Origin of the sequence: Vibrio sp. SCSIO 43009, from assembly GCF_023716525.1 — a bacterium.
GTDB classification, from domain to species: domain Bacteria; phylum Pseudomonadota; class Gammaproteobacteria; order Enterobacterales; family Vibrionaceae; genus Vibrio; species Vibrio alginolyticus.
On the sequence record NZ_CP071842.1, the window covers coordinates 3,225,669 to 3,283,339 of the forward strand.

Here is a 57,671-nt window from a genome sequence, read left to right on the forward strand (position 1 = left end):
ATGCACGTTCACCAGTCTCTAGCAAAAGATGGCGTAAACCTATTTGCTGGTGACAAGTACGGCGGTCTATCTGAAATGGCGCTTTACTACATCGGTGGTATCATCAAACACGCTCGTGCAATCAACGCATTCGCTAACCCATCAACAAACTCGTACAAACGTCTTGTACCAGGCTTCGAAGCACCAGTAATGCTAGCTTACTCAGCGCGTAACCGCTCTGCTTCAATCCGTATCCCAGTGGTACCAAGCCCGAAAGCACGTCGTATCGAAGTTCGTTTCGGTGACCCAGCGGCGAACCCATACCTATGTTTCGCAGCAATGCTTATGGCTGGTCTTGACGGTATCAAGAATAAGATCCACCCAGGCGAAGCGATGGATAAAGACCTTTACGATCTTCCAGCTGAAGAAGCAGCAGAAATCCCAACTGTTGCATACTCACTAAAAGACGCGCTAGCAGAGCTAGATGCTGATCGTGAGTTCTTAACAGCGGGCGGCGTATTCTCTGACGACTTCATCGATTCATACATCGACCTTAAGTCTCAGGACGTAGAGCGTGTGAACATGACAACTCACCCTGTTGAGTTCGAACTTTACTACTCTGTGTAAGGTCGACACTGTGTAAAATGTAAACACAGCAATAAAATATTAGGCTCGCCTCGCAGGCGGGCCTTTTTTGTATTCGCCACTCAAGCTTCGACGTTTAACATGAGGGGATAATAAAAATACGCTTAGAATTTTTCCTTACAGGTCAAAGAGCTAAGCCATTGAAACGTGAAATCATCGAACAAGAGAAGGTGAGCAATGAAAGTTCAGCTTATTCCATCACTGTGTGCACTCAGCGGATTGTTAATCGCCTCTATCGCCTTCGCGCAGGTCGCGTATACGTGGGTAGATGAAAATGGCGTGGTTCACTTTAGTGATACGCCAAACAAAGGAGCAAAAGCGATCGCACTGCCAAACCTTGAAGCCAGCGCACCAGCTCCTGAGGTAGAAAGTACTGAATCGCTCGCACCTCAGACTACGCCATCTACTGCATCACAAAACAAGCCAGAGAAAACAACCGAGAAGCCTCTTCCATTACAACTCTCGATGCTGACTCCCAAGCACAACGAGACCATCCGCAGCAATCGAGGCATCATCAATATTCAATTAGAAACCAATCGCAAGCTTGGTATCGGTGAGCAATTGCAATTGTTACTCGATGGAAAACCTTATGGTGCACCACAAAGCCATATAGTGTGGCAGTTAAACAATATTGACCGAGGCACTCACACACTTGCTGTGCACGCGAAAAGAAGCGGCAAGCTTATTGCATCTACTAGCCCTATAACGGTGCATTTACATAGAGCAAGTGTTAAGCCGACCGTAAAAGGGGCAAAATAGAATATCTGGTGAAAAAAATCACATCACAGCGGTGCTTTTCACTTTTTCTTCTAAGATTTATTCGCCATACTTAACGTTCAATTGCACCATTATTGTGCATCGCACAATCTTAAAGCAAAACAAGGACGTAATGTGGATACCAGTCTTCCTAGTGCCATTCTCAACAATATGGTGACAGCAACGCTGATTCTTGATGATGGATTGGCCATCCGTTATGCCAATCCGGCTGCCGAGTTGCTATTTTCTCAAAGCGCCAAACGAATTATTGAACAATCACTTTCTCAATTGATTCAGCATGCGTCGCTGGATCTCGCGCTGCTCACTCAACCGTTGCAAAGTGGCCAAAGCATCACCGACAGTGACGTCACTTTCGTTGTTGATGGCCGCCCTTTAATGCTAGAGGTGACGGTTAGCCCTATCACTTGGCAAAAGCAGTTGATGCTTCTGGTCGAGATGCGCAAAATTGATCAGCAGCGCCGACTCTCTCAAGAACTGAACCAACACGCCCAACAACAAGCGGCGAAGCTGTTAGTCCGAGGGCTTGCACATGAGATCAAAAATCCGCTTGGCGGCTTACGCGGTGCGGCGCAATTGTTAGAAAAAATGCTGCCAGAGCCCTCTCTCACCGAATATACACACATCATCATTGAGCAAGCAGACCGTTTAAGGGCGCTCGTGGATCGATTACTAGGACCGCAGAAGCCAGGTAAGAAGACACAAGAGAATCTGCACCAAATTCTTGAAAAGGTTCGCCAGCTGGTTGAATTAGAGTCACAACGCTCAATCATCATTGAACGAGATTATGACCCAAGCTTGCCAGAGATTTTGATGGATACAGACCAAATCGAGCAGGCAATGCTTAATATCGTCAGCAACGCCGCACAAATTCTTAGCCATCAAGAACACGGGAAAATAACCATTCGCACCAGAACGGTGCATCAAGCCAATATTCACGGCAAACGCTGTAAACTCGCTGCTCGTGTCGAAATCACAGACAACGGCCCAGGTATTCCACCGGAACTACAAGACACGCTGTTCTATCCCATGGTCAGTGGCCGCGAGGGAGGAACTGGATTAGGGCTATCTATTTCGCAAAATTTGATCGACCAGCACAATGGAAAAATAGACGTAGAAAGCTGGCCTGGTCACACAACATTTACTATTTATCTGCCGATCTGAGTGCGCTAATGGACTTCAAGTCGCGTCAGTTTTTCGGTTTGCTGCAAGGATTACTACATGAGTAAAGGATATGTTTGGGTCGTTGATGACGACAGTTCAATTCGCTGGGTAATGGAGAAAACGCTCTCCTCTGCCAACATCAAATGTGAAACCTATGCCGATGGAGAAAGCGTGTTAATGGCGCTCGAACGCGAAGTGCCGGATGTTCTAGTATCAGACATTCGCATGCCAGGTATTGATGGGTTGGAGCTACTAAAGCAAGTACAGCGCGATTACCCAGACCTTCCCGTGATTATCATGACCGCGCATTCAGATTTAGATGCGGCAGTGAATGCGTACCAAAAAGGTGCTTTTGAATATTTACCAAAACCTTTTGATATTGATGAAACTTTAACTCTGGTTGAACGAGCCATTGCACACAGCCACGAAAACAAACGCGAGCAGCTCTCTCCAGAAGACATTCCAGCAGAAACGCCTGAAATTATCGGTGAAGCACCAGCGATGCAAGAGGTGTTTCGCGCCATTGGTCGTCTTTCTCGCTCCTCTATTTCAGTCTTGATTAACGGTGAATCGGGCACGGGTAAAGAACTCGTTGCTCATGCACTGCACCGTCACAGTCCACGTGCTAACAAACCTTTCATTGCGCTCAATATGGCGGCGATTCCCAAAGACTTGATTGAATCAGAACTGTTTGGCCACGAAAAAGGCGCGTTTACGGGGGCAAACAATGTTCGTCAAGGACGATTCGAACAAGCCAATGGCGGCACTCTATTTTTAGACGAAATCGGCGACATGCCATTGGACATTCAAACTCGTTTACTACGCGTTCTAGCTGACGGGCAGTTTTATCGAGTGGGCGGTCACTCTCCGATCAGTGTCGATGTACGAATTGTCGCGGCAACACACCAGAACTTAGAAAAGCTGGTGCACGAAGGTGACTTTCGTGAGGACCTATTTCATCGCTTAAACGTGATTCGCGTTCAGATCCCGGCACTGCGTGAGCGTAAGCAAGACATTGAAAAGCTTACACAGCATTTTCTTATCCGTGCGGCTGATGAGCTTGGTGTGGAAACAAAAACTCTCCACCCGTCGACTGTAGAGATTCTTAACCGCCTTGATTGGCCTGGCAACGTGCGTCAATTAGAGAATATTTGCCGTTGGTTAACCGTTATGGCCAGTGGTAGCGAGGTGTTACCAAATGACTTGCCAAGCGAACTACTAGAAGAGAAAAAATCCATTTCAGACTCTGCACATGGTAGTTGGCAAGAACAATTGGCGGATTGGGCACGGCATTCACTCGCAGCAGGAGATAAAGAACTACTTTCTTACGCTTTACCAGAATTTGAACGCATTTTATTAGAAGCAGCCTTAGAGCACACTAAAGGTCATAAGCAAGATGCCGCTAAAGTATTAGGCTGGGGGCGAAATACACTCACCAGAAAATTAAAAGAATTGTACTGACAATCACTTACGTGGTGCGTTAACAACGAGCGTCGTTTGTCACTCGATATTAATAAAAACATCAGTACAATTGTGGCGCACCACCATCTATGTGATTAGGCGATGTCTACTGCTACGACTCAAATTACACTGCGTACTGCTGTTCTGATTCCATTTGTCATGATCTTCTTACTGGCGATCGGTGTCATTGTCTACGTCCAAAAACAAAGTTACGAAGAAGTGGTCACGGATATCAGTGACAAGCAACTTTCCGTGTTAACCGAAAGTGTCCACGACCACCTCAATAGCTATCTACGTAAGCCTTTTACTGCGGTTATGGCTCTCGCGCACAACGTCAGCTATCACAACCTTTATCGCCCTCACGATACCTCAGACATTCAAAACTACCTGCTAAGTGCATTCAAAAATCTTTACCAATCGATACCGCAGTTGGATGTAATCGCATTTGGTTCAGAAAACGGCGACTTTGCAGGCTTTCGCCGCGAACTTTCCGACGATTACACCTTAATGGTGCAAGATCGCCACACCGATGGTGATCTGGTTATTTATGGAACCAACCATGTGAGTAACAACATTCGAACGGTTATCTCCCAATACGATCCTCGCACTCGCCCATGGTATAAGCCCGTTGCAGAGAGCCAAAACGCCACTTGGTCTGAAATTTATACCAATGCTGATGAACGCCAGGATATTACGCTATCAGCCATGACGCCGGTGTACAAACACGACCAATTTGCTGGTGTTTTGGTGACAGACATTCGTATCAATACATTCAACGAATTCCTGCGCGAGTTAAAATACAACACTAAAGCGTCGGTCTACATCATGGACCCAGATCATCGTTTAATCGCTCACTCAGGCCCGGGAAGCGTCATCTCATGGGGCACAAAATTTTCGGATAAAGGGCAGCGTTTGCTTGCCGCTGAAAACGCAGACCCGATCATCAAAATCAGTGCGAGCCGAGTCCGGTCTTTCGATCTCAACAACACCAAGCAACCTTATACTTTTTCATTTGAACATGATGGCCAACGTATTTTCAGTCGGCTAACCCCGTATCGAGACCAAGACGGCTTAACATGGTTTATCGGCACCTCCATTTCGGAGTCTGAGCTTCTCGGCCTGTTACCAAAAAGCCAGCAAGAGAGCTGGCTCGTTGGCATTATTGTAAGCCTATTTGGTATCGCCATCAGTTGGATCATTTTCAACCGAGTTACCAGACCAATTAACGCGACGGCCGCCGCCGCTCAGCACCTGGCAAATGGGGATTGGGATAGCGGCATGCCAAAGCCTGGTTATGTGTATGAGACAACCGTACTGGTCCATGCTTTTAATGAAATGGCGAACAATCTAAGAGCTTCATTCAAAGCATTGCGTGAACAGTTGGTTTATGACTCTCTGACACGCTTATATAGCCGTCAGGGTTTGGTCGAAATCTGTGAAAATCAGTCTGATCTTTGTCACGGCAGTTTATTTTTACTTGGTATCAACAAATTTAGAGATATCAACGACAGTGTGGGTCATCACAACGGCGACCAGTTGTTGGTCAGCATCGCTAAAAGGTTAAAACAGCAGTTTCGTGACAACGCATTATTGGCTCGGATTGGTGGTGATGAGTTCGCGGTGTTTCTCTCAAATGTCGACACTGAAACCAAAATTAAACAAACCGAGCGTCGATTACAGCAACTCTTTTCCACCCCATTTATGGTGGAAGGCGAGAATGTAGTGATGAAGATTTCACTTGGTATTGTACAAACCCAGCCAAACGAAACCATGCCTTTATGGTTACGCAACGCCAGCATCGCATTAAGTTACGCCAAACAAGACTCACTGACTGGTGTTTGTCACTACAGCCCAGAACTAGCGAGCGCTTCAAAGTTTCGTACGCAAATGCTGACCAAGATCCAAACTGGCATTGAAAACCGAGAGTTTATTCCTCATTACCAACCGATTGTGGATCTCGTCAGTGGCACAGTGTGTGGCGCCGAAGCACTGGCGCGTTGGCATAGCGACTCAGGTATGGTGTCACCATTAGATTTTATTCCAATCGCGGAAGAAAGCGGCATGATCAAAGCCATTGGCCAACAGATTCTGTTACAAGCTTGTCGCGACACTTACCAAGCGATCGAAAGCAAACAGTGGCCGTCGGACTTCCAACTGCATGTGAATATCTCCGTTAATCAACTATCTTGCCCAAGTTTTGTCGATACGGTGACAAGCGTATTGGATATCACGAAATTACCAGCAAGTAACCTCACACTAGAGATCACAGAATCACGCATCATTGATAGCGCACCGACCACACTAGAAAACATGACTAAACTGCGTGAAATGGGTATTGGTATCGCGATAGATGACTTTGGCACTGGTTACTCATCACTGGGTTACCTCCACTCTCTACCGTTTACTTGCTTGAAGATTGATCGCACCTTCATCAATCAACTCACACAAGAAAACTTAAACAGTTCAGTCGTCGCTGCCGTCATCAATATCACAGCAGGTCTCAAAACTAATGTCGTCGCGGAAGGTGTCGAGGATAGCAATCAAGCACAATTACTGCGCTCTTTAGGCTGTAATCAGGTGCAAGGCTTCTACTACAGCCGCCCTATGCCACTAGAAGAATGGCCAACACATTTGGTGAACATGAAGTAGAAAAGAGCGAGAATCGTTGATTTCCTAGTCATCCTCTACTGACAATCTACCCAACTGTTATTTATACTTAACTGCAAATCTTACCCATGTATTGTCACAGATGATGTTTGGGCCCTGTTCCAGTTCATAACTATCCGGATCGACAAAATGATAACGAAGAACCTTCCTCTTACTGATTTGCACCGTCACCTCGACGGTAACATTCGTACTAAAACGATTCTTGAGCTAGGCCAAAAGTTTGGCATTGCCCTACCAGCGTACGATATTGAGTCTCTCACTCCTCACGTTCAAATTGTCGAAGCGGAACCCTCTCTTGTTGCTTTCCTTTCTAAGCTCGACTGGGGTGTTGCTGTCCTGGGCGATCTAGATGCATGTCGTCGTGTCGCGTACGAAAACGTAGAAGACGCGCTAAACGCACAAATCGATTACGCAGAGCTGCGTTTCTCTCCTTACTACATGGCGATGAAACACAAACTACCAGTAGCGGGGGTTGTTGAAGCCGTCGTGGACGGTGTGCAAGCGGGTATGCGCGATTTTGGCGTGAAAGCCAACCTGATCGGTATCATGAGTCGCACATTTGGCACTGACGCATGTCAACAAGAACTGGACGGCATTCTGAGCCAGAAAGATCACATCGTTGCCGTCGACCTTGCGGGGGACGAGCTAGGCCAACCGGGTGATCGCTTTGTGTCTCACTTCAAGCAAGTACGCGATGCTGGCCTTGGGGTAACGGTCCATGCTGGTGAAGCAGCAGGTGCAGAGAGCATGTGGCAAGCAATCAATGAGCTGGGCGCAACTCGTATCGGTCACGGCGTAAAAGCGATTCACGATCCAAAACTGATGGATTACCTAGCAGAAAACCGCATTGGTATTGAATCTTGCCTGACGTCAAACTACCAAACAAGTACGGTAGAAACGCTAGAAAACCACCCTCTCAAGCAGTTCCTAGAGCATGGCGTTCTTGCGTGTTTGAACACTGACGATCCAGCGGTTGAAGGCATCGAACTGCCATACGAATACGAAGTAGCGGCACCAGCCGCTGGCCTGAGCCAAGACCAGATTCGCCAAGCGCAAATCAATGGCCTTGAGATTGCGTTCCTTTCAGAAGCAGAAAAATCGGAACTGAGAGAAAAAGTAAAAGATCGCGCTTAAATCCAGCGAAAACATAAAAAAATGCCAGCATCTGCTGGCATTTTTTATATCTTGAATCTGTATCTCTGATTAAATAACACGAGAGAATTGTTGCTGACGTGCCTTTGCTCGCAGGTACTTATCGAAGCTCATACAAATATTACGGATCAGCAAACGACCTCGCAGCGTCACACGAATTTCATTGTCATCCACTTCCACCAGCTCATCGTTGATGAAGGTCTGAAGTAGCTGTAAGTCTTCTTTAAAGTACTGATCAAACTTCACTTTAAACTCAGACTCAATGGCTTTCTTGTCTAACTTGAAGTTACAAATCAGCTGCTTAATCACTTCACGACGGAGCAAATCATCGGAGTCCAGAGAGACCCCTTTCCATAGAGCGTGACGAAGTTCGTTGACTTGAGCGTAGTATTTCTTCAGCTCTTTCTGGTTTTGCGCGTACGCATCGCCGATCATCGAGATTGCAGAAACACCAAAGCCAACCAAGTCACATTCACCTTGTGTGGTGTAGCCTTGGAAATTGCGATGCAAAATACCTTCGCGCTGGGCAACAGCAAGTTCATCGTCCGGCAAAGCAAAGTGGTCCATACCGATAAATTGGTAGCCAGCACCGGTCAGTGTCGCGATGGTGTCTTGCAGAATCGCCATCTTCTCTTCTGCCTTTGGCAGGTCTTCGTCTTTAATCTTACGCTGCGCTGCAAATAGCTGTGGCATGTGCGCGTAGTTAAACACGGATAGACGGCCCGGCTGCATCTCTAGCACTTGTTCTAGAGTCTTGGCAAAAGATTCTTTGGTCTGCTTCGGTAAACCGTAAATCAAATCTAGGTTCGTCGAACGAAAGCCTAACTCTTTTGCGCGCGCAACCATCGCAACGATGAACTCTTCATCTTGCTCACGATTCACCAGTTTTTGCACTTCTTTGTTGAAGTCCTGAACACCGATGCTCAAGCGATTGAAGCCTTCACTACGCAGATGATCCAGCATGATCAGCTCGATTTCACGCGGGTCAACCTCGATACTGATTTCAGCATCGCTACTAAAAGTAAACTCTTGGCGTAGCAGGCTCATTACACGCGTGATTTGCTTTTCAGAGAGAAACGTCGGTGTACCACCACCAAAATGCAATTGCGTCACGGTGCGACCAACAAGTAATGCAGCACGTTGACGAATTTCGTGTTCAAGCACGTCGAGGTATTCATCCGCTTTGTGCGAGTGGCGCGTAATGACTTTATTACATCCACAGTAGTAACAAAGCTTGTGACAGAACGGAATGTGTACGTACAGCGATAATGGGCGTTCTGGGTATTGAGTGCATGCCATATCATAATCAGAAATGGTGAACGCTTCATGAAACTCCAGCGCCGTTGGGTACGACGTATAACGAGGCCCGGAATAGTTGTACTTATCCAATACCGCTTGATCCCAGACTATTTGCTGTTTCGATTCAGTGTGTTGATTCGACATGGTGGTACTTTCCGTTAAATGCTAGGGCAACGAAAGCCGTCACCCGATATTCAGAGCCGCTATTTTGCCATACGACGATGACAAGCGTGGCAACGCCGACTGGCTTTTTAAGTATAAAACTAAAGAAGTGCTAGCGTGATCACGATACCCCCATTAGCCATAAGGAGACTATTGGGGGTCGCGCTTAAATCATCTGAATATTGATTTGATTATTCAGTGGCTGGACGTTTTTCTGCAACACTTTGAGCTCCTCAATAATCGCATCAGTGAGGCGGCTTTCCGCTTTATGACGCGTCAAGTTCTGTTGCATACGCTCTTTCTTGGCAAGTTGTTGGCGTTCTTCGCCACGCGCCATATCTTTCACTATGTGGTAAAGCTCAGAAATCGCAGGGTACGTTTTATCGAAATCAACGCGGTCTTCACCTTGTACATAATCCATGATGTTATACACACGGATACTGATTTCAGATAAATCGCACTGCCCTTGAATGCCCGCCTGACACAAGGTATGCACATTCTCAAAAATGTTGGCGTTACGTTTGTCTATCGCCAATTTTTGATGCTTCAGCTGCAATTCCTTTTGCTTTTTCAATTGAAGCAGAAGGTAACCTGCATAAGAAGCGAGTGCGATGATAATCACAACACCAGCAATAGCTAATAAGGTTACATTCATAGCTTAATTATCCTTTATAGTCGTCGAAATTAATGTCGTCGAAATCTGCCAGCAAGTCATCATCGTTGCGCGTGCTTTTCTCAGCAGGTGCAGTGAAGTCTTCCTCTTCTTCAGGTTCCAACAAACCTAGTTGGTCCATTAGCTTCTCAATGCGATCGAGTTTCTCATCGACGAATTTCTGTAGACCTGTGCCCAGGTTTTCACCCGCTTCAATACGGTCTAGCAACACGTTCAATTGCGCGTCATTTTCTAGCATCTCTAGTTCTTGCTCTGCCGACAAACGACGCTCTTGCTTCGTCATTTTCTTCGCAGGTTCAACAATCAGAGGTATTTTCTTTTTGCTGCCTAAGCGCGGGTCGCGATTTTGTGCAGCAGCTTGCTTTTTCTGCTCGTTAACTTCTGAGTTACGGTTACCCGTTTTCAGACCTTTACGCTTTTTAGCACGCTTGCGTAAGCGGCCTTCCACATCAGATTCTGTACGGTTACGAGTTACAACAAACTCAGGTGCACCAGCGGCACCCGGTTTTCTAGATTTTTTACTACGGCTCATTACTGGGGTTTCCTCAGTAAAATTACATCATTACCAATAAATTCGAGTTCGAGCTTATCCCGCTCTGCTAGGAACTGGAACGTGTCACGACTAAAGAACACTACGTGAGTGAGATCGTTCTTATAATGCCATGATTTGAAAGCCTCCACGTCGATGACCATTTTCGTCATCAGGCCTATCCAGCCCCCTGGCTTAACTAAATTCAACCATTGCTTCCACACCAAATCTGGGTGGTAGAGGTGCTCTATCACCTCTGTTGCTGTCATGAAGTCGTACGTTTTTTCTAAAACCGACGTATCAGGGTGGTAGTAGAGATCGTACAACGCCATGTTGTGCCCCGCCTCTTCCAGCATCAAGGAGAGCGTTGGGCCAGGACCACAACCAAAGTCGATACCATTTGATTGTGGAGAAATTCGCTCTGTGATCGGGTCAGCAATACGCGACAAAAAGCGTCGGTAACCCAAATCATCGGGGTTGTTCTCATGCAAATCATAGTGAGCTTTTTCGCTTTCCGCATCCAAACGTTGGTCTGGATTTACGAATACCAAGCTGCACTGCTCACATTGAAGATATTCACGACGCTTATCTTCAAAATAATGGTGAGTGCGCTGATTTTGGCATAAAGGACAGGTATGCATGCTGACTTCCTCAAACAGGGATGCGAAACATACCAGAAAGTGAACTCGGATTGGAGTGTTGTTGAGTATTTTTTCAGCAATTTTTATTAAAAAACTTTGTTTACAACCTATAAAGCTAAATAAGTGCAGTAATCTCAATTCAAGTTACGACTGAGCAAGTCAACGGATATAAAAAAAGCGACAGTCAGACTGTCGCTTTCTAAGTGCCATCAATTGGCGAAACTGTGTTGCACACATTTGGTGCACCAATGATCCCTTTGTTTTTAGAGCTTTCCCTGCCAAAAAGAGTTGTTTTTCATCTTCCTGATGAGTTTTGGCTATCCGTTTACTTCCTGTCTACTGAGCAACTTCCTGTGCCTGATCCGTTTCACTGTCTTAACCGTCAGACGAGATGACCATCCTTATCTGATAGGCTCCCTACCTATCTAAATCCCTTTCTAAATCACCAAGCATCCGAGCTACATCCTTGGAGACCTAAACCGTGGTCTTAAATCCTTACATTCACTCCCTGTGAACGACTTCTACTTTACGCCATCCCGTTATGCTCACAAGTAATAGGTTGAAAAAATAATCCGCCTATTTTTCTAAAAAATCAAAATTATCATTTAATCAAAAACTTAAAAACACTAACAAGAAAAAGCCAACATCAAGTATGGCAAATGTCTCACAAACTGCCGAGCCAACTATCGCTTTCGCATCCAAACTCGACTGTGATATCTGTCACGAACAAAAATGCCCTAGTGGATTCACTAGGGCATTTTTGTACAAGTTGCTCGAACGATGTAGGGACATCTACCCAACCAGCTCAAGATGCAGGTTCTTGAGCGATTTAGGTATATTAGTGCAGACCGCCAACGTATTTAGACAGCACTTCGATATCTTCGTCTGTCATTTTCTTCGCGATGTCGCGCATCATGGCATTCATATCATTACCACGGTCGCCATCACGGAATTTTTCTAGCTGAGCTTTGATGTAGTCAGCATGCTGACCAGAAATTTTCGGGAAACCTGAAAGCTCAGTACCATTGCCACGAGGACCATGACATGCAATACATGCGGTTAGGCCACGCTCGGCATCACCAGCGGTATAAAGCGTTTTGCCTTTTGCTACTACATCTTCAGGTGTTGAGTTTTCTGAAACTGGTAGCGAAGCGTAGTAAGCAGATAGGTCTGCGATATCTTCATCGCTCAGTGGCATTGCCATACCACTCATTACAGGATCGTAACGACCTTGTTTACCACCACTTGTCATGCCTAGCTTAAGTTCTTTTAACTGCTTCTCAAGATACTTAGCGTGTTGGCCTGCGAGTTTCGGGTACGTTGTTATTGCACTGTTGCCATCTGCTCCGTGACAGGCGACACAGGTTTGTGATTTTGCTTTACCAGCCTCAATATTACCTTGGGCCCATACTGAGCAACTGGCTAAAAGACTCAAAATTAGCGCTAATTTCTTCATGACATTCCATTATAATTATCAAGCTTCCAGTACCACGGAATGTGAACATACCGCGTACACTCATGGTACAATAGGCGACCTTATGCCGAGCACGGTTATTTTACACATTTTCACAAAAAAGTAATCAATCGACTACACAAAGTCGAGATGGAGTTAACAGTGAGCGTAAAAATTCATTACCAAAATACGCATTTCATCACCAGCGCACCCGATATTCGTCACTTGCCGGAAGACGAAGGTGTCGAAATTGCGTTTGCAGGACGCTCAAACGCTGGTAAATCGAGTGCACTTAACCGTCTAACTAATCAAAAAAGCTTAGCCAAGACATCAAAGACACCTGGTCGTACGCAATTAATCAACCTTTTCAAAGTAGAAGAAGGTTGTCACATTGTCGATCTACCTGGATACGGTTTTGCTCAAGTACCGGTAGAGATGAAAAACAAATGGCAGAAATCTTTGGGTGAATACCTACAGAAACGCGAGTGCCTAAAAGGCTTAGTGGTTCTAATGGACATTCGTCATCCAATGAAAGATCTCGACCAACAAATGATTTTCTGGGCCATCGATAGCCACATTCCTGTGCAAGTTTTGCTAACCAAAGCAGATAAACTAAAAAGTGGTGCACGCAAACAAACTCTACTGAAAGTTCGTAAGCAAGTAGAAACTTTCGGTGGTGACGTTTCTGTTGATGTGTTCTCTTCACTGAAAGGATTAGGTGTCGATCAGCTACGTGCAAAACTGGATACCTGGTTTGCACCAGCACTAGCACACCTGATAGAAGAAGACGAACAAGAGATACCAGCGAGCGATGAAGAATAATTAACAATATTTGTTAAATTTCTTCGACACGGCCCTGCCATTTGGTGGGGCTTTTGTTTATCTGAACTAAATAACAGGCAATAAAAATCCCCGCCTTCCTGGCAGGGATAACGGGAGAGAAAAATTGGTAATTATTGTTATGTGACGAAGCATTGCTGAACTGAGATTCGATTTCAATAGGTTAAAAAGCGCTCTTGTTTCCTGTGTATCACCAAACATTCACTCCAAAAACACCCAATAGCGTTACAATTCAGACAGTTAAGCCAAGCAAATCTTCAAAAAGATGTAACTTAGTTTCTTTCAAGAAAAAATAATAGTGTGACTGGCGTAAATTTACAGGATGAATAACGCAATAAATTTGAAGGAAAAATCGAGATTTTGCAGTGACTTAGAAAGGTCAAAAAAGAAGGTTTTTGAAGGCTAACTTTAAGCTGCTGATCCAAAAGAATAATTTTCTTTCGCCCAATAAAAAACGCCCCAGTCAAAAACTGACTGGGGCGGCTGAATCAGCCTAATCCAATAACGTGAAACAAAAGGTCTGAAAGATAGAACATCTTACCTCTGTACCCTACGAGTATTAATGTACAACAATTGGTCAGAATTGCAAAGAATTTTTGTAGTTTTTTTTCATGAAATTTTTATTAAGCAACATCAAAGTTAACTTTGCGCTAGCTTTTTTAATCTCAAAAAAAAGCCAGCGTTTGTGCGCTGGCTCATAATTAATTGGTTATTTTGGTCTAAAAGTGACTAATGAGCTTGATCCCAGTTATCACCGTGACCTGCTTCTGCAACCAACGGTACTTTTATCTCTGCTGCAGATTCCATCAATTTCTGTACTTTACTTTCAATTTCGGACAATGATGACTCTTCAACTTCAAAGACCAATTCATCGTGTACTTGCATTAATAACTTCACACGACCATTGCCTTCTTCCTGAATCCACTGATCAACCAACAGCATCGCTTTCTTAATGATGTCCGCTGCCGTACCTTGCATTGGTGCGTTGATTGCCGCACGTTCAGCAGCTTTACGACGCATCCCGTTGCGCGATTTGATTTCTGGCAAATGCAAACGTCGACCAAAAATCGTTTCAACATACCCTTTATCTGCTGCCGTGCTGCGTGTGTCTTCCATGTACTGCATCACGCCTGGGTAACGTTCAAAGTATGTATCCATGTACGCTTGAGCCTCACCACGAGGAATGCCTAATTGCTTCGCCAAACCAAACGCACTCATGCCGTAAATAAGACCGAAATTAACCGCTTTCGCACGACGACGTTGCTCACTTGAAACGTCCTCAATAGAAACACCCATGATTTCTGCTGCGGTTGCCGCGTGGATATCTTTGCCATCACGGAAGGCATTCAATAAAGCTTGGTCGCCAGAAAGGTGCGCCATGATGCGCAGTTCGATTTGCGAGTAGTCGACCGCTAAGATTTTATGCCCTGATGGCGCGACAAACGCTTGACGAATACGACGGCCAGCTTCGTTACGAATTGGAATGTTCTGTAAGTTCGGATCAGTAGAAGATAGACGACCCGTTGCAGTCACTGCTTGGTGGTAAGAAGTATGCACGCGACCCGTTGATGGGTTGATCATCTTCGGCAGTTTGTCGGTGTAAGTTGATTTTAGCTTCGCCAGACCACGGTATTCCAAAATCAGTTTTGGTAGTGGGTAGTCTAGTGCGAGTTCTTGCAGAACTTCTTCATTCGTCGATGGTGTACCTGATGGCGTTTTCTTCACAACCGGTAAACCCATTTTTTCAAATAGGATGGCTTGTAATTGCTTTGGCGAGTTCATATTAAACTCTTGCTCAGCAATTTCGTACGCTTTCTTTTCAAGCTCATCAAGGCGAGCGGTAATCTCGACCGACTGCGCACTCAGCTTCATTTCATCAATAAAGACCCCAGTGCGTTCAATGCGCGAAAGAACTGGCACCAACGGCATTTCAATCTCTTCGTAAACTGTCTTCAGGCTTTCATCCTGCTCGATATTAGCAAACAAGCGATTGTGCAGACGAAGGGTCACATCCGCATCTTCTGCCGCGTATGGCGATGCTTGTTCCAGTTCGATTTGATTAAACGTAAGCTGATTTTTGCCTTTACCTGCAATTTGCTCAAAAGAAATGCAGCTGTGCTGTAGGAAGCGAAGCGCCAAGCTGTCCATATCGTGTTTACCGCCGACACTGTTGTAGATGTACGATTCCAACATCGTGTCGTGCTTGATACCTTTTAGCTCAATGTCGTAACGAGCGAGTACAGACGCATCATACTTTAAGTTTTGACCGACTTTTGCTTTCGCTGCATCTTCAAGAATTGGCTTCAGCTGTTCTAGTACCCAATCACGATCAAGCTGTTCAGGCGCATCTAAATAGTCATGTGCAACTGGCACATAAGCCGCAATACCTTCATCGACAGCGAATGACAAACCAACTAGATTCGCTAGCATGTAATCTAGGTTATCGGTCTCCGTATCAAATGCAAACAGCTCAGCCGTTTGAAGTTTATCTAGCCAAGCATTGAAGGTTTCTTTATCCAGAATTGTTTCATATTGGCTGCGATCGATTGTTACCGCAGAAGTTTCCATCTCGGCTTGAGAAGAAGAAGCTTGTGAAGATCCTGCAAGCTCTACGGCCTCCACAGATCCAGAACCGCCTTCAAGTAGTTCATTCAACCAAGATTTAAACGTCAGTTGGCCATACAGCTTCACTAATTCGTCTTTATTTGGTTCCGCTTTCAGCAATGATTCTGGCGTTTCCTCAAGCTCAACATCCAATTTGATGGTCGCGAGCTCATACGAAAGCATGGCATTTTCTTTGTTGTCGATGAGCTTTTTCGCCATGGTTTTAGAACCACGGAAACCAAGCCCTGCAATATTATCGAGGTTTTCATACAACTTCGTCAGACCACCAATACCTTGCAGTAGTGCGGTCGCTGTTTTATCACCGACACCCGGTACACCAGGAATGTTATCTACTTTATCGCCCATCAGTGCTAAGTAGTCGATGATCAACTCAGGTGGAATGCCAAACTTTTCAACCACACCTTCACGATCCATTACGACGTTCGTCATGGTGTTGATCAAGGTAATGTTATCATCCACTAGCTGCGCCATGTCTTTATCACCAGTACTGATCAATACAGGCATGCCCTTTTGTGATGCTTGGTATGCTAACGTACCGATGACGTCATCCGCCTCGACGCCAGGAACACAGATCAGCGGCAAACCCATTGCACGAATAACATTGTGTAATGGTTCAATTTGACAACGCAGGTCATCCGGCATTGGCGGACGATTCGCTTTGTATTCTGCATACATATCATCACGAAAGGTTTTTCCCTTTGCATCGAAAACCACCGCGATGCGCTCAGACGCAAACTGACGCATCATGCTGCGTAACATGTTCACGACGCCGTAAACGGCATTAGTTGGAATTTCACCATTGCTCATGGTGCCCGGGTAGGCGTGAAAAGCGCGATATAGGTAAGAAGAGCCGTCGATAAGGATCAACGGATTTTCAGGAATACTTGCCATAATTGTCTGTATCCAATTCAGTACTTGAGAGATCTGCCTAGGATGCCATGACTGCTGATCTGAATCTATCTTGTTCGCTCGATCTAGGTCGCGTAAATTTTTCCGACTTTATTCACGAAAACACCACCTCCTGTGGATAACTCTGTTTATAGAAATTATCCACTGGTTATCCAATAACAAAAAACACAAGAAAACACCAACCCAAACCATTGATTAATAACAACAAATTCGCATAACGGCGAGAAGATCAACGATCCTAAAATGATCATCGCATGTGGAAAAGATATTAATAGTGACGTCAAATAGAAATCGTAGAAAAGAAAAAAGCGACCCGAATGGGGTCGCCTAGCAGAAGTGGTAAAGCAAATTCTGTAAATAGAGCAGCTTAACCAAGAAGCTATAAATTACACTGGAAGCAATGTGAGCAATGTCGTGTCAAAAAGAATTCGTGCAAGTTCTCGGAAAAATGTTTCATCACTTCTCAACTTTCAGTTAATTAACTTCTGTTAATAAGTCACTCAACGTCCTTGTGAACTTTCCTCATTCCCTAAGACAGGTTTAATAATAATGATTCTCATTTCGTAGTCAACAGTTAAATGAGAAAAAATCTCATTTATTTTCACATTGCTTTAATGAAATGCACTCGAGATTCTCGAAGATTTACTTTTTCTTCAAATTTTTCAATTATATAGCCATTTCTCAATAACAAGCGAAGCATAGCCGGAAACTGGTTTCGAGATTTCACTTTTAATGTGTTGTAGCCTTGTTCTGCCACCCAATCCTCTTGAGCTTCCAAAAGCAGTTGTGCCACGCCTTCATTTCGAGCTTCAGGGACAACACCACCTAACCAGCTATAGAAAACACCATCCTCTAATTCGTAACCTATTTTGAAGCCGACAATCGTGCCATTTTTTTCTGCAACGAGGATTAAACTGTTTTTCTCTTCTAAACGTTGAGTCATGGAGTCTACCGTTTCTCCTTTCGAAAACTCGGTAACACGCGCCACAACTTGAAGTGCTTCTTCCAATGTGCCTTCACGAATCAGCATTGTCATTATTCTCTTCTCCAAAATAAAAATACCCAAGCACCTTGGATTGTTACTGTTGTAATCCGCCTGAGGTTACTTGGGTATATACAGACGAACAACTCTTGTTGGTCTGGTATTTCTCACTGAGCGATAATTACTCTTCTGTCGCTTCCGGAGTACGATTTAGGTGTTGAGCAGTTTGTGCATTCTCTTCTGCCAACCACTCAGCAACGTCTTTCGCAAAGTACGTTAAGATGCCATCTGCACCTGCACGTTTGAAGCACAATAGTGATTCCATCACAATTTCACGCTCTTTGAGCCAGCCATTCATGATCGCCGCTTTATGCATCGCGTACTCGCCAGAGACTTGATAAGCAAATGTCGGTACTTGAAGTTCAGTTTTTACTCGGCGAACTACATCTAAGTATGGCATACCAGGTTTAACCATCACCATGTCCGCACCTTCATTGATGTCTAGCGCCACTTCGTGAATCGCTTCATCAATGTTTGCTGGGTCCATTTGGTAGTTTTTCTTGTTGCCGCCTTTTAGATTTGAAGAAGAGCCAACCGCATCACGGAATGGTCCGTAGTAGTTCGATGCGTACTTAGCCGAGTAAGCCATGATTTGAGTATGAATGTAGCCCGCGTTTTCTAATGCTTCGCGGATCTTACCAATTCGGCCATCCATCATGTCTGAAGGCGCGACTACGTCAGCACCCGCTTCTGCATGAGACAAAGCCTGCTTAACCAATACTTCTGTGGTTTCATCATTCATTACGTAGCCATCTTCATCGATGATGCCGTCTTGGCCATGTGTCGTGAATGGGTCGAGTGCCACGTCTGTGATTACACCAATTTGAGGAATGTGTTCTTTAAGTGCTCGTACTGCTCGCTGAACCAAACCTTCTGGGTTGTAGGCTTCAGTAGCACATAAGCTTTTAGCGTCTTGGTTTACGACAGGGAAAAGCGCGATTGCTGGAACGCCTAGATTTGCAAGGTATTGTGCTTCTTCTAGCATTAAATCAATCGACAAACGCTCTACACCCGGCATGGACTCCACGCTCTCACGACGATCTTTACCCATAAGAATGAACATTGGGTAAATCAGATCATTAACAGAAAGTTGGTTCTCAGCCATCAAACGACGACTAAAATCGTGCTTACGTAAACGACGCATACGGCGTGCAGGGAATGGACCTTGAATTGATACAGACACCATTTTCTCCTTGTCTGGACGGTTATGATGATCAAATCATCTGGTGAACAAAATCATATCACTCTTGATGCATGTTGCGAGTGACAATCTGGAAAAAGGTAATGAAAAAAACTGAAAATGACCCAGCACTCACACTCAAGTATACTTCGAATACGAAACCAACCATGAAGCACAGAGAGTAACGATGATCGATACCCACGCGCACATCTATGCTAGCGAATTTGATAACGACCGCGATGAAGTAGTACAACGCGCCTTAACGCAAGGCATTAATAAAATCCTGTTGCCAAACATCGATCTGGACTCAATTGAGCCCATGCTAAAAACCGAAGCGGCATATCCTGACGTATGCCACTCAATGATGGGGCTGCACCCTTGCTATGTGGATAACAACGTTGAGCAAACGTTGGAGATCATCCGCGGCTGGTTTGAGAAACACAAGTTTATTGCGGTGGGCGAAATCGGTATCGACCTGTATTGGGACAAAACCTATCGTGCTGAGCAAGAAATGGCGTTCGTAGCTCAACTTAACTGGGCAAAAGAGATGGATTTACCGGTCGTTATCCACACTCGTGATTCGATTGAAGAAACACTCACTTTGCTACGACAAGAGCAAGATGGTCGTCTGCGTGGTGTATTCCACTGTTTTGGAGGCAGCTTAGAAGAAGCACAAGCAATCAATGAGCTAGGCTTCCACTTAGGCTTGGGTGGCGTATCAACCTTTAAGAATGGCGGGATGGATAAAGTCATTCCACATTTGGATATGCAGTGGGTCATTTTAGAAACCGACTGTCCATATTTAGCGCCGGTGCCACACCGTGGTAAACGTAATGAACCAGCCTACACTTCTCTCGTTGCACAACGTGTTGCCGACTTGCGTGATGTCGACATCGCAACCATCGATGCCATAACGACTGAGAATGCCAAAAAGCTGTTTAATATTTAATTCACGAGAATTGAAAAAGCGACGAAATCAACGTCGCTTTTTTATCACCTAAACTATTGAATGAACGATTCAACCCGTTGAAATAGTAGAACAATCCATACAAAATTATTGATAAACATAATAATTAACTAGCAACTCTACTTACTTCTCATATCGTCACTTTACTTCGTCCGCTTTGCAAAACTGTCGACAACTCGACACATTATTTTTCTATACTGATTTACGCCCATTAATTAGCACAAATGTAAAACAGCATGAATATGGAAGTTGAAGTGTGTACACATGGTGCTTACTTACAACGCGTACCGCGCAGTTTTTTTCAAAAGCTGCTGGGCATCAAGGAAGTATACGTATGCACAAAATGTGGTTACGTCATGAAAGTTAAGTAATTAGCCCAAGAAAAAACCAACCGCAAAAAAAGCGGCTCAATTGAGCCGCTTTTCACATCTAGATTAGCCTTATTCTTCGGTTTCCGCTTCTACTTCTTCGCTTCGACGAGTATAAAAACGCGCGAAGAACAAACCGACTTCAAACAGTAAACACATCGGAATAGCGAGTAAGGTTTGCGAGATCATGTCTGGTGGCGTTAACACCATACCTACGACAAACGCAGCCACTATAATATAAGGACGTTTCTGTCTTAAATCTTCTGGTGTAGTGGCCCCAGTCCAACACAACAAAATAATCGCAACAGGCACCTCGAATGCGATACCAAACGCCATAAATAGCGCCAGCACAAAGTCGAGATAACTCGAGATATCAGTTGCAAACTCTACTCCACCAAGAGAGATGGCGGTAAAGAAGCCAAACACCAATGGAAATACCACGAAGTAGGCAAATGCCACTCCACAGTAGAACAATAGCGAACTAGAGAACAGCAGTGGCATGATCAATCGACGTTCATGCTTGTACAAACCTGGCGCTACAAATGCCCACACTTGATACAAGATAAACGGCACCGCAATAAATACCGAAGCAATTAACGTCAGCTTAAGTGGCGTAAAAAAAGGTGACGCTACATCCGTAGCAATCATGGTCGCGCCTTCAGGTAGACGTTCTACTAAAGGTGCGGAAACAAACTCGTAAATGTGGTTAGAGAAATAAATTAGTCCAACAAACACGACCAACACTGCGAGGATTGAACGCAGTAGTCGGTTGCGAAGCTCCAACAAATGACTAATTAAAGGTTGTGTCTGCTCGACGGTAGACATGGCAAACCTCTTATTAAAAACCAGATCAAAAAGGAGCTACCAATCACTAGTAGCTCCTCCTAATGAGACTATTCGGCTTTCTTATCTGCCGCTGTAACCTTGCTCTCTTGCGCTTTCTCTACCTTTTCTGCTGCTGGCTCTGTTTTTACAGGCTCAGCCTCTGAATCGATGTTCTTTGCGTAAGGACGATTTACAGATTGCGCTGCCTTCTTCAACTCTTCAACTGAAGATTTCAACTCAGGGGACAAATCATCCATCCCCATTTGTTCTGCTTTGCGCAAGTTTTCTTGCAGCTCTTGGACTTTCAGCTCGTGTGACAATTCGTCTTTGACGCTATTTGCCATACTCTTAGCGGCACCGATAAAGCGAGACACGCTGCGAATAGCATGAGGCAAACGCTCCGGCCCAAGAACGACCAGACCAACAACAGATATTAATACCAGTTCCCAAAAACCGATATCAAACACGTTTTACGCCTGCTCTTTGTCTTTTTTCGTTTCAGGAGCAGCTTCTTTTTTCTGCTGCTCTTCTAGACTTTTTGGTTCGAAGTCTGCGTCTTTGTCATTTTTCGCAGGTTCATCTTCGCTCATCGCTTTTTTGAAGCCCTTAACGGCACCACCCAGATCGCCACCGATACCGCGTAGTTTCTTTGTTCCGAATAGCAATACAACAATTACAGCAATGATTAGAAGTTGCCAAACACTGATACCACCCATTCTCTTTACCTCGGGTCTTTAAACAAACAAAAATATTTCAAGAGTTTAACGTCTATTGACGATAAGCTCGCCAACTAAGCAGCCAAAATGTGACACCTGCGATACCGCAGGCCAACGAAAGCTGCTCAAAAGCATCGTTCACCAATATTGCCGAGCATACGACTAAAGTCGCGCCAACGCCAAACAAAAACTTTCCTGTCGCCTGCTGGCGCTTGCTCTGGCGATACCCTTGATAAAGCTGATCCATACGTTGATTCATCGCTTTACCTTGTTTCAGGCTATCGTAAAGTAGCTCTGGCAGTTCAGGTAATTTCTCTGCCCAAAATGGTGCGCGGTCTTTAATCGCATTCACTAGAGCTTGCGGCCCAACTTGATTCATCATCCATTCCTCCAGGAACGGTTTTGCGGTCTCCCACAAATCAAGTTGAGGATATAGCTGCCTACCAAGCCCTTCCACGTACAACAGCGTTTTTTGCAACAGTACAAGCTGTGGCTGAACCTCCATATTGAATCGACGTGCCGTGTTGAACAAATTCAACAACACATGACCAAAGGAGATTTCGCACAATGGCTTAGCAAAAATAGGCTCACACACAATGCGAATCGCGAACTCAAACTCATCGACATTGGTATCCGCAGGCACCCACCCTGAATCCACATGTAACTCCGCCACTCGGCGGTAGTCACGATTGAAAAACGCCAGGAAGTTTTCCGCCAGATAACGCTTGTCTTCGCTATTAAGTGTACCAACGATTCCGCAATCTAGCCCTATCCACATTGGGTTCTCTGGATGTTCGGGTTTGACGAACACATTACCCGGATGCATATCGGCATGGAAAAAGCTGTCTCGGAACACCTGAGTGAAGAACACACTCACACCGCGTTCCGCGAGCAATTTCATATTGGTGCCATTTGCTTTCAAGCCTTCAATATCAGAGACTTGAATGCCATATATTCGCTCAGAAACCATGACAGTTTCATTACTGAAGTCGGGAAAAACTTCAGGAACATACAATTCTTCGCTGCCCTCAAAGTTGCGGCGCAACTGAATGGCATTCGCCGCCTCACGTCGCAAGTCGAGTTCATCAAGCAGGGTTTTCTCGTACTCACGCACGACTTCAACTGGTTTTAAACGACGTGCTTCAGGCATCGCTCCGGCGACTATACGCGCCATTCGGTGCATCAGTTTTAGATCTGAATCAATGACTGGGCGAATATCTGGGCGGATAACCTTTAATACCACTTCTTGGTTAGTGTCTTTTATGCGCGCAGTATGTACTTGAGCAATCGACGCAGACGCCAGTGGTTTGATATCAAACTCGGTAAACCATTTTTCTAACGGACCACCTAATGCTTGCTCCATCTGCTTTTTTGCCAACTCGCCATCAAAAGGCGCGACTTGGTCTTGAAGTAAAGCTAGGGGATCAGCGATATGCGGAGGAAATAAGTCACGGCGCGTCGACATCATCTGACCGAACTTAATCCAAACCGGCCCCAGCTCTTGCAGTGCTAAACGCAGACGTTCACCGAGTGGTTTTTCTGGGTGCTTGTTCTTAATCCAAAACAAGCTTTTGCGCAGTAAAAGCGGCGCTTTGGTCAGTTGGTGATCGGGAAGCAGCTCATCTAAGCCGTATTCCAGTTGTACTTTGGCGATGTGGTATAAGCGCTTTAGTTCTGCTGGCGTCATGGTTTCTCCAATGCAGGCTTATCTGCATCCAGCTTATTCAGCAAAGCCGTTAAACGAGCTTCAATGCGAGAAGCCTGGCTGCGAACCTCATCAACTTGGTCGCAGAAATAGGCCACTTCTAACGGAGCGGGAGCCAGTCTCCATTCTTCAGTCACTACTTGCGCAAGATGACGTTGGTGTTTTTCTGCTTGAGACGCAAGAAAGTTGCCGATGTTTTTTGAACCTTGCACAAAGGTATGTGCGGCGACATCGCCAGTCACGCGAGACAACCACTCTTCAACATCTGGTTTGCAATCCACCATCAACTGAGAGAATTTCTGCGCCAATTGAATATCGCCTTCAAGTTCAAGTTTATCTTGTTTAATAAGACGAGTGATGTTGGCCTGATCGCGCAGCTCTGGTAACACACTCAAGTTGAGCGATAGATAGCAGTTAGGCTGCCCTTCGTAATGACCGAGCACATCAATTTGCTGACTAAAAACGAATGTCAGTGTTTTATTGATCTCTTTCAGGTGAACTTGAATAACTTGACCTTTTAGACGCGCTAAACGACGGCCCAATGCAGGGTCGTCTTTGATCAGTGTATTCAGTGACGTTTCAATCACAGCGGTGATAAGTGGTTCAAATGGCATGCCGTTAACCCTTAGAATTTATAACCGCGATGCAAAGCCACAATACCACCAGTTAAGTTGTAGTATTTGGTGTTTTCAAAACCTGCGTCTTGCATCATGCCTTCCAGCGTTTCTTGGTCTGGATGCATACGGATTGACTCCGCTAGGTAGCGGTAACTCTCTGAGTCATTCGCAACTAGCTCACCGATTCTCGGCAACAAGTGGAATGAATATGCATCGTATACTTTAGATAACGGCTCTAGCACTGGTTTTGAAAATTCCAACACCAATAGGCGGCCGCCTGGCTTCAGTACGCGGAACATTGAACGAAGCGCTTTGTCTTTGTCAGTCACATTACGCAAACAAAAACTGATGGTGATGACATCAAAATAATCATCTGGGAACGGCAGTTCTTCTGCGTTGGCTTGAACGTAATGCACGTTACCCACAATACCGTTGTCACGCAGTTTATCGCGACCAACGTTAAGCATTGAGTTATTGATATCGGCAAGGATGACATGGCCTTCATCGCCAACAATGCGCGAGAATTTCGCCGTCAAATCCCCCGTACCACCACCTAGGTCAAGAATACGTTGGCCAGGGCGAGCGCCACTACAATCGATAGTGAAGCGCTTCCAAAGGCGGTGAATACCACCTGACATCAGGTCATTCATGATGTCGTATTTTGTTGCCACGGAGTGGAATACTTCGGCAACCTTAGTCACTTTTTCGTCTTTTGCCACTGTAGAGAAACCAAAGTGAGTGGTTTCATTCTCTAACGCTGTATTGGATTGCAAACTTGTGTCCGTCATTCTAATTCCTCTTAGGCAGCGCTTTCCTCTACGGGGCGTTTGTTGACAAATAAAATCGCCCACTGCACTGCGGGCGATTAGTTTACTTTATCCTCAGCCGGATGTCTTTCTACTAACGGGTCATTTTCTGAAAATGCATCACTCTGCGCTAACTGCGCGAGGTCGGAAGAAATCGGTCGTTTAATTTCAACTCCCAAGTGTTTAAAGCTTTCGGCTTGGCGAATCACATTTCCGCGCCCTGTGGCAAGCTTGTTCATCGCACCTTGATAGCTTTGATTCGCCTTATCCAGCGCACCGCCGAGCCCCTCCATGTCGTCTACAAACAATCGTAATTTGTCGTAGAGTTTTGTCGCACGCTGCGCAATCATTTTGGCGTTTTCATTTTGGCGTTCATTGCGCCATAGATTATCAATGGTGCGCAGTGCCACCAGCAACGTTGTTGGGCTCACCAAAATGATGTTTTGCTCCATCGCGTCTTTGATCAAACTTGGATCGGCTTGAATCGCGACTTGGAACGCCGGCTCAACCGGAATAAACATCAGTACATAGTCCAAACTCTGAATACCTTTGAGTTTGTGGTAGTCCTTCATGCTTAACCCTTTGATATGTGCACGTAGAGCAGCTAAGTGCGCATTCAAAGCCTGATCGCGCTCAGCATCAGTTTCAGCGTTGAAGTAGCGCTCATAGGCAACCAGCGCCATTTTAGAATCCACAACCACTTGTTTGTTCTGTGGGAGATGCACAATGACATCAGGTTGGTAACGCTTGCCTGCTTCATTTTGTAAGTTCACCTGAGTCTGATATTCGTGCCCTTCACGTAAGCCAGACTCGGCAAGTACCCTAGCGAGCACCACTTCGCCCCAGTTACCTTGCTGTTTGTTGTCCCCTTTCAACGCTTGGGTCAAATTAACCGCTTCGCGCGTCATTTGCTCGTTCAAACGTTGCAGGTTTTTCAGCTCATGCACTAAGGTATGGCGCTCTTTAGCTTCTTGGCTAAAGCTGTCATTAACGTGCTTTTTGAACCCTTCTAACTGTTCTCTAAGCGGTGACAACAAGCCTTCTAAACTCTGACGGTTTTGCAAATCGACCTTCGCGGTTTTTTCTTCAAACAGTTGATTTGCCAAGTGCTCAAATTGTTGTTTCAAGCGTGCTTCCGCTTGTTCTAAAATTTGCAGTTTTTCTGCATTGGCTTGGTTAATTTGCTCATGGCGAGCTTGCTGTTCACGCAGTTGCGTTTCTAGACGTGATTTGTGTTCACGCATTTGACCAAGCTCATCAAAGTATTGCTGGCGCTCTTGCTTTACGGCCTCGAAGTAACGCAGTTTTTCCATAGCTGCCATCAGCTTTCCGTGCGTTTGACGCACTTCAAACGCGGCTTTATCGCGCTCATCATCTAATTCATCCAACTCTTGCTGAGCATCGGCAAGGCTTTGCTTGACCTGTTCAAGTTGCTGTTGATGAAGCTGTTTTTCTGAAAAAAGTTGTTGCTCGAGAAGCTGAGTTTGGGTGATAAAACGCTGTTTCACCCACCAACCGGCAGCGACACCACTAAGCGTGGCAGCACAAAGAGAAGAGAGAATGAGAGATTGGTACTCAAGAATCCATTGCATAATAGCGAGTTAGCCTGTGTTTTGTATCTATAACAATGGTATTTAGACACTGGATAAATGTCCAGTTTGTTGGATGAAAAATCCTCGCATACACTAGGCCTTCCTATAATATTCTTTCTTCCGCTCAAATTATCCAAACCGAGCGGCACATCATCACGCAGAGGCATCATGAACGAGCGTCGCGCCCTAGGATTTGGGCTCTCAGCAGTATTACTTTGGTCTACCGTTGCAACCGCATTTAAACTCACGCTGGCAGAATTTACGCCGATTCAAATGCTATGCATTGCCAGCATCGTCTCTGCGATTGCACTAACAGTAATCTGTGGTGTGCAAGGTAAACTGGGCCAGTTAAGCGCTACATTTTTCTCAAACCCTTGGTATTACCTACTGCTTGGGTTGATTAACCCTTTGGCGTATTACGTTATTCTGTTCAAAGCATATGACTTGCTGCCCGCATCTCAGGCTCAAGCGATCAACTACAGCTGGGCCATCACCTTAACGCTAATGGCCGCTGTTTTCTTAGGACAAAAGATCCGTGGTAAGGACTGGCTGGCTTGCGGTTTTAGTTATGTCGGCGTGATAGTGATTGCCACGCAAGGCAATCTTTTAGGCATGGAGTTTGAGAGCCCGTTGGGTGTTGGTCTTGCGCTGCTATCAACACTGCTGTGGGCCGGTTACTGGATTTTAAATACCAAAAATAAGGCCGACCCTGTGGTTGGCGTTCTGCTCGGCTTTTTGGTCGCTATTCCATTCGCCATTGGTTTAAGTCTTTATGAAGGTGCGAACTGGCAGATGATCTCAGCTAAAGGCTGGGCAGCGGTGACGTATGTCGGACTGTTTGAAATGGGGATCACTTTCGTTTTGTGGCTGAGCGCACTCAAATCAACGCAAAACACCGCGCGTATCAGTAATCTGATCTTTGCTTCTCCATTTATCTCACTCATGTTGTTAGCTACCATCATCGGCGAAGAAATTCATCCTTCAACCTTGATTGGCCTGGTATTGATCATCAGTGGCTTAGTCATTCAGCAAGTCTCATGGGGCAAGAAAACCAAAGCGGTAAACGCTTCTTAATCACCTATCAAAAGCCCTAAAAAACGATGCAATAAGTTGGATAAAAAAGAGATATAGATAACATTTTAATGATAGAAAGCACTTTACGCTGCTAGGATTTAGCTACGCGTTGGATACGATATTCACAAAGCCCAATAGCTTACGCTAGATTCTAATATAATTACCTTTGGGCGATTTAGGACTCGTTATTAATTATGTTTCGCTTCGCTATTCCTTCGCCTTTGATGGCAGACTGGCAACACGTTCTGCGACAATGCTGTAATGTAACTCAAGCTCAGGGACAGCTTTATACTCTGAGCGATACTCAGCAGTGGCTATCGACTGAGGTGTCCACCTCAACCCAAAATCATCGTGCTATCATCGATGTGATAACGCAAGTTGTCGATCACTTTACGCCGACAGATTTTACAGTTAGCCATACCCCCTTTGAAGAGCAAACCTTGAGCATTGGACCAGTTTGGCTACCTAATGGCGAATTGCTTGCCGTACTGACACTGACTCACCCTAATGATCAATCAACGGCTGTTTCGGCATGGCTAAGCGCAATGGCGGGGCGGATCAGCTTTGATATCAACTTGCACTGTCAGCAAGAACAAACGCGACATCAAAGCGCGGAAATAAAGCCAACACCAACACTACAAGAGTTTATCGACTGCCTTGAAGACCACGTATGGATAAAAGGCATGGATGGTCTTTATTCGATGACCAACCGAAGCGTAGAAAATGCGTGGCAAAAAACCAACAGTGAAATCATTGGAAAAGACGATTTTGCTCTGTTTAGCCATGAACGTGCGGAAAAATTCATTGATGCCGATAAATTGGTGGTAGCCACGGGCACGCAAAATATTGTTGAAGAATGCCGTCAAATTGATGAAAACAATAACCCCACTTGGCTAGAAACCATTAAGTCTCCTGTCCGTGATCATGCGGGAAACTTAATCGGCATTCTGGGGATGACACGTAACATCACCCGCCGAAAAATGGTAGAAACGCAGCTCTCCTTAGCGTCCCAAATTTTCAACAATTCGCAAGAAGGCATGGTCATTACAGACCGCAATGCCAACATCATTGATGTAAACACGGCTTTTACCCAAATTACAGGTTACCGCTCTGAAGAGGTGATAGGAAAAAACCCACGAATTCTGCGCTCAGGCCATCATGATCAAGGTTTCTATCAACAGTTGTGGCATCAACTCGAAAACAAAGGCCAATGGAAAGGCGAATTCATCAACAGAAAGAAAGATGGCAGTATTTATCCGCAATTAGCGACCATTAGCGCCGTAATGGACGACAAAAACCACCTTATTAACTACATTTGTGTGTTTGAAGATATCTCTGTGCGTAAGGCACACGAAGAAAAGCTACAACGCATGGCTTTTTACGATCCATTAACCAATCTACCTAATCGAACCCATTTACTCAGCTTACTTGAGCAACACATCGAAACCGGACACAAAAACCAGCAGACGTTTGCCACCCTATTCTTAGATATCGACCATTTCAAACACATCAACGATAGCATGGGCCATTTCTGTGGTGACCAATTGCTGTCTAAGTTAGCGATTCGTCTGCAAGATGTGCTTCACCTCAATGCGCATGTGGCTCGCATTGGCGGCGATGAATTTGTGATTATTTTGCCAGACATCCATAGTGATGTTGCCTTACTGGAAACCGTCGGCGATATTCTAAGCGTATTCCAGCAACCATTCGACTTGGCAAATCACGACTCACTTCGTGTCTCGACCAGTATTGGTATTGCCTTGTACCCAAGAGACGGTCAAGACAGTGAAACCTTACTGAAAAACGCAGACACCGCGATGTACTTAGCGAAGAAAAATGGACGCAACGGCTACGCGTTTTACTCACCGGATTTGACCGATAAATCCGTATCCCATGTACGCATTCAATCCGCTTTGCATCAAGCAATAGAAAAACAACAACTCCGGTTAGAATTCCAACCGCAATACAATTTGGAACAAAATACGATTGTCGGCGTGGAAGCTTTATTACGCTGGCAGCATCCAGAGTTTGGCCTTGTACCACCAGCAGACTTTATTCCAATTGCAGAAAAAACAGGGCTGATTCAAAGCATTGGTGAGTGGGTGTTACAACAAGCTTGTTTGCAAGGTAATGCTTGGCTAGACCAGGGCATCGAGTTTGGCAAAATCGCCGTCAATGTTTCTGCGTTGCAGCTTCAGCAGTCAAATTTCATTCAGCGATTAAGTACTATCCTCGATAACACCGGATACCCTGCCCAACGGTTAGATTTGGAGATCACAGAGAGCTTTTTACTGATCGACCCTCAACAAGCCATTGCATCGTTAAATCAATTACGAGAGCTGGGTATTGAGATTTCTCTGGATGACTTTGGAACTGGCTATTCGTCTTTGTCTTACTTGAAAGGTTTGCCAATCAACAAACTGAAAATTGACCGCTCATTTGTCAGTGATGTCCCAAGTAATAGCGACAGCAACGCGATTGTGAATGCCATTATTGCCATGGGAAAAACGCTGTCGTTGAAAGTCGTCGCGGAAGGGATAGAAACTCGGGAACAAGCCGATTACTTATTCGAAAAAGGCTGTATTTATGGTCAGGGATATTTATTTAGTCAGCCAGTGAGCGCTGGAAAACTGTTTCGTTGAACCAGCTTGACCCTCAAGTCACTCTCGCGGTGCCACGTCCGCGGAGGTGATTTGCTTTGCTTGATTTTGGGTTGATTGGCATAGCTCTAGGCGATCAACCAAAATATTGATACAAACCAGTAACGGCACACCGATCAATAGTCCCATTCCGCCCCAAAGCCAGCCCCAAAAAACAAGCCAAACAAAAATCACTAACGGGTTTAAGTTAAACCTTTTCCCCAATAGTGTTGGTGTAACAAACTGACTTTCAATCAAATTGAGCAGTAAATAGATAGACACCACCGTCAGCATAAAACTGACCGACTCCAACTGAAGATAAGCAACAAAGCCAAAGCTCACCATGGATATGACAGGGCCGAGGTACGGCGCAAAATTCATCACGCCTGCAAATGCGCCCCATAGAAATGGATCTTCAAGGCCTAGAACAAAAAACACGGCCCCGACACTCAACCCCAGCCCAGCATTCACTAAAGTGATGGTGCCAATGTATCGAGATAGGTCTTTCTGTAGCGCTTTGACCAACTCAATCGCTTGGCGCTGTTTGGCGAACCCATGTAAGTAAGACACTGACTTTCGAAATAAGCTTCGTCCATGATTGAGCATAAAGTAAACCATAAACAGCACGATCATCGCTTGTGTCAAAATCGTCGGCGTAGTGGTCGCGAGCGTTTTTACCAAAGAAAATACGGTGTTGTTCCCGACCTCATCCATACTCATATCGTTGGCGATATTCAATGGAGTATTAAGGTGATCAGCCGAAGCTTTAGTAACTTCGCTTACTTCTTGCGACACATTTTTCACGATACTGGGCAGCTCAGACCACCATTGCTTGGCGGGCTCCGACATGGCGGCAAGACCAATAATTGAAGCGCCAACGAGGAATGACAGCGTCAACACGACGGTAATAGCACGTGGTAAGCCTTTGTCTTCAAGATAATTAATGAAAGGACTGCACAGCAGAGAAATAAAGGTGCTAAGCACAATAGGTAACAATATTGGCTTGGCAAAATACAGCCCTGGGACGAGTAACAGGACGAGAAGCGTTGCACCAATCGCAGTGTTGGCAGGAATGTTCAATTTCGCTGTCATAATAAGCTCAGAATCGGTAAGAAAATTTTGCGGTGAAATCCGCTATTAGAGTGGTTCGCCCTCTGTCGTCGCAGCGTTGCTTACTTGTGTTGCTGCATTTCCATTTTGCTCCGCATCTGACTCATCCAGAGAAGCTGCCGCGACCGGCTTTGTGAGCGAATCGGCAATATCAGACACGCTGCTAACCAATAGCCCCATTGACGAAATAGAAGAAGTCAGTCGAGACAATCGACCTGCTTTTGCTGCGGTAACGGCAACGACAGCACTAATGCCTAATGTCGTCCAAGGGTTTTCTCTCACAAACTTCTTGGTGGTAAACGTGAACATTTCCATCGACAAACAGCATTGCTCTAGAGACGCTTTACCTTCCATCCGCTTGATCCGCATGGCTCGATTGAGCTTTTGTAGCGAGCGCATCCCACCCCTCCTGTAATTGTTCTGTCGTATTTTTGAATCCAAGAAATCCAACTAAACGCTTCTGCCACCAGGCTAAAGCAAATAATGCCAAGCCTAATGATGTGATAAATACACCCACGGCAACATACACGTTGGCAGTTAACTGATAAGCCACCACCCCAGAGGCAAGGCACAAACTGAATACGAACAATACCGACAATAGGGTAAAAACAACGGTACACAGCAAAATCTGACGCACTGCGGACACGTTAACTTTCATCTCCAAGAGGAACAAATCCAACGTTGAACCTGACCATGCTTTTAGCGATGTCGTCAGTTGGTCCAATTGCGCAAGAATGCTGCTCAAACCATTAATGGTTTGTTGGATATCCTGTTCTTCTGCCCCATCAGGGGCTCGGCCGCTGTCTGAAGCCGCCGAGCCTGATTGCTGATTGGTAACTTGCCCTGAGTTATTCATGTGAAGCCTCGCCTTTCTGTTGTGTGGCTTAATCCTTGGTGACCACTATTATTTGATCAGCTTCGAAACCGCCCAACCAGCAAGGAAGGCGCAGCCTATGCTCAGCAATGGGCGCTCCTTGATTACATTTTCTGCCGACTTAGTCGCCTGCTGAACTTGCTGCGCACCGACATCCAGCTTCTCTTTGGCTTGGTCTTTCATCGCGCCAACGGCTTCCGTCGTGGCTTGTTCCGCTAAGTGATATGCTTCTTCTAACTGCTCTTGAGGTTTTACTGTGCTTTCTTTTGTAGTAGCCATAACTAGCCTCCATTAATGAGTTGAATAGTGAATCAAGTGAAACAATGTTTGACCTCACTTACTCCCTACAAAGCCATATCCATGCCAGAATTTTAAGTTATTGTTTTTTATTGATTTTATTTTTATTTCGATAAAAAGCCGTATCTGTACGTGTAATTCTTTCCAGGCTTTCCCCGCCATTCTTGTAATTTTTTCTTAGCGCCTTACCGACTGTTAGCAAGTTATTGCAAAACAAGATATTAAGTCACTGATTAATAAGACTTAAAATTCATTGGCATACAACCTGCACCTGAAGACGAAACATCGTGTTTGTATTCCATACGCTCAAACACCCCTATCACCAGTAAATAAGGAGTGGCATATGAAAAATGAAAACATCGCCTCAATCATTGAGCTTATCGAAAGCGGAAATGAAATTTACAACAAGGCCATCGAGAACATCGACAACACTTCTTTGAATAATGTGTTGGTAGAACTGCTCAGAGTACGTGAGCGTGCAGTCATTGAGCTCACTCCCTACTCTCTAGCAAGTAACAATGAAGAATCTGCCGACGACACTCCGGTTTCCTACACCATCAAGGCGCGTGAGGTCTACAGCGACGTGATGAAGGAAGTGTCCTCTGACAAAGAGTCTATGTATTTAGAACAGCTTGAAGGTGTCGAAAGCAAGGTACTCAAAGAGATTGAGAATTTGATTACTTCCCACCCAGAGCAGGCGGATAACTCGGTTCTGCTGAAAGTTCGTAGCGATATAAAAAGCTGCAAAGAAAAACTCAGCAGCATCAGCCTTATTAGCTAAAACTTGGTGGTCGCCTTTGCAATAAAGCTCGGTATTGATCAAAGAAATGGCCAACTTGCTTTGGCCATTTCTGACAAGCCCACAGGCGCATTAACATAACCATCACGAGAAATGTCCCACGACAATAGTCATAAATAAAGAGGTCACTATGACATTGGATAACAATCGAGTAAGGGAGCTACTCGTAAAAATGACACACCATCGCCAAACGTGTTTGCCTCTCGTTAACCCGCAATCACACATGACACTCGCAAGAGCGGCATATCGATTCGTGAAAATAGAAAAAGTGATGATCAAAAAGATGGCGAAGCTGTTTTTCGATCAAGATGGTGAACAATTCATTGCAGAAAATGCCACCGAATACGGCGTTGCCGAGTTAGGCAATTACAAAGAAATGCATTTTATGAATAAACTACTGTTAGATGATTTAAAAGCCCTGCTTAGAGCCATTGACGACACCAACTTAACCGCACTTGTTTCTTATTGGTTAGCTGCTTTACAAGTTGAAAACGATGAAATTGAAAAGCACTTACCTCAGGGTGAGTAATTGTACTCGCCCTTCTTTCTTTCACTTTGTTTAAACCACATCCCCAATCAACCTAGTAAAAGGTGCAGATAGAAAAAAAGCCGCTGCATCTACGCAGCGACCTTAATAGCCTTTTTACGACGCACACCAAATCATCAAACAACACAGAAAAAGCGCCATGTAGAATACGAAGCAAATGGCGCGTTATCCGCGGATTATCTGTGTTAAAGCGAAGCTGATTTACCTCTCTGGCTTGGAACAAATACGTTCAATGACTTTGGACGCAGCTTGATTGCCAGTTGCTCATCAGAATACAGTTCACCATCAATCACATACTCAATCGGTTTATTCGCAGAAATAGTGACGCTCTGAGCCGTCGCGTATTGAAAATGTGTCGATTCTTCCTGTGCGCCTACGCTCGTTAATGTCAGATCCGACAATGCGATAAGACGTCCGCCTAAAGACTCGGTGTTATCTAAATATGTGATATGCAGCTTGCCATCATCAGGCTGCGGCGCATCACCACCTTGGGCAAGCAACGTACTAAATGGAGCGATATTCGCAACGACAAAACTATGGACTTCAAGCGTTTGTGTATTATTGTCGTGGTTTCCATCTTCAGTTGGATCGTCTAACGAAACGGTTAAAGCTTGCGTTTCTTCCGCCACTACAGCATTAAAAAAGCCGGTGAGGTAAGCGAGTTGTCCAAAAACATTTTTCTCTTCTCGCTGAGCGTGCTCGATCATTTTCTGTTCTAGCCCAATGCCTAAGACCAATAAAATAAGCCGCTGATTACAGTCCGCAGTATCAATACGTTGGCAGTGTCCGCCAAGCAACGCTTCACACGCTTTTTCGACCGGTGAGAATTTTACGCCAACGCCATAGAGCACATGACATAACGCATTGGCAGTTCCGAGCGGAACAATACCGAGTTTTAGGTCGGTATCCACCAATTGGCTAGCCACCTCTGTTACTGTGCCATCGCCACCAGCTACGATGATTTGCTTAGCTCCACTTTCTTTTGCCTGTTGTGTTAGCTGCTCGGCGCTGAGGTTTGTGGTGGTTTGATGAATACTCAAGCGATATTTTTTGGTTAGCTCACGAATCAAGTGCTGTTCGTTTTCCTCCCATTTGCCGCCACCTGCAACAGGGTTAACCACCATCCAAGTGGATTGATCCAGCCCCAGTACGCCTTTTTCACTGATCGCTCGTAACGTCCTAATCTGTAATTTATTCAATCTCGCGGTACTACGTACGTCATTGATTTTTTTCATCACGGATTCAACCGTCAGTGACGGGTCTTTGCTCAGTAAATACGCCGCCACAACAAACACTGAACGACCACGCCCTAACGCACAATGCACAACCACGGCCCGCGAGCACGAGATTTGAGTATCAATCCAGTTAATCGCATGGCGAAGACGCTCTAGCGTCGGGGCTTTGTGGTCGAGTACCGGAATCGAAAGGTAATGAAACTGCTTGTCGGTCATCGCACTTTCAAGACCTGCAAATTCTGCGGTGACATCGACAATACAAGAGATCTCATTGGATTCGAGAAAATCTAAGTCACTCTGAAACAAACGGCGAGATAGGTATAAATTGTCGCTGACTTTTTGGATTGGAGGCACTGTATCACGCCGTCTTTCCCAGGCGTTATATGCTTTAGCCCCCAATAAAAATGGGATGAATGCCCAGCGAATCCATCTGACAATCTTGCCATCTTGGTTTTTTCTAAAAATAGAGGGAATGTCGAATACGTAGGCTACGCTGACCAACGCTAAAGAAAGAGATATCCACAAGAACAGCAGACTAACGATAATTTGAGGCGTATAGATAGCGGCCAATAAACTGATCAGAGCGCCAAGAATATAATATTTGATGATAAACATTCGCTCTCCTTGCCTTCAGCGAGTGCACTTTTTAGTGGAAGTTAGAATACGCGGGGGATTGAGCTTGGATACATGAACTTGAGTAAACGCCTTGATTGAGTGCCTTCCCGTGCCGAAATGGCACGAAAAGGTCCAACACTCTACCTAGCTTGCCATCTCTTCAACATAACCATCCGCTAGTTTCATTTTCTGCTTATCGGTCATTACCTTACCGGCTAACTGGAAGAAACGCTGCTCTTCTTCCTCAAGATGGTGCAACACTTTGTGACGCAAGGTTTTCATTAGGTTGAGCCACGCTGGCGAGCTCATATCGGTTGCATCAAGCTGTGCAATCACTTTATCAATTTCATGATGCTCTGCGATGCCATGGCGAGTGAGATCAATGGTCTTATCGCTATCTATTAAAGGCGCGTAGAAAAATCGCTCTTCTGCCGCTGCGTGCTGTTCGAGTTCCTCTTTAAGGTTATGATAAAACTCTTCACGAGCGGGGGAATCTCCAGACGTTTCCATCAGAGCATCGAGTAAAAGTCGCTGCTTTTCATGACTCTCTTTCAGTACATCAAATATGTTTTTCATCTTTGACTCCTTATCTGATTGTAAACAATTGGGACAAAAGGAAGGGCGGTGATTGACCGCCCCTCTCTTACATAGCTATGCGTAAAAAACCTAACCTGATTCGGCTAACAGTCTTGGTCTTCAGCGTTTAGGTTTTCTTTAATGTTTTCACATTCATCTTCAATCGCATTTTGGGTTTCTTCGGCGGCTTCATCTATCTTTTTGCCGGCCTGTTCCATTGGCCCTTCTTCACTACAAGCTGCCAACGCAAACACCAAACCGAATACTGCGGCGATACGGTAAATAAATGACGTAAGTCGCATGGAATCTCCTATCTATTTACGTTTTTTCTTCCCAGCAGAACAATCACTATTGATACAATTAATGACAATAGGAATAGGTAAAATATCACTTGCGCGATAGAGGCAGCAGCTCCTGCAATACCAGTAAAGCCTAATAGTGCAGAAATTAGTGCCAGTGCCAGAAAAATAAACATCCAACGAACCATAGTGTTACCTCCTAATAAAAGTGGGTTAAATCACTCGGCTCGCTATTATTGAACCACTTCTAGCTTATCAATCACCTTATTTACGTCATTGGTGTTATTTGCAATTGAAATTGCAAGATCATGCTCCGCATCTGAATTAACTTTACCTGCCAACGTTACCGTTTTGCGTTCTGTCGTTACATCAATATCCGTACCACTCACATTGGTATCCATTAGTAGGCGCGTTTTAACTATAGTCGTGATTTTAGAATCGGTCAGTGTAGCTAAAGCTTCTGAATCAGTTTCTTTCTTGCCTTCATTCACTACTGACAATTCGTTGTTTACTTTTTTCACACCATCAAGACCAGTAACAAGCTCTTCGGCAAGTGATTTTTCAAGATCATTGTTTACCGAACCAGAAAGGGTAACGACCTGATTCTCAACATCGGTATTGATATCAAAAGAGTTGAGATTGCTGTTTAGCAGTAGTGTGGTTTCAGCTTTACCATCTAGCCAAGCGTCCATGGATTCTTTTTCCCATTTATCACTCGCTAAGACTGCTGTAGATGAAGTAGCAAGAACTGACGTAAGTACAATTTTAGCTGCGATGTTATTCATGGTAATTCTCCTTTATTGACGTTGCACTTCCCTAGGAGCAAACCATGTGCCAACTTTATAACTCATTGTTTTTAAGTGACTAATAAAGGAAAGAGGTAAAAATGAGATGAGCAATAAAGTATAAGCATGAATTATTTACACGTAAAAAATGTAATTTTTAATCGGTGATAAAGCCTCCGTCACTTGTGCCTAAATAACCTGATAAAACAGAAAGGCTATTTCTCCAGAATCAATTAATAGCAAAATTATTATTTTAAAAATAAAAATCTGAACAAAAGGAAATATCTACTGATGGCTCTCACCGATATATATCAAAAAGGGGCTAACAACATAAAAATACCGAACAAATCCTTAAATCTATGCTGACAATATTTTGTCTTGTGAAGTGAGAATAATCCACGTACATTGTTTCTGTCATAGTAAAGAGGACATTTCTATGTCGATGCCAAGCCTGTTTCTAAGAATACAAGATCCATCACTTAAAAATGCCATCGCTTCTTGCCAGGAACTGAACAAATTTCGTCTGCATGACATCGATGCCGCAGACCAATGGATTGAAGATTTCCTACAACTCAAACCGGAAGTTGCGATTGTTGAAGTCGCCCACTTTACTAGTGCAGATTATCAACGTCTTTCTAATATCGAAGACATCTACGATATGGACTTGATCATCATTAGCTCAGGCGCTCCAAACGAGAACTTGGATAAGCTGATGAACTTGGGTGCTATTTTTCACTACAGAAAGCCCGTTGATATTGCCATTCTGACGGACACCCTGAGCGAAGTCAGCCAGTACTATCAACACAAACAAGATCAAGGGCGTAAAGTGTCCACCAGCGATCTTGACCAATTTGGTCTTTTGGTCGGCTCTTCCTCTCCGATGCATCAGCTCTATCGTATGATCAGGCGCGTTGCTAAAACAGAAGCCAACGTCCTTATTGTCGGTGAAAGTGGATCAGGCAAAGAACTGGTGGCGCAGACCATCCACTTAGCGAGTGAGCGTAAACAACAGCCCTTTATAGCGATTAACTGTGGTGCCATTAGCCCTGAATTGGTTGATAGTGAACTGTTTGGCCATGAGAAAGGCGCTTTTACCGGAGCAAATAAAACTCACCAAGGTGTATTTAAGCAGGCAGAGGGCGGCACCCTATTTTTAGATGAAATCACCGAGATGCCTATCGAGCATCAAGTGAAGCTATTACGGGTGCTAGAAACCGGAGAGTATCGCCCAGTTGGCAGTAATACGGTTCATATCGCTAATACTCGCATCATTGCTGCTACAAACCGTGATCCTAAAATCGCCATTGAGGAGCAGTTCCTGCGTGAAGATCTGTTTTTCCGCTTATCGCATTTCCCATTAACGATACCGCCACTGCGAGAACGAGGCGGTGATATCGTCGGTCTGGCCAAGCACTTTATCGCGCACCGCAACGCCAATGAGGCAAAAACCAAAACGATTCTTGACTCTGCGATCCAAAAAATCGCTGCACACGACTGGCCAGGTAATGTCCGTGAGCTCAAACACACGATCGAGCGTGCATTTATTTTGGCTGATGACACCATCCGAGATGAACACCTTATCTTCGACACACCACCATTGGAAACAGGCACCAGCATCGAAGACCTTGTTCCGGCGGGCGTTTCGCTAGAAGAGCTAGAAAAAGCCGCCATTCTCAATACCCTTGAAGAGAATCAAGGCAATAAAACGGAATCAGCGCAGGAGTTAGGCATTAGCGTGAAAACGCTCTATAACAAACTCGAAAAGTATCAAGACGAGTAACTCGCTATGGGAATACAAAAAGAGCACTGACTTTTATTCAGTGCTCTTTTTGTATCTTATCTTTTATGCAGTTAGGCTGCGTTTGGTGTTTGATTAAACCCACTGCCCCGCAACAAAGCCGCTCGACCAGCACCACTGAAAATTGTAGCCCCCTAGCCAACCAGTCACATCCATCACCTCACCAATAAAATAAAGCCCTTTAATGTCTTTGCATTCCATGGTTTTCGAGGATAAGTGATCAGTATCGACACCGCCGAGTGTCACTTCCGCAGTTCGGTAGCCTTCAGTGCCATTCGGGGCGATATCCCAATGCTCTAGGCGCTCCACAATCGCCGCAAGCTCCTTTTGATTGAACTGTTTTAGCGGTTTATCGACTAGCTCTTTACGTTCAATTAAGACTTCAACCAGACGCTTAGGCAGCACTTTGGCAAGCGTATTCTTGAGTGACTGATTTGGATGCTTCTCACGACTGCGTTCTAATAACTCAGCAACATCATCGTTTGGCACAAGATTGATCAACACCTTTTGTCCGGCCCGCCAGAATGAAGAAATCTGTAACACTGCTGGACCAGATAACCCACGATGTGTGAACAACAGGGCTTCTTTGAACATGGTGCCATCTTCAGCCGTAATTTCCGCAGGTACCGCGATACCGGATAACTCAGCAAAGTCTTCTTTGTCTTCTTTATGCAGAGTAAATGGTACAAGACCTGCCGTGGTTGGGATAACTCGAAGACCAAATTGTTCCGCGACTTTATAACCAAATGGTGTCGCTCCCAGTTTTGGCATCGACAAGCCACCTGTTGCGATAACTAAAGACTCACATTCGACAATCTCAGTACCAGCATGCAAACGAAAGCCTTCATCAATTTTTTCAATCGAATGAACATCGCATTGGTAACGCTGCTCGATGTTCGGCATGTCACACTCAGCTAACAACATCTTCACGATATCTTTGGCCGTAAATGCATCGACACAAAACAACTGGCCGTGATCACGCTCTTCGAACTCAATGCCATGTTTACACACCATCGAGATGAAATCCCAGTTAGTGTATTGGGAGAGCGCCGACTTAACAAAGTGCGGGTTTTGACACAAATAGTGATTAGCTGAAACGTCGTAGTTAGTGAAGTTACAACGACCACCGCCCGAGATAAGGATTTTACGTCCTGGCTTTTTAGCATGATCGAGCACCAAAACACGGCGGCCTCGCTTGCCTGCTTCTGCAGCACACATTAAACCTGCTGCGCCTGCGCCAATTACAACAACATCAAATTTCTTACTCATCGGTAGCTCTTAGACTGATTGGTATCGAATCAAAATAAAAAAGGATGTGCACATTGCACATCCTTGCTTTCTAGGCGCGACATTCTACCGACAAATACCGAAAGGGAAAAGCGCTTAAACTCTAAGCGCTCTGTATGTCCGCAAAATCTCAGACAGAACAACTATCTAGATTATTGACTCTTAGAGAATGAAGGCCGCAAGTAGCGTCACGCCGAGCAACGCAGTCGATAGAACAAACAATTCACGCACTCTTTCACACTTACCAGTAAAAATTTCATCGTGGTGATGATGATATTCTTTACTTTTAATGTAGTGATACAACCTCACCTGCTTGGTGACATTTCCATGAGTAGTAAAAAAACCATTACCATCAACTTGCTGATATAACAGCGGATGCGCTTCACGCATGATATAAATTAGAGAACGAAGAGCGGTGAGATACCGGACCATATTAACTCCAGTTACCACCATTAGCGCAAATAAGATTGTGTCTCCACTGATCATCTTTTCCTCCCTACATCTTCAACAATGCTCAAGAGAAAAAGACGATCAACACTTCGTCTTTACCCGCTACTTACAACGTCCCAAAACGCGTTTACGCAGCTGGAGCATCCATGATTGAAGATGAACCTTCTTTCGCCATTTGTGCTAGATCTTTGTCAATGAAGAACAACGCTTTACCGTCTTCACCTACCAGTTCGATCTTATCTAAAATCCCTTTAAACAACTTCTCTTCTTCGTGCTGTTCTGACACGTACCACTGTAGGAAGTTAAACGTTGAGTAGTCTTGGCTAGTAAATGCAACGTGCGCCAGTTTGTTGATTTTTTCCGTGATCATTTGCTCATGTTCAAATGTCTCGCGGAAAACGTCACCTAGGCTCGCAAAGTCATGCTTTGGCGCATCAATAGCGCCTAAGATTGGCATTGAGCCAGTTTCACTCACGTAAGTGAATAGGCGTTGCATGTGCTCCATTTCTTCTACGGCGTGAGCGCGTAAAAATTCAGCCGCACCTTCAAAACCTTTGTCTTCACACCAAGCACTCATTTGTAAGTATAGATTGGATGAGAAAAATTCTAGGTTAATTTGCTCATTCAATTGTTCGACCATAGTTTGAGACAGCATGTTAACTCCTATTATTGTGCATGCAATATACCCAAGTAACCTCGAAATAAGTGACGCTGCGAGAATAGCTTGGTCCGGCAGACACGGCGAAGTTTCACTTCAACTCTAGTCAGTAACACTACGCTTATTTCAGCATATCAAAGTCACTTGGGTATAACGCCACTATAACATGATTACTGAGACAAGACTTTGTACCTACGGCACCGATATGAGATCACTTCAGCAAATTTTTTTTGGGGTTGGTGCTAATCTAAAACTATGACCTTACAAGGAGATAGCAATATGAGTTACAAACACATACTTGTGGCAGTCGACCTTTCAGACGACAGTAAAGTGTTGATTAAGAAAGCCGTATCACTGGCTAAACCTCTGGATGCGAAAGTCTCTTTTATTCACATCGACGTGAACTACGCAGAACTCTACACCGGGCTTATCGATATCAATATGGCAGAAGCGCAACATCAAGCAATGGAAGCATCGCGCACACAATTGGCAAACTTCGCTGAATATGCGCAATACCCAATTGCCCATACTTTAGTCGGTAGTGGCGATTTGAGTAATGAGCTGTGCGATACCATTCAAGACTACAGTATCGATTTGGTGGTTTGTGGTCATCACCAAGATTTCTGGAGCAAGATTCTATCTTCGACTCGACAGCTGATTAACTGCTCACCAGTCGATATGCTGGTCGTACCGCTAAAAGACTGATTGGCGCAGCGATAAAACTTGGTTAGACTGCGGGCACATTTGTTGTTGATAAAGATTCTCATCCATGGCTTATCTATCCGCAGTTACCCTACTTTGGGCATTCTCATTTAGCCTGATCGGCGTTTACCTCGCCGGTCAGGTTGATTCTTGGTTCTCGGTGTTCATGCGCGTGGCACTGGCGAGCCTGGTTTTCATTCCCTTTTTGAAATTCCGTGGCGTTAGCAAACCCCTGATCGCGAAACTGATGACCGTCGGTGGCTTCCAGCTCGGCTTGATGTATTGCTTCTACTACCAATCTTTTTTGCTCCTTTCCGTGCCAGAAGTATTGCTGTTCACCGTATTCACACCCATTTACGTCACGCTAATCTATGACTTCTTGAAAGGTCGCTTTTCACCTTGGTACTTAGTTACCGCTGCAATAGCCGTATTTGGTGCCGCCTGGATTAAATTTGCAGGCATTAATGAAGATTTCCTACTGGGCTTTTTGGTCGTACAAGGAGCAAACCTCTGCTTTGCCATCGGTCAGGTGGGCTACAAATATATCATGGAGAGTGAACCCGTCGATTTGCCACAACACACCGTGTTTGGCTACTTCTACTTAGGTGCACTTTGTGTAGCAACCGTGGCTTTCGCGCTCATGGGTAACCTAGACAAATTACCAACCACTACAACGCAATGGGGCATTCTGACATACCTTGGTTTGATTGCTTCTGGTTTTGGTTACTTTGCTTGGAACAAAGGCGCGACCATGGTGAACGCAGGGGCACTGGCAGTAATGAACAATGCATTGGTTCCGGCGGGCTTGATTGTAAACATTGTGATTTGGAACCGCGATGTTGATGTCATGCGACTCGCCATTGGCGGTGCGATCATCATGCTATCCCTATGGATTAACGAAACCTGGGTGAAAAAGCGCGTCGAAATGAGCTACGCCAAGAAGTAAAGCGACCGCTCCCAACACACATACCGACAATAAAAAACGCTCTCCAACTGGAGAGCGTTTTTTTGGATTAGATTAATGCACTTTGACTTGCGAGCTTGCGCTCATCAACGCCTTGGGCGACGTTGGCAGCAACACTTCTAGTTTCGCATTGCGCGCTTCAAGCTTGCGCTGACGCTTAAGTAACTTTTGTTGTTTTTTCGCCACTTTTAGTAACTTCTTTTGCTGCTTATAGTGCTTTTTCAGTGCTTTTTTCGCTTTCTTGAGCGATTTTTTATCCGCTAAATCAAACCATACTGGTGCGTCGGCTCTTACTGGCTCCAGAGATTTTTCGGCTTGTTTTTTCTCTTTCACACGCTCAACAACACGCTTCACAATCGCGGCTTTTTCGTTGCTTTGTTTAGTGGTCACTGGAATCGCTTGTGATGGCAGAGCTTCAACCAATAAGCCACATGCTTGTTGCTCACTCAATGGCTTGTCTTGGCATTTTTGTGGAGGAATTGCGGCTGGCTTACAAAGGGTATCTTTGGCCGATGAAGAGCGTGCGCAAGAACGACAAACGAATTTTGGTGCGACAACTAAACGATGGATATCACCAAGTTCTGCCGCGATCTGTTTGCGACTCATTTTACATAAACGTTTAGCCATTCTACTACTCCAGCTTCCCAGTTATCGACCGCATCACAACAAGTGAAATAATAATAATTCTTAGTTAGATATACAGTCAGGGAAGGGAATTAGCAAGAGAAAACTATCAATAGAGACGAGGAAAGAGAAGCTGAGTCACAGCACGATACACCATACTGTGACAAGAAAAGTTGAGCCGTCAGGAAGTTATGCCATCGATGCTTTAACGTAGACATCGAAGCGATTTTTTTTCGTTTCAATCGCCATGGTCGGTTTTTTCTCGTTCAGCCAGTTAGCATAGTCTGGGCGTTTAACTACTACACGCTTTGTGGCTAACGCCATGGCTGGTTCTAGTAGGCCATCGGCGTCCAAATCGGCGCCAACCAACGATTGGAAAACGCGCATTTCTTTTTTTACGAGCGCCGACTTCTTTTTATTTTCTGGGTGCGGATACATCGGGTCAAGATACACCACATCTGGCTGGACAAAGTCTTTATCTTGCGCCAATTGTTCCAGCGCATCATGGCTAGAAGCATGGATTAGCGACATGCGCTCAGATACCCAGGTGCCGATTTCTGGGTCTTGTTTCGCTCGATCCAAGCCATCATCTAACAAAGCCGCTACGACTGGATGACGCTCGACCATCTGCACTTTACAACCTAGCGAGGCGAGCACAAACGCATCACGACCAAGACCTGCCGTGCCATCTAACACGGTTGGCGTTGCCCCTTTGTTCAAACCCGCCGCTTTCGCAATTGCCTGGCCTTTACCACCACCGAACTTGCGACGATGACCGACCGCACCACCAATCAAATCCACAAAGATTGCACCCAGCTTTGGCTCATCCACTTTACGTAGCTCCAAACGCTCGGTGGTTAGCACCAAAGCAAAATCGCTATCGTCAGTGTGTGAAAGCTGCCAACGCGCAGCGAGTTCATCAAGATGAGATTGTTGAGACGGGTTTTCACAGATCAATTGCAGTTGCAAAAGGAGGCTCCAATAAAAATCGAGGTAACTGGCGCTGAGTGTATACCTAAGTTACCTATTAATGCTAGGTTGAGCTTGCTACGAAGAGGTTATACAACCGTCAGTTGCTCCACTAGCTCAGAAAGCGGCTTAGGATGACCAATACCGTAGCCTTGACCGTAGTCCACACCGAGGTCTATCAAATGCTGCATAACCTGGTCATTTTCGACAAACTCCGCCACCGTCACTTTACCTAGTTGCTTCGCCAAGTCATTGATTGAACGAACCATCACGCGGTCCATTTCATTTACGTTGATATCTTGCACGAAAAGACCATCAATTTTCACGATATCGACAGGAAGTTTCTTTAAGTAACCAAATGAAGACAATCCAGATCCGAAATCATCCAATGCAATCATGCAACCCAAAGACTTTAGCTTGGTAAACAACTCAATGGCTTGATCCAGATTGCTCATCGCCGCTGTCTCGGTGATTTCTAAGCAGATTTTTTCACACGGCAGAGTCGAACTTTCCAATCGCTCCAATAAGAAGTCAATAAACTCTTGATTCCCCATAGATTGACCTGAAAGGTTTATCGAACAGCGACCAAGCTGTTCAATCACCTCAGGACGCTGTTCAAACCACTCTAGCGTTTGAGTAATAACCTGCTTATCAATCCAATGGGCAATGTTGTAGCGCTCGGAAGCAGGGATAAACAGCGCAGGAGAAACATAATCACCGTACCCATTGCGAATACGCACCAAAATCTCAAAATACATTTGAGTCTCGTGCTTTTGTAAGCTTTTTATCGGTTGAGCAAACAGTTCTAAACGTTGATTCGACAATGCCTCATGCACCAAATTGACGCTCTGCATTTCCATCTGACGACGCTGCAACTCTTCGTTATCTAAGCTGAATAGATTATAGCGGTTACGGCCTTGCTCTTTAGCGGCGTGACAAGCAGAATCTGCTTGAGCGTGCACCATTTGTGGCGTATCAGCGGTATGATCGATGATACGGATACCAATTGAGCAACTGATGAACAGGCGTGTGTCTTCCCAAATAAAGAGGTGTTCGCTTAGTGTCGAGATGATCAGTTTGGCAATATTGATGGCGCCATATTCGTCACAGTCTTTGAGTAACACCGCAAACTCATCGCCTCCCATTCGAGCCAAGATGGAATTGTACGGCAGAACGCCTTCCAGCATACTGGCGCAGAATTGAATCGCCGCATCACCTGCATCATGCCCAACCGTATCATTGAGGACTTTTAGCTGATCTAAGTCGAGGTACAGCATGGCGTGGACTCGACGATGGCTGTCCACTTCGCACAGTGCGGTCTTAAGCTCTAGTTCAAAATGGTTTCTGTTGTAAGTCCCCGTCAGTAAGTCATAGCGAGCTTGGTATTCCAATTTCTCGGAGAGCAGTTTGGTTTCGGTAATATCCTCGCCCACAATCAGCAGTTGCTCAGATTCACTCAGCGGACGAATATTCTCGCGCACCCAAACACGATGACCATTTGCATGACGATACTCGACTTCACGTCGCCAAACACCATGCACTTGCTGGTTGGGTTGCAATAACACTTGGCGAGGGAACAGCACTTTGTCATCAAAATAGAACTCCCTCAGGCGATGTCCGAGCATGTCCATCGGTTTGTAGCCAAGAAGTAGTTGAGCAAATCGATTCACTTCTTGAATTCGGTTATTACTATCAAGCGTCACCATCATCACGGGCTGCTGCTCGTAATAGTTGCGTAGGGTTGACTCACGTTGGTAGAGCTTGTCCTCCATCAATTTACGACTGGTAATATCGCGCGCTTCAAACAAGTATTGCTTATGATTCCCTACTTGCTGAGAAAAAGGCTTGAGCGAAACTTCTAACACCAATGCGCCGTGTTCTTTACTCCAAATTTCAGCTTCAAACGTCGACACTTGATGGTGAGGCGCATGGAAATACTCCTCAAGCAACGCTTGTGCTTTTTCACTCCAGTTGGGGTGAAACCAAAGTGGTCGGTCTAAACGCAGTCCTTGGTGATAAAGTAAGGATTGAAGGTGATCGTTGCCCGATTTAAGCACACCGTTAGCATCCAAAATGCCCATATACTGCATGCTCTGATCGAAAATCGATTCTAGAATAGCCTGGCTTTCTCGCGCAGCGCTCTCACTGCGACGCATCCGCTGTAAATAATAACCCATCAGCAAAATGACCACCGACATCACCACAAACAGGCTACCAAACAGGCGAATTTCCTTGGCAAAACGTTCAGAAAGCTTCATTGGCTTATTAAAAAATACCGCAGAAACCTCTTGTTCAGCCCCCAATCCCCAACGCGCTACCGCTTGGTAATCGAGCTTTATTTCAGAATCACTTTTTTTCACGGCAGGCAGAGGCTGATCAGGGTTATCCAAAACGAACTCAAGCATCTCTGCGCTCTCAATACCATGCCGATAACCACTTTGAATAACCCCTCCAACTGCGCCATGACCCAAACCAATGTCATGCACCATAAACAGCGGCGCGTTTGAGACTTTGTTGACACCAACCCAGTCACGCTCGCTGCCAACCATACCTTGTTTATCTCGGTAATAGGTCCAGAACAAGACGACTTTATCGGAACTCAGTTTTGCGACTTGTTGTTTTAGATCGATGATGCTGTCTGGGACAAGTTGTACGATTTTGTCTCGATATTGCGGGAACTTGAGGACAAAATTGTCGATTTGATAACGCAACACCTCACCGGTCACCGAGTGGTCACTGACGATGAGAACTTGTGTGTAGTTCGGATGTAAGCGCTCAATAAGAGCGAGATTCGCTTCCAAATCGACATCTTCCATAACTCCGGTTGCATTCAGAGAACGATGTAAAGAAGGGTGGTAGTTATTAATGCCGTTAAATATAACTGGGGTGTCTTTGATAATTGGGGCTAAACGCTGCATAAGTTCAAGCGCATTGTTATCGCTCACTAAAATGGCATCAAATCGCTCTTTGCGTAATTTCGTAAGATATAAGGATTTTAGTTGTGCAAAAAACTGCTCACTCTGGTTACGTTTCGAGTCTAGATAGAGCACACGCATGTCCAGCGCTCGATCGCCCAGCTGTTGCTCGATGCCTCGCTGTATGGAGTCCGTCCAGAAAAAACCCTGATGATAGGAGTGCACGACCAACACCTTCGGATCTGAGGCCGTAGCAAACGCGCTCCAACATAGCGCGGCAATAACCAGAAAACGCTGCACATTATCTCCATAGCTCGGAGTTAACCCGCAGTTACTCCTGCCAAACCTTGTGAATCCTATCCGCTATGAGTATAAAAGGGAGGTAAAACTCTATCCCTAACGGAAATCATAGTATGAATGCGAGCCTGCCGAAACTCGACGACCTTGACCGCGCAATATTAAAAACACTGATGGCTGACGCCAGAACGCCCTACGCAGAAATGGCAAAGCAGTTCGATGTCAGCCCTGCCACTATCCATGTGCGTATCGAGAAGATGAAGTCGGCGGACATCATCGAAGGAACGGAGGTGATCATCAATACCAAAAAGCTTGGCTACGATGTGTGCTGCTTTATTGGTATTAACCTCAATGCAGCTCGTGATTACCACTCCGCGTTAGAAAAACTCAACGCGCTCGACGAAGTCGTTGAAGCTTACTACACCACGGGCGCGTATAACATATTCGTCAAATTGATGTGCAAATCGATTGAAGAGCTGCAATTTGTACTGATCGACAAGCTGCAAGCCATTGATGAGGTTCAGTCCACGGAGACATTGATATCGTTGCAGAACCCGATCAACCGAAACGTAAATCCGTAAAATTTTTTATAAAAACTGTACAAAAAAGGCCAACCGAACGGTTGGCCTTGATGTTTTTTGCTCAATTTACGCCGCAATACCCGAGTGGCGCAACAGTGCATCGATTTGTGGCTCGCGGCCACGGAAGCGCTTAAACAGCTCCATTGGCTCTTCACTGCCCCCCATTTCTAGAATGTTGTTCAGGAAGCTTAGGCCCGTCTCTTTGTTGAAGATGCCTTCTTCTTCAAAGCGAGAATACGCGTCTGACGACAGCACTTCAGCCCATAGGTAGCTGTAGTAACCCGCACTGTAGCCACCAGCAAAAATATGGCCGAAGCTGTGTGAGAAACGCGCCCACTCAACCGCAGGAACTACCGCGACTTTCTCTTTCACTTTCGCCAGAGTTTCCAGTACACGCGCACCCACTTCTGGGTCATATTCAGTGTGAAGCGTGAAATCGAACAAGCCGAATTCTAGCTGACGCAAAATACCCATCGCAGATTGGAAGTTTTTCGCTGCGAGCATTTTGTCTAGCATCGCTTTCGGTAGCGGCTCACCTGTCTCATAGTGACCAGAAATGAACGCCAGCGCGTCCTCTTCCCAACACCAGTTTTCTAGGAACTGACTTGGTAGCTCAACCGCATCCCAAGGCACGCCATTAATACCTGAAACAGCACCTGTATCAACTTGCGTCAACATGTGGTGGATTCCATGACCAAATTCATGAAATAACGTCACGACTTCATCGTGCGTGAACAGTGCTGGTTTGTCGCCCACTGGACGGTTGAAGTTACACGTTAGATACGCAACCGGCGTTTGCAGCTCGCCAGATAGCGTAACGCGACGACCACGACAATCATCCATCCACGCGCCGCCACGTTTGTGTTCACGAGCGTAGAGATCTAGGTAGAAGCTGCCACGGAGTGTGCCTTCAGCATCAAAGATATCGAAAAAGCGCACGGACTCATGCCAAGTGTCTACGCCTTCGCGCTCAGTAACGGTCATGCCAAACACGCGGTTTAGCACTTCAAACAGACCGCTCACGACTTTTGACTCTGGGAAGTATGGGCGCAGTTCTTCATCCGAAATTTGGAACAGGTGCTGCTTTTGTTTCTCGCTGTAGTAAGCGATATCCCAAACGTTCAGCTCTTCAACACCAAACTCACTTTTCGCAAACTGACGTAACTCTTCGACTTCACGTTCACCTTGCGGTTTCGCTCGTGTCGCTAGGTCATTCAGGAAGCCCAGCACTTGATCCGGCGTTTCAGCCATCTTTGTTGCTAACGACTTTTCACTGTAAGTATTGAAACCTAGCATACGTGAAATTTCATGGCGCAGTTTTAGCTGCTCAGTAATGATTTCTGAGTTATCCCATTTGCCTGCATTTGGACCTCGATCAGAAGCGCGCGTCACGTACGCTTCGTACACTTCTTTACGCAACTCTTGGTTATCGCAGTACGTCATGACAGGTAGGTAAGATGGGATATCTAGCGTAATGAGGTAACCATCTAACTCTTTTGCTTCTGCGGCAGCTTTCGCTGCTGCCAGCGCCGATTCTGGCATACCTGCTAGGTCTTTCTCGTCTGTGATGTGCTTGGTCCAACCCATGGTGGCATCCAGCACATTGTTAGAGAATTTAGAGCTCAGCTCAGACATACGTTTGCTGATCTCGCCGTAACGGTGCTGCTCATCGGATGGCAAACCAATGCCTGATAACTCGAAATCACGCAGTGCATCAGTGATGGTTTTCTGCTGTGCGCGAGTTAACGTTGCAAATTCTTCGCTCGCTTTGATGGTTTTGTACGCTTCGTATAACCCTTTATGCTGACCAACCCAAGTGCCGTACTCTGACAAAATTGGTAGGCAACTTTCGTAAGCTTCACGTAGCTCTTCGCTGTTCACTACCGAGTTCATGTGACCCACTGGCGACCAGATGCGGCTTAAGCGGTCATCCGCTTCTTCAATTGGCGCAATCACACTGTCCCAAGTTGGGTGAGCGTTGTCTTGTAGAACTTCATCGATTTTTGCTCGGCAGTCAGCAATCGCTTGCTCAACGGCAGGCTTGATGTGTTCTGGTTTAATTTGAGAAAACGGAGGTAGGTCCGTAAACGTCAGAAGAGGATTAGACATGAATAATTCCTTTTGTGTTTTGACTCTGTGATTGCCTGTCTATTTTGTGTAGATAGGCCAACTCAATGTACAGACGAGCCAGCAACATGGATTGGGGGAGCTCCGTTCCCTTTCTCTATGCCGCGATGACCATCATATAGTCAACCAGCGCTACTCTGTCCTTGAGTCTTGTTATACCTAAATGAGATTTCACACCCTTTTGAGTGCGAGAAACTCACCTAGTTCAATTCGATTACCAATAGTAAGTGTGGGTGACTTAAAGAAATTTCAATAGCGTCCCCTTATCAGAGGAACAGATTTGATTGGAAGTTCTACATCTTTAAGTTACTTGAGTATAATACCGCCATAGAGTGAAAATCACAGACCACACTCAGCCAAAGAGTGTTTCGAGAGTTTAATTTGTTAAGTTACCGCCACAGCTTCCACGCTGGCAACCATGCCGACGTGGTCAAACACATCGTTCAAAGCCTCATTCTTGATGCGCTGAAACAAAAAGATAAGCCATTCGTTTATCACGATACCCACTCGGGTGTGGGCCGTTACGATCTGACTCACGAATGGTCTGAAAAAACGGGCGAATACAAACAAGGCATCGCACGTATTTGGGATAACCCAAGCATTCCTGAAGACATCAAAAGCTACATCGATGCCATTAAAGTGCTCAACAATGGCGAGAAGCTGCGTTACTACCCAGGCTCACCACGTGTAGCGCGCGCGCAAATCCGCCCACAAGATCGTATGGTGCTGACCGAGTTGCACCCGGCCGATCACCCATTGTTAGAGCAAGAATTCCATCGTGATCGCCAAGTGAGCATCTTCAAAGAAGACGGATTCCAACGCCTCAAAGCAAGCTTACCGCCACAAGAGCGTCGTGGTTTGGTGCTGATTGACCCACCATACGAACTCGCGAAAGAGTACCGCGATGTGGTGCGAGCGATTCATCAGAGCCATAAACGTTGGGCAACCGGTATCTACGCGATTTGGTACCCAGTGGTAAACCGCCACGACATCGAAGATATGATCGAAGGCTTGGAAGCACTGGGCATTCGTAAAATTCTGCAAATCGAGTTAGGTGTTGCACCAGATACCAACGAGCGCGGCATGACGGCATCCGGCATGATTGTGATTAACCCGCCATGGAAACTGGAAAGCCAGATGAAAGAGATTCTGCCATTCCTGCAAGACGCGATCGCACCAGCAACTGGCCACTGGAAAGTGGACTGGATTGTGCCAGAGTAAGCACTTCAGTACTGCTATCTTCAAGCGCAACGATATTCTCGTTGCGCTTTTTTATGCTCTCACCTTCTCCCTCCAATCGTGCTTATTCTTCTTTTTGTGCCTCTCATCGCTATTTGTCATAAGTATTGTCGCTTTTTCCCATTTAGGAATTAGTCGAATTCGATTTATGATAGTGGGATAACGGTGGCATTGAGTTCGGACAAGGTCATCCCAATCTATCTATGTACCAGATAAAATTTATAAGCTCTTGGAGAAAGTAATGGCGACTCATTTTGACTATATCTGTATCGGTGGCGGCAGTGGCGGCATCGCATCTGCAAACCGTGCGGCGATGTACGGCGCGAAAGTTGCGCTAATCGAAGCTCAAGACCTTGGCGGTACCTGTGTCAACGTAGGTTGTGTACCGAAAAAAGTGATGTGGCATGGCGCGCAAATCGCAGAAGCAATGAACCTGTACGCAGAAGATTACGGTTTTGATGTCGACGTGAAAGGTTTCAACTGGAGCAAACTAGTTGAGAGCCGTCAGGCGTACATTGGTCGTATTCACCAATCTTACGATCGCGTTCTTGGCAACAACAAAGTAAACGTGATTAAAGGCTTTGCTAAGTTTGTTGACGAAAAAACTGTCGAAGTAAACGGTGAACACTACACAGCAGATCACATCCTGATCGCGGTTGGTGGTCGTCCTACTATTCCAAACATTCCAGGCGCTGAATACGGCATCGATTCAAACGGCTTCTTCGACCTAGCAGAGCAACCAAAACGCGTTGCGGTTGTGGGCGCAGGCTACATCGCAGTTGAAATTGCTGGCGTACTGCACGCGCTAGGTACAGAAACGCACCTGTTCGTACGTAAAGAGTCACCACTGCGTAGCTTCGATCCAATGATCATCGATACGTTGGTTGAAGTGATGGACGCAGAAGGTCCAAAACTGCACACCCACTCTGTACCAAAAGAAGTGGTAAAAGAAGCCGATGGCAGCCTAACTCTGCACCTAGAAAACGGTGAAAGCCAAAACGTTGACCAACTGATTTGGGCAATCGGTCGTCACCCTGCGACAGACGCAATCAACCTAGCGTCAACCGGTGTGGCAACGAACGAAAAAGGCTACATCAAGGTAGACGAATACCAAGAAACCAACGTGAAAGGCATCTACTGTGTGGGTGACATCATGGAAGGCGGTATCGAGCTAACGCCAGTAGCAGTGAAAGCGGGTCGTCAACTTTCTGAGCGTTTGTTCAACAACAAACCAAACGCGAAGATGGACTACGATTTGGTACCAACTGTGGTATTTAGCCACCCACCAATCGGCACTATCGGTCTTACAACGCAAGAAGCAGAAGAGAAGTACGGCAAAGACAACATCAAAGTCTACACATCTGGCTTTACTGCGATGTACACCGCTGTTACTAAGCACCGTCAACCATGTAAGATGAAGCTTGTATGTGCGGGCGAAGAAGAAACGGTTGTTGGCCTACACGGCATCGGTTTCACGGTAGATGAAATGATCCAAGGCTTCGGCGTAGCAATGAAGATGGGCGCAACCAAAGCAGACTTCGACTCTGTTGTGGCTATCCACCCAACGGGCTCTGAAGAGTTCGTTACCATGAGGGGTTAGTGTAGGAAAAGCTTCTTACACACGTAAGTAAATCTGGAAAATAACCAATCACTGTCCATACTGGATGCATGGACAGTGATATTTTTCAGGATGATTTATGACATACCTTGTACACTCCAGCGATGTTTTCAAAGAGACTGAGCTACAAAAACTGGATAATGGTACATTCCATTGCCTCCCTTCCAATGACAATATCGGTTCGCTGCCAACCCTCTTTTCACAAGATGGTGTATTCAATCACGAAGCCAATAGCTACCTGCTTTATCTTAAGGCCATAAAGAAAGCAGAAGATTTATCCCCTTGCGCGCAGGCTTTGCGTGCCTACTACCAATTTCTTGAGGATAAGGAGTTGAGTTGGGATAAATTCCCGCCAGTCAAACGGCTCAAACCAACTTACTTGTTCCGCTCCCACCTACTCAAGAAAATAAAGCAAGGCGAGCTTGCACATAGCACAGCCAGTGTTCGTATGAACCAAATCGTCAACTACTATAAATGGTTGATGCACGATGGTTATCTATGCATAAAAAACGAGAAGGAAGCCCCATTCAAAATGGAGTTTGTCTCTGTTGAAAACAATGGGATGCTTTCCCATATATCCCCAACCTTCATCGTTGAAACCAGTGATTTACGCATAAAAGTACCAAGGGATGCGGATAGCAAAAACATCAGACCGCTATCCCCGTTAAGCCGTGATGCCCTGAGCATTTTGACTCAACATCTCCTGCAAACATCTGAAGAGCTGCGCTTACAAGCCTTGCTTGCGATTGATACAGGAATGCGAGTTGAAGAAGTGGCAACTCTAACGCTAGATGCGCTAGACACTGCAACCCCGCTTGCTGAAAGCGAGCATCGTTTAGAGATTCTGTTATGCCCCCGCTCCACAGGGGTGCAAACCAAGCTCCTAAAAACTCGGGCTGTGGAGATTTCATCGGATTTACTTCATTCATTGAATGAATATCGAACTTCAGAGCGCCGCCTGAAGCGTGTCGCCAAGATGAGTGAGAAAATTGAGCAGTTGGATAGCGACGTCCCTCCTTTCGCCCAGAAGACTATTGAAATACTGGAGCGCTGTGAACGTCACGAACCACTCTTTGTTAGCCAGCAAGGTAACCCTGCTACAGGGAAGTCCATTGAAGCTCGGTGGGTTGAGTTCAGGGCGGAAATAAAAAAGGCCGAGCCTTCATTTACCCATCGCTTCCATGATTTACGTGCCACCTATGGCACCTATCGCCTCAGTGACCTGCTAGAGGCTAAATTGCCCGTTGTCGACTGTATGGAGCTTCTGATGGGCTGGATGGGGCATAAAGATGAAAGCACCACCATGAAGTATGTGAAATTCTTACAGCGCAAGGACGCCTTCAAGGTCAAGTTCGGCATCCTTGATAGCATAATGCACGAAGCTTTGGAGGCAGAGAATGAGTAACATCACGCACCTTCATAATTGGAATCCCGACCTATGCATTGAATTGAATGTAAATGGTAATGCCCGAGTGGATTTTAATCGCTTGTTATTTAAACACGCTCCATCTACCAAAGCTTTGCAGCAAGGCCAACAATTTGAAGGTGCGGATAGAGAAGCCTTCATTCTTCAAATGAAGGCTCGATTTGATGAAATTATCAAAGAAGGGGGGAGCCATTCAACTCTCTATACCCACTTTCATAGAGTAGTTCAATATCTTCAGTGGTGTGACAAGAAAACTGACGAAGCCTTTTCTCAATCATCGATTGAGAACTATATGAATTATCAAAATGAGCGTGTCATGTTAGGGCAAGTCAAAAGCGTAACCTATGCGCAAGTTCATGCTTCTATCGTGGCTACTTTCACTCTTTATTTAGACTTACCTCGCTCGTATTTCGACAATATCGTTGTGCGAGATAAAAGTGATGCTGAGTCTTTTGAGGCTTACACCCGAAGCGATTTAAAACAAATTCTTCCTTTTTTAAGGGCGCTATTTAAGCAAACGCATCAACAGTTTGTTACGTCCCCTGAAAAGCATATGCAGGCGTATAAAAGCTCACCTACCATGACCTTTAACTGGAAAGGAAATGAATATCCATTATGCGGCGCAATCTCAAAAATGATGGCAGCTGCCACGTTCCTAATGGCGTATTACACCTATGCAAACACAAGTGACCTGTTCAAGTTAAAACAGCCCGAGAATGCTTCAACAACACTAGGTGAAGTGTGGTATACGATGCCAGCCTTTAAGCGTAGAGCTTTCAAAACTATTCGTGTTGAAATGGGTGAGCACGAACTTGAAATACCAAAGTATTCGATGGATTTTTTTGATAAGTTACTTGAAGCTTCACGATTAATTTCTGATGAAAGTGATGCCCTACTTCTGCAAACGATTGCCTCAAAAGAAGTGCAATCCATCAAAGGGGCAACCCTGCAAGCCTTCCTTCATTTGTGGGTAGAAAAACACTTTACCTTCACCGACCAAACAGGACGAAGACTGCGCCCTGTGGTAAGCCGATTTCGTGAAACAGGCGCTCAATTAACGGCGTACCATCAAGGTGAAATAGCTAATGACATCATGCTTGGAAATACGTCCAATGTTCGAAAAAAGCATTACAGCGAAGGCAATAAGCACAGCAATAATGGGATGCTGCAAGACACTTTCGCCATTCGTGAAGAGCAAATAAAAAACGGTGTATCACCCAAGGAAGCAAAAGAAAATCTTGGTATTTATGTGCTTATCATTGAAAAAGAGAATGCCATTAAGTTACCAAACCTTAGTCGAACATCAAACGGTGGGAGTTGCAGAGACCCTTTCGGAAGTAAGTCGGTGAAGTTTACCAGAAAGGCACAAAAGCAAAGGTTAGCCAAAGAGGGAGAAAAATTAGCTTGTGCGGATTTATTAGAGTGCTTTGGCTGCCCTCATCAAGTTATCGTTCAGTCCGTTGTAGATATTTGGTGCTTGCTATCGTTTAAGGCGTGTATTGAGGAATCTCTGTTCTTGCATTTGGATGCCCATCATTATCGTAAGAATTTTGAGCAAATAATAGTGTTTATCGACTCCAAAATTCTTCCCAATATCAATTCAAAAATAGTAAAACAAGCAGAATCAAAGCTGGATGATGATGGACTTCACCCCGCATGGGGTGAACCCGAATCGATTCTTCACTTAATTCCTAACAATCCGAAGGAGAGCGTGTAATGCCAATCGAACATTTATATTTAGATAGCTTTCCAGAGCAGCATAAAGTACAAGAAGTCGATATTGTTAGGCTTTATCACGAAGGCCGCTTTGATGAGCTTGATAAGGTTGTGGTCTGTAAAGATAGCTCTGGCAATGTCACTGCCACCTTTGGGGATAGTAATTGGAATTGTTTTCCGTTTTCTCGGAAAAAAAATAAGAACAACCTTAATTTTGAAGCACTCGATAACAGCCCAGAGTTACAGCGAGAATTAAAGATTTTCATCTACGGATGGTTATTCAATAAAAGCCCACAAAAACGTAAGGCTTTGAAGTTCTCTAGCACGTATTCAAGGCTCAAGGATGCGAACGTGGCTTACCGTCATTTAGAAAAACAAGGCTTTGGCTCTATACGTGCTCTTTCAAAACCATCAAATTGGACTGGCTTTGAATCGTACTTGGTTGAAAAGCAATTCGCTAAAAGTTCATTAGAGCAGTGTTTTGTCGCTATCAATGCAATTATTAAAGATACAGCATGGCACAAGGTTAACCATGAGTTTTCTGAGACTATAAAGAGTACTGCTTTATCTAAAAAGTTAAACCAAATGGAGGGGCAGCAAACACTTACCATTCCTGAGCGTTTATGTAATGCCATCTATGGCAAAGCCATTGAATTGAT

The 57,671-nt window shown here is 45.2% G+C and carries 53 protein-coding genes (2 of these 53 cut by a window edge); 21 read left to right on the plus strand and 32 right to left on the minus strand.

The window, feature by feature from the left end; all coding sequences use genetic code 11:
• From glnA to add, 6 genes are all read left to right on the plus strand, one after another.
• Nucleotides 1–606, plus strand: partial view of a glutamate--ammonia ligase gene (gene glnA, locus J4N43_RS14970; protein WP_005379275.1) — the 3' end only. The gene continues 804 nt to the left of window position 1, outside the view; the window shows 606 of its 1,410 coding nt (coding positions 805–1,410); its start codon lies off the left edge, out of view; it ends in the stop codon at nt 604–606.
• Nucleotides 607–801: 195 nt separating this feature from the next.
• The gene (locus tag J4N43_RS14975; RefSeq protein ID WP_053307274.1) at nt 802–1,383 is read left to right on the plus strand and encodes a DUF4124 domain-containing protein; all 582 of its coding nucleotides are present in this window, start codon (nt 802–804) and stop codon (nt 1,381–1,383) included.
• 132 nt (nt 1,384–1,515) lie between these two features.
• Nucleotides 1,516–2,562 carry a nitrogen regulation protein NR(II) gene (gene glnL, locus J4N43_RS14980; RefSeq protein WP_017821940.1) on the plus strand — a complete coding sequence of 349 codons (1,047 nt, stop codon included), beginning with the start codon at nt 1,516–1,518 and terminating at the stop codon, nt 2,560–2,562.
• A 57-nt stretch (nt 2,563–2,619) separates the two neighbouring features.
• On the plus strand, nt 2,620–4,023 hold the full coding sequence (glnG, locus tag J4N43_RS14985) for a nitrogen regulation protein NR(I) (RefSeq protein ID WP_005379267.1): 1,404 nt from the start codon (nt 2,620–2,622) through the stop codon (nt 4,021–4,023).
• A 102-nt stretch (nt 4,024–4,125) separates the two neighbouring features.
• Nucleotides 4,126–6,672 carry a phosphodiesterase GepA gene (gepA, locus tag J4N43_RS14990; RefSeq protein ID WP_053349757.1) on the plus strand — a complete coding sequence of 849 codons (2,547 nt, stop codon included), beginning with the start codon at nt 4,126–4,128 and terminating at the stop codon, nt 6,670–6,672.
• A 147-nt stretch (nt 6,673–6,819) separates the two neighbouring features.
• Complete coding sequence (gene add / locus J4N43_RS14995; protein ID WP_005382965.1) at nt 6,820–7,824, plus strand: adenosine deaminase; 1,005 nt, start codon at nt 6,820–6,822, stop codon at nt 7,822–7,824.
• Nucleotides 7,825–7,893: 69 nt separating this feature from the next.
• Here the strand turns inward: add and hemN are convergent, their stop codons facing one another.
• The 5 genes from hemN to J4N43_RS15020 form a co-directional block, all read right to left on the minus strand.
• The gene (gene hemN / locus J4N43_RS15000; RefSeq protein WP_158159536.1) at nt 7,894–9,285 is read right to left on the minus strand and encodes an oxygen-independent coproporphyrinogen III oxidase; all 1,392 of its coding nucleotides are present in this window, start codon (nt 9,283–9,285) and stop codon (nt 7,894–7,896) included.
• Nucleotides 9,286–9,469: 184 nt separating this feature from the next.
• The gene (locus J4N43_RS15005; protein ID WP_005379254.1) at nt 9,470–9,958 is read right to left on the minus strand and encodes a DUF2489 domain-containing protein; all 489 of its coding nucleotides are present in this window, start codon (nt 9,956–9,958) and stop codon (nt 9,470–9,472) included.
• Between the two features lie 7 nt (nt 9,959–9,965).
• Entirely contained in the window at nt 9,966–10,508 is a 543-nt protein-coding gene (gene yihI / locus J4N43_RS15010) for a Der GTPase-activating protein YihI (RefSeq protein ID WP_005379252.1), read from the minus strand.
• Nucleotides 10,508–11,146, minus strand: a complete 639-nt coding sequence (locus J4N43_RS15015; protein ID WP_005379250.1) for a class I SAM-dependent methyltransferase — start codon at nt 11,144–11,146, stop codon at nt 10,508–10,510. The genes yihI and J4N43_RS15015 overlap by 1 nt, the downstream gene beginning before the upstream one ends.
• A gap of 838 nt (nt 11,147–11,984) precedes the next feature.
• Nucleotides 11,985–12,602, minus strand: a complete 618-nt coding sequence (locus tag J4N43_RS15020; RefSeq protein ID WP_005379248.1) for a c-type cytochrome — start codon at nt 12,600–12,602, stop codon at nt 11,985–11,987.
• 159 nt (nt 12,603–12,761) lie between these two features.
• On the opposite strand from J4N43_RS15020, the gene yihA reads away from it, so the two are divergent.
• The gene (yihA, locus tag J4N43_RS15025; RefSeq protein WP_017635019.1) at nt 12,762–13,421 is read left to right on the plus strand and encodes a ribosome biogenesis GTP-binding protein YihA/YsxC; all 660 of its coding nucleotides are present in this window, start codon (nt 12,762–12,764) and stop codon (nt 13,419–13,421) included.
• A gap of 506 nt (nt 13,422–13,927) precedes the next feature.
• Here yihA and spfP read toward each other — a convergent pair.
• The 4 genes from spfP to hemB form a co-directional block, all read right to left on the minus strand.
• Nucleotides 13,928–13,975, minus strand: coding sequence for a small protein SpfP (gene spfP, locus J4N43_RS24650; protein WP_438356636.1), 48 nt, complete (start codon nt 13,973–13,975; stop codon nt 13,928–13,930).
• Nucleotides 13,976–14,168: 193 nt separating this feature from the next.
• Nucleotides 14,169–16,955, minus strand: coding sequence for a DNA polymerase I (gene polA, locus J4N43_RS15030; protein WP_252094120.1), 2,787 nt, complete (start codon nt 16,953–16,955; stop codon nt 14,169–14,171).
• 619 nt (nt 16,956–17,574) lie between these two features.
• Complete coding sequence (locus J4N43_RS15035) at nt 17,575–18,009, minus strand: GNAT family N-acetyltransferase (protein WP_005379245.1); 435 nt, start codon at nt 18,007–18,009, stop codon at nt 17,575–17,577.
• A 127-nt stretch (nt 18,010–18,136) separates the two neighbouring features.
• The gene (gene hemB, locus J4N43_RS15040) at nt 18,137–19,198 is read right to left on the minus strand and encodes a porphobilinogen synthase (protein ID WP_031777176.1); all 1,062 of its coding nucleotides are present in this window, start codon (nt 19,196–19,198) and stop codon (nt 18,137–18,139) included.
• A 184-nt stretch (nt 19,199–19,382) separates the two neighbouring features.
• On the opposite strand from hemB, the gene J4N43_RS15045 reads away from it, so the two are divergent.
• The gene (locus tag J4N43_RS15045; RefSeq protein ID WP_005379240.1) at nt 19,383–20,144 is read left to right on the plus strand and encodes a TatD family hydrolase; all 762 of its coding nucleotides are present in this window, start codon (nt 19,383–19,385) and stop codon (nt 20,142–20,144) included.
• Nucleotides 20,145–20,602: 458 nt separating this feature from the next.
• Here J4N43_RS15045 and tatC read toward each other — a convergent pair whose 3' ends face one another.
• From tatC to rmuC, 7 genes are all read right to left on the minus strand, one after another.
• Nucleotides 20,603–21,355: a twin-arginine translocase subunit TatC gene (gene tatC, locus J4N43_RS15050; RefSeq protein ID WP_005379234.1), complete on the minus strand. Its 753-nt coding sequence runs from the start codon at nt 21,353–21,355 to the stop codon at nt 20,603–20,605.
• A gap of 68 nt (nt 21,356–21,423) precedes the next feature.
• Nucleotides 21,424–21,822: a Sec-independent protein translocase protein TatB gene (tatB, locus tag J4N43_RS15055; protein WP_158157092.1), complete on the minus strand. Its 399-nt coding sequence runs from the start codon at nt 21,820–21,822 to the stop codon at nt 21,424–21,426.
• Nucleotides 21,823–21,825: 3 nt separating this feature from the next.
• Complete coding sequence (tatA, locus tag J4N43_RS15060) at nt 21,826–22,071, minus strand: Sec-independent protein translocase subunit TatA (RefSeq protein ID WP_005382958.1); 246 nt, start codon at nt 22,069–22,071, stop codon at nt 21,826–21,828.
• Nucleotides 22,072–22,123: 52 nt separating this feature from the next.
• Nucleotides 22,124–23,758 (minus strand): ubiquinone biosynthesis regulatory protein kinase UbiB, encoded by a 1,635-nt coding sequence (gene ubiB, locus J4N43_RS15065; protein ID WP_005379226.1) that lies wholly within the window; start codon nt 23,756–23,758, stop codon nt 22,124–22,126.
• On the minus strand, nt 23,755–24,390 hold the full coding sequence (locus tag J4N43_RS15070) for a ubiquinone biosynthesis accessory factor UbiJ (protein ID WP_158159535.1): 636 nt from the start codon (nt 24,388–24,390) through the stop codon (nt 23,755–23,757). Before J4N43_RS15070 ends, ubiB begins: the two co-directional genes overlap by 4 nt.
• A gap of 11 nt (nt 24,391–24,401) precedes the next feature.
• Nucleotides 24,402–25,181, minus strand: a complete 780-nt coding sequence (ubiE, locus tag J4N43_RS15075) for a bifunctional demethylmenaquinone methyltransferase/2-methoxy-6-polyprenyl-1,4-benzoquinol methylase UbiE (protein ID WP_005379210.1) — start codon at nt 25,179–25,181, stop codon at nt 24,402–24,404.
• 77 nt (nt 25,182–25,258) lie between these two features.
• Nucleotides 25,259–26,791 carry a DNA recombination protein RmuC gene (gene rmuC / locus J4N43_RS15080; RefSeq protein WP_033905890.1) on the minus strand — a complete coding sequence of 511 codons (1,533 nt, stop codon included), beginning with the start codon at nt 26,789–26,791 and terminating at the stop codon, nt 25,259–25,261.
• A 168-nt stretch (nt 26,792–26,959) separates the two neighbouring features.
• On the opposite strand from rmuC, the gene J4N43_RS15085 reads away from it, so the two are divergent.
• The gene (locus J4N43_RS15085; protein WP_017635023.1) at nt 26,960–27,865 is read left to right on the plus strand and encodes a DMT family transporter; all 906 of its coding nucleotides are present in this window, start codon (nt 26,960–26,962) and stop codon (nt 27,863–27,865) included.
• Between the two features lie 194 nt (nt 27,866–28,059).
• Nucleotides 28,060–30,507, plus strand: coding sequence for an EAL domain-containing protein (locus tag J4N43_RS15090; protein WP_158159534.1), 2,448 nt, complete (start codon nt 28,060–28,062; stop codon nt 30,505–30,507).
• An 18-nt stretch (nt 30,508–30,525) separates the two neighbouring features.
• Here the strand turns inward: J4N43_RS15090 and J4N43_RS15095 are convergent, their stop codons facing one another.
• From J4N43_RS15095 to J4N43_RS15110, 4 genes are read right to left on the minus strand one after another with little or no spacing between them, the layout of a single operon-like run.
• Nucleotides 30,526–31,596: an AI-2E family transporter gene (locus tag J4N43_RS15095; protein WP_005379202.1), complete on the minus strand. Its 1,071-nt coding sequence runs from the start codon at nt 31,594–31,596 to the stop codon at nt 30,526–30,528.
• A 45-nt stretch (nt 31,597–31,641) separates the two neighbouring features.
• A complete protein-coding gene (locus tag J4N43_RS15100; RefSeq protein ID WP_050550070.1) occupies nt 31,642–31,968 on the minus strand; it encodes a hypothetical protein in 327 nt (108 codons plus the stop codon).
• Complete coding sequence (locus J4N43_RS15105; protein ID WP_047103713.1) at nt 31,958–32,470, minus strand: phage holin family protein; 513 nt, start codon at nt 32,468–32,470, stop codon at nt 31,958–31,960. Before J4N43_RS15105 ends, J4N43_RS15100 begins: the two co-directional genes overlap by 11 nt.
• 48 nt (nt 32,471–32,518) lie before the next feature.
• Nucleotides 32,519–32,767, minus strand: coding sequence for a hypothetical protein (locus tag J4N43_RS15110; RefSeq protein ID WP_005379196.1), 249 nt, complete (start codon nt 32,765–32,767; stop codon nt 32,519–32,521).
• A 361-nt stretch (nt 32,768–33,128) separates the two neighbouring features.
• Between J4N43_RS15110 and J4N43_RS15115 the strand changes: the two genes are divergently transcribed.
• The gene (locus tag J4N43_RS15115; protein ID WP_005379194.1) at nt 33,129–33,566 is read left to right on the plus strand and encodes a DUF2383 domain-containing protein; all 438 of its coding nucleotides are present in this window, start codon (nt 33,129–33,131) and stop codon (nt 33,564–33,566) included.
• A gap of 148 nt (nt 33,567–33,714) precedes the next feature.
• Nucleotides 33,715–34,113 (plus strand): hypothetical protein, encoded by a 399-nt coding sequence (locus tag J4N43_RS15120; protein ID WP_005379193.1) that lies wholly within the window; start codon nt 33,715–33,717, stop codon nt 34,111–34,113.
• Nucleotides 34,114–34,316: 203 nt separating this feature from the next.
• On the opposite strand, the gene J4N43_RS15125 is transcribed toward J4N43_RS15120, so the two are convergent.
• The 5 genes from J4N43_RS15125 to J4N43_RS15145 all read right to left on the minus strand — a co-directional run bounded on the left by J4N43_RS15125 (nt 34,317) and on the right by J4N43_RS15145 (nt 37,641).
• Complete coding sequence (locus tag J4N43_RS15125) at nt 34,317–35,981, minus strand: diacylglycerol kinase family protein (RefSeq protein ID WP_158159533.1); 1,665 nt, start codon at nt 35,979–35,981, stop codon at nt 34,317–34,319.
• Nucleotides 35,982–36,125: 144 nt separating this feature from the next.
• Nucleotides 36,126–36,557 (minus strand): hemerythrin domain-containing protein, encoded by a 432-nt coding sequence (locus tag J4N43_RS15130; protein WP_005379185.1) that lies wholly within the window; start codon nt 36,555–36,557, stop codon nt 36,126–36,128.
• A 104-nt stretch (nt 36,558–36,661) separates the two neighbouring features.
• Nucleotides 36,662–36,859 carry a hypothetical protein gene (locus J4N43_RS15135; protein ID WP_005379178.1) on the minus strand — a complete coding sequence of 66 codons (198 nt, stop codon included), beginning with the start codon at nt 36,857–36,859 and terminating at the stop codon, nt 36,662–36,664.
• Between the two features lie 8 nt (nt 36,860–36,867).
• Nucleotides 36,868–37,044 (minus strand): DUF1328 family protein, encoded by a 177-nt coding sequence (locus J4N43_RS15140; protein ID WP_005379177.1) that lies wholly within the window; start codon nt 37,042–37,044, stop codon nt 36,868–36,870.
• A gap of 45 nt (nt 37,045–37,089) precedes the next feature.
• The gene (locus J4N43_RS15145) at nt 37,090–37,641 is read right to left on the minus strand and encodes a BON domain-containing protein (protein WP_005379174.1); all 552 of its coding nucleotides are present in this window, start codon (nt 37,639–37,641) and stop codon (nt 37,090–37,092) included.
• A 436-nt stretch (nt 37,642–38,077) separates the two neighbouring features.
• Here J4N43_RS15145 and J4N43_RS15150 point away from each other — a divergent pair, with 436 nt between their 5' ends.
• Nucleotides 38,078–39,421, plus strand: coding sequence for a sigma-54 interaction domain-containing protein (locus J4N43_RS15150; protein ID WP_005382945.1), 1,344 nt, complete (start codon nt 38,078–38,080; stop codon nt 39,419–39,421).
• Nucleotides 39,422–39,514: 93 nt separating this feature from the next.
• On the opposite strand, the gene J4N43_RS15155 is transcribed toward J4N43_RS15150, so the two are convergent.
• From J4N43_RS15155 to ftnA, 3 genes are all read right to left on the minus strand, one after another.
• Nucleotides 39,515–40,708: a BaiN/RdsA family NAD(P)/FAD-dependent oxidoreductase gene (locus J4N43_RS15155; protein ID WP_005382944.1), complete on the minus strand. Its 1,194-nt coding sequence runs from the start codon at nt 40,706–40,708 to the stop codon at nt 39,515–39,517.
• A 180-nt stretch (nt 40,709–40,888) separates the two neighbouring features.
• Nucleotides 40,889–41,212, minus strand: a complete 324-nt coding sequence (uspB, locus tag J4N43_RS15160) for a universal stress protein UspB (RefSeq protein WP_005379169.1) — start codon at nt 41,210–41,212, stop codon at nt 40,889–40,891.
• Nucleotides 41,213–41,303: 91 nt separating this feature from the next.
• A complete protein-coding gene (gene ftnA / locus J4N43_RS15165) occupies nt 41,304–41,831 on the minus strand; it encodes a non-heme ferritin (protein WP_005379167.1) in 528 nt (175 codons plus the stop codon).
• Nucleotides 41,832–42,113: 282 nt separating this feature from the next.
• Here ftnA and uspA point away from each other — a divergent pair, with 282 nt between their 5' ends.
• Both uspA and J4N43_RS15175 read left to right on the plus strand, forming a co-directional pair.
• A complete protein-coding gene (gene uspA / locus J4N43_RS15170) occupies nt 42,114–42,539 on the plus strand; it encodes a universal stress protein UspA (RefSeq protein ID WP_005379165.1) in 426 nt (141 codons plus the stop codon).
• Between the two features lie 64 nt (nt 42,540–42,603).
• A complete protein-coding gene (locus tag J4N43_RS15175) occupies nt 42,604–43,482 on the plus strand; it encodes a carboxylate/amino acid/amine transporter (protein WP_158159532.1) in 879 nt (292 codons plus the stop codon).
• A 72-nt stretch (nt 43,483–43,554) separates the two neighbouring features.
• Here the strand turns inward: J4N43_RS15175 and J4N43_RS15180 are convergent, their stop codons facing one another.
• The 3 genes from J4N43_RS15180 to J4N43_RS15190 form a co-directional block, all read right to left on the minus strand.
• Complete coding sequence (locus J4N43_RS15180; RefSeq protein WP_005379163.1) at nt 43,555–44,127, minus strand: hypothetical protein; 573 nt, start codon at nt 44,125–44,127, stop codon at nt 43,555–43,557.
• A gap of 186 nt (nt 44,128–44,313) precedes the next feature.
• Nucleotides 44,314–45,093, minus strand: a complete 780-nt coding sequence (locus tag J4N43_RS15185; protein WP_005379162.1) for a class I SAM-dependent methyltransferase — start codon at nt 45,091–45,093, stop codon at nt 44,314–44,316.
• An 89-nt stretch (nt 45,094–45,182) separates the two neighbouring features.
• A complete protein-coding gene (locus J4N43_RS15190) occupies nt 45,183–48,308 on the minus strand; it encodes an EAL domain-containing protein (RefSeq protein ID WP_158159531.1) in 3,126 nt (1,041 codons plus the stop codon).
• A gap of 113 nt (nt 48,309–48,421) precedes the next feature.
• Between J4N43_RS15190 and asnC the strand changes: the two genes are divergently transcribed.
• A complete protein-coding gene (gene asnC, locus J4N43_RS15195) occupies nt 48,422–48,886 on the plus strand; it encodes a transcriptional regulator AsnC (protein ID WP_005389595.1) in 465 nt (154 codons plus the stop codon).
• Between the two features lie 66 nt (nt 48,887–48,952).
• Here the strand turns inward: asnC and prlC are convergent, their stop codons facing one another.
• The gene (gene prlC, locus J4N43_RS15200) at nt 48,953–50,995 is read right to left on the minus strand and encodes an oligopeptidase A (protein ID WP_017635033.1); all 2,043 of its coding nucleotides are present in this window, start codon (nt 50,993–50,995) and stop codon (nt 48,953–48,955) included.
• A gap of 399 nt (nt 50,996–51,394) precedes the next feature.
• Here prlC and J4N43_RS15205 point away from each other — a divergent pair, with 399 nt between their 5' ends.
• The 5 genes from J4N43_RS15205 to J4N43_RS15225 form a co-directional block, all read left to right on the plus strand.
• Complete coding sequence (locus J4N43_RS15205; RefSeq protein ID WP_005379158.1) at nt 51,395–52,234, plus strand: 23S rRNA (adenine(2030)-N(6))-methyltransferase RlmJ; 840 nt, start codon at nt 51,395–51,397, stop codon at nt 52,232–52,234.
• 259 nt (nt 52,235–52,493) lie between these two features.
• Nucleotides 52,494–53,852: a glutathione-disulfide reductase gene (gorA, locus tag J4N43_RS15210; protein ID WP_017821117.1), complete on the plus strand. Its 1,359-nt coding sequence runs from the start codon at nt 52,494–52,496 to the stop codon at nt 53,850–53,852.
• 97 nt (nt 53,853–53,949) lie between these two features.
• Nucleotides 53,950–55,275 (plus strand): tyrosine-type recombinase/integrase, encoded by a 1,326-nt coding sequence (locus J4N43_RS15215; protein ID WP_140103246.1) that lies wholly within the window; start codon nt 53,950–53,952, stop codon nt 55,273–55,275.
• A complete protein-coding gene (locus J4N43_RS15220; protein WP_140103247.1) occupies nt 55,268–57,013 on the plus strand; it encodes a hypothetical protein in 1,746 nt (581 codons plus the stop codon). The genes J4N43_RS15215 and J4N43_RS15220 overlap by 8 nt, the downstream gene beginning before the upstream one ends.
• A protein-coding gene (locus J4N43_RS15225; RefSeq protein ID WP_252094121.1) for a hypothetical protein crosses the window boundary here: on the plus strand, nt 57,013–57,671 show its 5' portion. It continues 1,390 nt past the right edge of the window; the window shows 659 of its 2,049 coding nt (coding positions 1–659); the start codon lies at nt 57,013–57,015; its stop codon lies beyond the right edge, outside the window. Before J4N43_RS15220 ends, J4N43_RS15225 begins: the two co-directional genes overlap by 1 nt.

Coding starts and splice junctions, on each gene's coding strand:
- J4N43_RS14975 (WP_053307274.1), top strand. CDS start 802: ATGAAAGTTCAGCTTATTCCATCACTGTGTGCACTCAGCGGATTGTTA.
- glnG (WP_005379267.1), top strand. CDS start 2,620: ATGAGTAAAGGATATGTTTGGGTCGTTGATGACGACAGTTCAATTCGC.
- gepA (WP_053349757.1), top strand. CDS start 4,126: ATGTCTACTGCTACGACTCAAATTACACTGCGTACTGCTGTTCTGATT.
- add (WP_005382965.1), top strand. CDS start 6,820: ATGATAACGAAGAACCTTCCTCTTACTGATTTGCACCGTCACCTCGAC.
- hemN (WP_158159536.1), bottom strand. CDS start 9,285: ATGTCGAATCAACACACTGAATCGAAACAGCAAATAGTCTGGGATCAA.
- J4N43_RS15005 (WP_005379254.1), bottom strand. CDS start 9,958: ATGAATGTAACCTTATTAGCTATTGCTGGTGTTGTGATTATCATCGCA.
- yihI (WP_005379252.1), bottom strand. CDS start 10,508: ATGAGCCGTAGTAAAAAATCTAGAAAACCGGGTGCCGCTGGTGCACCT.
- J4N43_RS15015 (WP_005379250.1), bottom strand. CDS start 11,146: ATGCATACCTGTCCTTTATGCCAAAATCAGCGCACTCACCATTATTTT.
- J4N43_RS15020 (WP_005379248.1), bottom strand. CDS start 12,602: ATGAAGAAATTAGCGCTAATTTTGAGTCTTTTAGCCAGTTGCTCAGTA.
- polA (WP_252094120.1), bottom strand. CDS start 16,955: ATGGCAAGTATTCCTGAAAATCCGTTGATCCTTATCGACGGCTCTTCT.
- J4N43_RS15035 (WP_005379245.1), bottom strand. CDS start 18,009: ATGACAATGCTGATTCGTGAAGGCACATTGGAAGAAGCACTTCAAGTT.
- J4N43_RS15045 (WP_005379240.1), top strand. CDS start 19,383: ATGATCGATACCCACGCGCACATCTATGCTAGCGAATTTGATAACGAC.
- tatC (WP_005379234.1), bottom strand. CDS start 21,355: ATGTCTACCGTCGAGCAGACACAACCTTTAATTAGTCATTTGTTGGAG.
- tatA (WP_005382958.1), bottom strand. CDS start 22,071: ATGGGTGGTATCAGTGTTTGGCAACTTCTAATCATTGCTGTAATTGTT.
- ubiB (WP_005379226.1), bottom strand. CDS start 23,758: ATGACGCCAGCAGAACTAAAGCGCTTATACCACATCGCCAAAGTACAA.
- J4N43_RS15070 (WP_158159535.1), bottom strand. CDS start 24,390: ATGCCATTTGAACCACTTATCACCGCTGTGATTGAAACGTCACTGAAT.
- ubiE (WP_005379210.1), bottom strand. CDS start 25,181: ATGACGGACACAAGTTTGCAATCCAATACAGCGTTAGAGAATGAAACC.
- rmuC (WP_033905890.1), bottom strand. CDS start 26,791: ATGCAATGGATTCTTGAGTACCAATCTCTCATTCTCTCTTCTCTTTGT.
- J4N43_RS15085 (WP_017635023.1), top strand. CDS start 26,960: ATGAACGAGCGTCGCGCCCTAGGATTTGGGCTCTCAGCAGTATTACTT.
- J4N43_RS15090 (WP_158159534.1), top strand. CDS start 28,060: ATGTTTCGCTTCGCTATTCCTTCGCCTTTGATGGCAGACTGGCAACAC.
- J4N43_RS15095 (WP_005379202.1), bottom strand. CDS start 31,596: ATGACAGCGAAATTGAACATTCCTGCCAACACTGCGATTGGTGCAACG.
- J4N43_RS15100 (WP_050550070.1), bottom strand. CDS start 31,968: ATGGAAGGTAAAGCGTCTCTAGAGCAATGCTGTTTGTCGATGGAAATG.
- J4N43_RS15105 (WP_047103713.1), bottom strand. CDS start 32,470: ATGAATAACTCAGGGCAAGTTACCAATCAGCAATCAGGCTCGGCGGCT.
- J4N43_RS15110 (WP_005379196.1), bottom strand. CDS start 32,767: ATGGCTACTACAAAAGAAAGCACAGTAAAACCTCAAGAGCAGTTAGAA.
- J4N43_RS15115 (WP_005379194.1), top strand. CDS start 33,129: ATGAAAAATGAAAACATCGCCTCAATCATTGAGCTTATCGAAAGCGGA.
- J4N43_RS15120 (WP_005379193.1), top strand. CDS start 33,715: ATGACATTGGATAACAATCGAGTAAGGGAGCTACTCGTAAAAATGACA.
- J4N43_RS15125 (WP_158159533.1), bottom strand. CDS start 35,981: ATGTTTATCATCAAATATTATATTCTTGGCGCTCTGATCAGTTTATTG.
- J4N43_RS15130 (WP_005379185.1), bottom strand. CDS start 36,557: ATGAAAAACATATTTGATGTACTGAAAGAGAGTCATGAAAAGCAGCGA.
- J4N43_RS15135 (WP_005379178.1), bottom strand. CDS start 36,859: ATGCGACTTACGTCATTTATTTACCGTATCGCCGCAGTATTCGGTTTG.
- J4N43_RS15140 (WP_005379177.1), bottom strand. CDS start 37,044: ATGGTTCGTTGGATGTTTATTTTTCTGGCACTGGCACTAATTTCTGCA.
- J4N43_RS15145 (WP_005379174.1), bottom strand. CDS start 37,641: ATGAATAACATCGCAGCTAAAATTGTACTTACGTCAGTTCTTGCTACT.
- J4N43_RS15150 (WP_005382945.1), top strand. CDS start 38,078: ATGTCGATGCCAAGCCTGTTTCTAAGAATACAAGATCCATCACTTAAA.
- J4N43_RS15155 (WP_005382944.1), bottom strand. CDS start 40,708: ATGAGTAAGAAATTTGATGTTGTTGTAATTGGCGCAGGCGCAGCAGGT.
- uspB (WP_005379169.1), bottom strand. CDS start 41,212: ATGATCAGTGGAGACACAATCTTATTTGCGCTAATGGTGGTAACTGGA.
- ftnA (WP_005379167.1), bottom strand. CDS start 41,831: ATGCTGTCTCAAACTATGGTCGAACAATTGAATGAGCAAATTAACCTA.
- uspA (WP_005379165.1), top strand. CDS start 42,114: ATGAGTTACAAACACATACTTGTGGCAGTCGACCTTTCAGACGACAGT.
- J4N43_RS15175 (WP_158159532.1), top strand. CDS start 42,604: ATGGCTTATCTATCCGCAGTTACCCTACTTTGGGCATTCTCATTTAGC.
- J4N43_RS15180 (WP_005379163.1), bottom strand. CDS start 44,127: ATGGCTAAACGTTTATGTAAAATGAGTCGCAAACAGATCGCGGCAGAA.
- asnC (WP_005389595.1), top strand. CDS start 48,422: ATGAATGCGAGCCTGCCGAAACTCGACGACCTTGACCGCGCAATATTA.
- prlC (WP_017635033.1), bottom strand. CDS start 50,995: ATGTCTAATCCTCTTCTGACGTTTACGGACCTACCTCCGTTTTCTCAA.
- gorA (WP_017821117.1), top strand. CDS start 52,494: ATGGCGACTCATTTTGACTATATCTGTATCGGTGGCGGCAGTGGCGGC.
- J4N43_RS15215 (WP_140103246.1), top strand. CDS start 53,950: ATGACATACCTTGTACACTCCAGCGATGTTTTCAAAGAGACTGAGCTA.
- J4N43_RS15220 (WP_140103247.1), top strand. CDS start 55,268: ATGAGTAACATCACGCACCTTCATAATTGGAATCCCGACCTATGCATT.